Here is a 48844-nt window from a genome sequence, read left to right on the forward strand (position 1 = left end):
TACCCTGAACTACACAGCCAAAGAACTTTCAAAAGTCGAGGTTTTACGCCAGGAACTCATTGCAAACATTTCCCATGATTTACGGACGCCACTAACCCTCATCAGTGGCTACGCCGAGGCCATGCGTGACCTCCCCGATGAAAACAACTCGGAAAATGCTCAGATTATTGTGGATGAAACCCAGAGGCTTACTACGCTTGTCAATGATGTGATGGATATTTCAAAAATTCAATCTGGAACCCATACCATTCATCCAGTGAGTTATAACCTTACCACTAACATTAATGACACCGTTACCCGGATGAACAAACTTATGCATAACGATGGTTATCAAATCGTGTTTGGTTATGATGAGGAAATTACTCTGACTGCCGACGAAACACGGATCTCACAAGCGTTTTACAATTTGTTAATCAATGCCATAAATTACACTGGTCCGGATAAAAAAATCACAGTTTCCCAAAGCATCATCAAAAATTTTGGTGTTCCCCCAAGCTCCTGGGTGAAAATTGAAGTAGCAGATTCTGGTGAAGGCATTACTAAAGAAGAACTCCCCTATATTTGGGAGCGCTACTATAAGGTGGATAGAACTCATAAGCGGGCTGTTACCGGCACAGGCCTGGGTCTTTCCATTGTTAAATCCATTATCGACATGCATGGTGGTACCTATGGTGTTTCCTCGAAAATTAATGAAGGATCGGTTTTCTGGTTTTCATTAAAAATTTAATTAACAACTATTCTCAAGCTTTATCAACAGGAAGTCAAAACCCAATAATATGCAGTTAAAAATCACCATTCCCGTAGATATCCCTTTAATATTATCATTATTTGATTTATAATGATAAAGCAACTTTATGATATTATATTAATTTTACGAAATAGTTTTCAATGGGGAAAGCTAATAACAACGTAACTTTATTATATTATATTGTTCTACAAAATAATTTTCAAAGGAGAAAATTTATGAATTTACAACGACCAAACGGCAATGATGCCACTCAAACTTTTAACCGTTCTAAAAGCATTACACCTTGTTCCGGTATCTGTTCAAGATGCGTCGATGGATGCCGAGGCAATTGCGAGGTATTTAAAGCAACGTTCAGAGGCCGAGAACTTATTTATCCAGGTCCTTTTGGCAATGTAACTGCAGGCGGTGACAAAGATTACCCAATCGATTATTCACACTTAAATATTCAAGGCTATGCGTTGGGTGCAAAAGGATTACCAAACGGGGCAATCGGAAATCCTGATAATACTCGTTTTCCGGATGTTAGCACCGAAACTTCTTATGGCTGGGATTCAAAAGTAAAAATGAATGTCCCAATTTTCACCGGAGCACTTGGTTCCACAGAAATTGCCCGAAAAAACTGGGAACATTTTGCAGTTGGCGCAGCCATTTCAGGCGTCACAATCGTGTGCGGTGAAAATGTTTGCGGCATCGATCCTCGTCTTGTTTTAGACAAAAACAACAAGGTCATTGAAGCACCCGACATGGATCGCAGAATTGAATCCTATCGACGATATCACACTGGCATGGGGGAAATACTCATTCAAATGAACGTTGAAGATACACGTCTTGGGGTTGCAGAATACATCATCAATAAACACCACATTGATACCATTGAACTTAAATGGGGTCAAGGTGCAAAATGTATTGGCGGAGAAATCAAAGTTAATTCAATCGAACGGGCCATGGAACTTCAAAAAAGAGGCTATATCGTAACTCCGGATCCTATGGATCCTGTTATTCAGGCTGCATTTAATGGTGGTGCAATCAAGGAATTCGAACGTCATAGTCGCCTTGGCTTTATCAGCGAAGAAAGCTTCTTGGAAGAGGTCGCTCGTTTAAGAGCTCTGGGATACAAACGTATCACCTTGAAAACCGGCGCTTATGGTCTCAGAGAATTAGCCATGGCTATAAAATGGTGTTCAAAAGCTAAGATTGATCTATTGACCATTGATGGTGCTCCTGGCGGCACTGGTATGAGTCCATGGCGGATGATGGAAGAATGGGGGATGCCTTCCTTATACTTGCATTCTGCAGCCTATGAATTTGCCAAGATTTTATCAGATAATGGCGAACGCGTACCGGATTTAGCATTTGCCGGAGGTTTTAGCAGTGAAGATGGCGTCTTTAAGGCCCTTGCCCTTGGCGGTGGTTTTACAAAAGCCGTTTGCATGGGAAGAGCTTTAATGATTCCTGGTATGGTTGGTAAAAATATTGAACAATGGATTAAAGAAAATAATCTTCCAAAAACCGTCAGTGAATTTGGATCAACGCCAGAAGAAATATTTGTGTGTTATGAAAATGTAAAAGCCATGGTTGGATCCAAGGAAATAAAAAATATTCCACTTGGTGCCATTGGCATTTACAGTTATTCCGATAAAATTCGTGTTGGACTGCAACAACTCATGGCTGGTGCAAGATGCTTTAATACCGAAAGCATTACCCGAAATGAATTAATGTCTTTAACCGAGGAATGTGCGAAAGTGACAAAGATTCCATATCTTATGGATTGTAATCGCGATGAAGCACTCGCCATTTTAAAAGGCTAACAGCTATGTCTGACTGATTTTAAACTAATATTCAAAACTCGGATTTTCATCGATTTTTCTATAAGTTCCGGCGTATATTTTGGGTGAAAAAATAAAATAATGGAGAGTGTGCAGTTTCTTGTACACTCTCCATTATTGGTTTTAGCCACAATAAAATATGAAGCTATTTTCTAAATTTTATGAGCCTTGTCACAAAATTTTTTTAAACTTTTTTTAATTGCTTTTTATAGTGCCTTCTTGTAAAATGAAGGTACAAGTTTTTTCTGATAATTATAAAATAAAGGAGATTAATGCTATGAGTTTTAAAGATTTGATCAAAGATGTTACTGATCTGGCAAAAGATAGTTATGACACAATACAATCCGATATAGCCTTGAAAAGAGAAGAACAGCAACGGTTGCGCGATGAAATGGATAACCGGATCAAAGTCAATACTGAAAATGTTTTGAGTCAGCTTCTGAAAAACATTTCTTCAATGGATGCTCCATTTATTAGCGCAAAGAGTGACACTCTCATTTCATTTACCAAAGATTTTTTCGAAAAAATGCTTCTGCCGGGGAATAGCTCATCCTCAAGCATTGACATGCACCCTTATGAAGAAAAAATCCTGAAAAACGTTCAAAAAACCTTTTCGAATTATATGTTCTCAGAGAACTTTTTATTTCAGTTTAAAGATTCAAAAGGCCAAATTGTTCTCGTGACAACCAGCAACCTTTATTTCAAAATCGTTCTTCCTGACGAACCTTTCTTCTATAGCATTGGTTCTCTTCCGAATGAAAATGTTTTTGATATCAGCATCAGACAAGATGATGTAAAATTTGAAATTAGCGTTAACAATATCCAATTGATTTCTACTTCCTCAACAGATGTACAGAAATCTGATTACATCACTCTTTCTGATTATCTCAGCCGAATCAAAAATAATGACTTTACTATTACTGAAAATCAGATTGATGCTCTTACCCGTTCCAAACTAAACCATAATATTCTAGAAATTATTCGGAAACACATCTTGGATAATGAAAATCTCATTTATTTTGCCTGGGGAGGGAATAACATGACTGCAAAAGATTTCGTTGTTTGTACGAATAAACAACTTCTGATGCTCAGCCGTGACTTAGCTAGGACAATTAAACAGTTCAGTTATGAAGATATAACATCAATTTCAACCCAACAGGATACACTGGAATTTTTGGACTTTTCCCTTACGGTTGGGATGAACCCTAATAAAATAGTCATCGATGTTTCTGGAACTGATGAAAGTATTAATATTTTATATTCCAGAGAAGCCCAACGGGTTATAGAAGTTTATCAGCAATATAAAAAAGGGGTTTATGAAGATGCAAAACAAACCTGTGCTACTCATAAAGCAACTGCTGTTTCTCCGGAAAATCCAATTGAGCTCATTGAAAAATTGGCTATATTAAAAGAAAAAGGAATGATCACTGAAGAAGAATTCAATCAGAAAAAACAAGAACTATTGGGAAAATTATAATTTGTTTGAAACGGAGGAATACGCTATGGAATCTCAGAGCAGCATGCGCGTTAAACTCATCTTTAATCCCAGCTCCGGGGCAAATGTCGAGTCACCGGTAGAGATCGCCGATGTGCTTAAAGAAATGCAGACTTGGAAGTTCCTGCCTGAACTGTATTTGATTGATCCAGACTCTGATTTGCCTGGAGTGGTCGAAGATGCGATTTCACAAGGCATCCAAATGTTTGTAGTTTGCGGTGGTGATGGTACAATATCTGCTGTTACGAAAGCCCTGATGGGTACAAATGCTATCCTCGGCATTATCCCAGCTGGCACTCAAAACAATGTGGCTCTCAGCCTAGGTATTCCTACTGATATTCCTGGTGCAGTTGCTATTCTGGGAAAAGGACAGCCACTAAAAATAGATATTGGATTGGTTACCTGTAACGATATCAGCACTCCTTTTATAGAACTTTGCTCGGTAGGATTGTTCTCTACGCTTTTTCCTTCCGGGGATGACATCCAGCATGGTAATATCGCACGTATCGGTGATTTTTTAGGAATCCTGACCACTTCCCCACCATCTGATATACATCTTTTGCTGGATGATAATAAAGAAATCCATAAGTTCGGTCATGCGGCGTTAATTTCAAATATGCCCTATATCGGTCGCCATTATCAGGTAGGTGCTCCCGATGCATATAATGATGGCTTATTAGATGTGTTGTTTTTTGCCGACCTGTCAAAACTTGATTTAATCGGTTATATTCTTAACGGAGTGGGAACAGATACCCCGGAAGATCCTCGAATTCAACACTATCGGGTCCGGCGAGTAGTCATCGACACTCAGCCCGCAATGCCTGTGATGGCAGATGGAATAACTCTGGGCGAAGGTAAAGTACTAATCGAAGTAACGCGGCATGCTTTAACGGTTATGGTTGGAACGACAGAGTCAGATGAATTGGTTTAATCGGAACATATCCTTGAAAAACAAGGTCATAGACCCGACTGTGGAAATCAGGGTGCCTGATCTTGAAATTCACGGAGTATGGAAAAAGCTTATCAATTGGGCACGTCATATTCGACCTGTTTACTGGTTAATAATCACTGCCATTCTTTTGGTGTTATTTTTAACGCTTTTCCCGGATAATGTACGGATCATACTTTTGTCGCGTTTAAAAGCTCAGGGAGTCTTAGTGAGCCTGGTCCTGATTTTCAGTTTAATAGCCATCTCTCTTGTTTGGTCAGTTGGTCAGCGTATCGATGTTTGGGTATTTATGTTTTTCAATATGCATCGGCGGCGTGAACCCTGGCTTGATTGGCTAATGCTGTGTTTTACTCAAATCGGAAGTGGATTTTTTGCTATGATCGTTGCTATTATCTTATATTTTTTAGATAATCATTTATTATCCTATGAGTTTGCATTGGGGACTTTGACATTATGGTTGGTTGTTGAACTTATAAAAGTTCTCATCCATCGTACGCGGCCTTATTTGAAACTGGAAAATAGTCGGGTTGTCGGATCACGCGCCAGTGGAAGTTCGTTTCCCAGCGGACATACCAGCCAGTCTTTTTTTATGGTGACCGTGCTGTCCCATTATTATCAAGTCGATTTTCTTCTATGGCTTTTGATGTATGCTGCTGCTTTGTTGGTGGGGATCACACGTATCTATGTAGGGGCGCATTACCCGCGGGATGTCCTGGGAGGTGCCATCCTTGGCACTGCCTGGGGGCTTTTAGGCGTGATTGTTAACAATTCTTTTTGAGGTTTATTCCATTCTAAAATGATTTTTTTTGCTTTTTTGAGAACCTTTTATCATGCTTATAGAAGTCATTAGTTCTGTATTCATGGGAAGAATCCAAAATATTTACAGCAGAACTCATGTTTGCTCATTCAGAAATCCGGAAATACGTTTAAAAAATAACATCAATGGGAAGTAACACATTCAATTGCTGTAAAAAAAACCGAAGAACCTTGGTATTTAACCCGGATTTCTTCGGTTTTCTTTGCTTTTACTAGATTAATTTTGTTGTTATACTATTTTAGTCTGTGATGTCTTTTATGGTTGCGATATCTTTTTCAAATACACTCTCCACTAATCTTGAGCGATCATTGGATCTGTTTCACGTTAACTGTTGTATTTCCTAAAAACGTCATCTTGTTGTTATTATCTATGCCATAAACATGAATATGGTATAACCCGCTGTCATAATTATGGTCCTTAATATCCATCGTGACGCTGTAACTCCCATCGCTTTTTTTTGTGGCGCTGTACCATCTGATATCGTCCTGACCGTTGATGGCACTCCAAATAGGAACCAGTATCTGTTTAACACCATTCGGTGCGTTAATCCCTTTAATCGTTGCGGTAATCTTATTACCGGATATGCTTGCTGCCACTGCGCTGGCCGTCATTGGTTTGAGGGTCACTGTTGTATTTCCTAAAAACGTCATCTTGTTGTTATTATCTGTGCCATAAACATGAATATGGTATAACCCACTGTCATAATTATGGTCCTTAATATCTATGGTGATGCTGTAACTCCCATCGCTTTTTTTTGTGGCGCTGCACCATCTGATATCGTCCTGACCGTTGATGTCACTCCAAATAGGAACCAGTATCTGTTTAACACCATTCGGTGCGTTAATCCCTTTAATCGTTGCGGTAATCTTATTACCGGATATGCTTGCTGCCACTGCGCTGGCTGTCATTGGCTTGCTGGTCACTGTCATACTGCAGGTGCTCGTGAGGTTATTTGATGTTTTTGCGGTGATTACCGCTTTCCCGATTTTAATCCCCTTTACATTACCACTTCCATCCACAGTCACAATGCTGGTATCGCTTGAACTCCATATTATGGTTTTATCGGTGACGTTAACGGGAGTCAGTGTCGCAATAATCTTTTCACTTGCACCAACTATCATATTAGCAGTCATTTTATTTAAAGTGATATTTGTTGCATACACCATTTTGTCTATAATTAAATAATCACTAATAGTTTTCATTGCTTTGGTTCCATCAGCATCTTTGACCTCTACATATAAAGTATAAATTCCAGATTGTGTAGGAACAAAAGTCGCTAAATTACTGGTTGAAAAATCATTCAAAATGACAGTAGAACCATTAAATTGATAATAAAATTTATATTCGTAGGGACTCTGTCCGCCACTGACTTCTGCACTTAATTGAATGTTTGTATTAACTTCCTGACCTGAAGCTATATCAGTTGAAAAACCAGAAATCTCCAAAGGCGGCAATACCGCTTGTATAGCTTTATCTAATTGAATCCGTCCTTTTCCATAATAATTATCTTTTCCAGTATCTCCCAAGTCTAAAGCCGTATCCTTTAGAATGTTTTCAACTTCTAAAGCAGCTAAATTTGAATTAGCGGCAATCAACACTGCACATGATCCCGCAACAATTGGAGCTGAAAAAGAAGTACCGCTTACAACGGCATAGGATCCATCAATTGTTGTTGTGCAAATTGTCTTCCCGGGAGCACACAAGTCAACTTGATCATTATATTGTGAAAAAGAAGCTCGACCATCCTCTGAAGTAGTTGCCGCAACAGAGACCACATTCTTATAAGAGGAAGGATAAGAATATTTTCCTGCATAACCAGATAAAGAACCTTCATTTCCAGCTGAGGCAACTAAAACCTTTCCTGCATGAGCAGCATATTCTATCGCCGTTTGAAGTGTAGGATACTCATCATATCCTCCAAAGCTCATGTTAATTACCTTGACGTCGGATCGATCAGAAGCAGCCATAATCGCAGCACAAATATAAGCTAGATCCAGGGACATATCCCCAGAATATTTACCGCCAGTACGATAAGGTGCAATTTTTATATTAGAAGTTCCACAAACACCAGCAATCCCAATCTCATTGTTGGTAACTGCTGCAATACAGCCACTTACCATGGTTCCATGGCCAGATACATCAACAACATCGATTGTTTTGTTTACATAATCATATCCCTCGACGATTTTACCCTGCAAGTCAGGATGGGATTCATTAAGACCACTATCTATAACAGCCACAACAATCGGTTCCGTATTGGCTACCTGATCCCAGGTTTTATCTGCACCAATATTTTTAAATTGCCAGGCATCCCCATTTTGTATATACGGATCATTTGGAAGAGCTGCTACCTGGATGGTGCCATTTCTACCCACTGCCAAAACATCTGGATTAGCTTCCAATTCAGAAATAAGTTGATCCGTAGTTATATCATTTTTAGTTTCTAAAATATCAACACGATCTGATACCTGTTCCCCTGATTTAATATCATTTGAATTGAGAGCAAGACTTTTTAAATTATTTTCGCTGCTACTTGCATAAATGACCACAATCTGCTGGTCAACGTTAAGGTCTTTACTGATCTCTGGAAGTTCTTCCAAACTATTAATGATATTCGAAGAACTTTCTACGGTTTTCTCTGGTTCTATAGTAGCGGTATTTAAAATTTCAGGGCTTAGAGTTCTTTCATTTTCATCTGTCAAATTCGTTGCCATGGTTCCAATTGGCAGAAAAACCAGTATTATTATACACCCTAATATTAGAATGAGACCTCTTATCAATCCTTTTTTCATGCTTCTCCTTTTTTATTGAGCTCAATTATAATGACTCGCCAAACCGTTTAAACAACGCATTTCAAGTCAAATCATCGGGAAATATACCACTGAAAACTTGGTGCGTGGATATATGGAAGACTCTGATCAATTCAACCAAAGTATTGTTGATTAATATCATGCCTATTCCAAACAAGGCTATCGGAATTATGAACAATTCATCAAATAGCTACTGCCTAAATTAATCGTACAATAATTCTGTGCAGAATATCCACTGTTTCATCTAAATTAGTTGAAGCATCCTTTATATGATGATATACCTCTCTCTTTTTTATAGCAATCATGGGATCTTTACTCGCAAATACCGAAATCATTCCGTCTCTGTACATCTTTTCTATTTGTATATGTGTATCTCGCATCTTTGCAACTGCCTGTTCTGATTTATTTGGATATCTTTCTAAATCATTCACAGCTTCTGAAAATATATCCACCCCAGTCTTTAATTGTTCTACCATGCTAATAATAATAGCATTTGGTTTAACATCAAAGGCTTCCATGGAAAGCAGGCTTGATTCAGCATAATTTAAAACCTCATGCATTCCCACAGAAATAGAATAAATATCTCCCCGATCAAAAGGGGTTGTAAAAGCTTGGATCAAATCCTTTTCCAATTTCATTCTAACGTCATTTGCTTCTTTAACATAATGAATTAAAGCTTCACTTTCGGTCACAGATGGGTTTCTTACCCAATTATCAAGTGCCTTTACCCCTAATCCATTGGTATAGGCTTGTTTATATAGCATTTCATAGAATTTATATTTTACGGGAAAAATTCGATCAATTATATTTCTCTTTTTCATAATTTCTAGTTTCCTCCTATGATGAAACATTAAACATGAAAGTAAATATTGAGTATATCACTCCAGACACAATGGCTGATATTGGAATAGTGATACACCAGGCAATGATAATTTCTTTTACGATTCCCCAATGAACCATTCTATATTCATCGGCTGCACCAACCCCCATAATACTTCCTACCACAACATGCGTGGTTGAAACAGGTGCCCCCACAAGGGTAGCTCCAAAAATCGAGGTGAGCGAGGCCAATTGAGAATTAAGACTGTGAAGTGGTTTAATGTCAAATATTCCTCTTCCCAAGGTTTTCATGATGCTCCACCCTCCCAGCATCGTACCCATAAACATCACCAGTCCACCACACACCCGGACCCAAAGTGGTGCTGTTTGTATTGCTGTTCCACTCCATGCCGCCAAAGCCAAAGTGAATATTCCGATGATTTTTTGGGTATCATTTGACCCGTGACTGTAAGAAAGCCCGGCAACCATGAACCATTGACTTCTATTTAGATTTTGATTAATTGAAAATTTTGAATTCCTTAAAAGTAATTTTGCCACTTTCTCAATGACAAATGCAATTGCAAAGCCAATAAAAGGGGACAACAGCAATGCTATCACCACTTTAACGATACCAGTAATTTGGTGATTAGGTCCAATTAATTCATTCCATCCCCATAACACATGCTGATATCCAGAGGAAACGATCACCGCCCCGATGATGCCACCAATTAAAGCATGGGTAGAACTCGATGGCAGGCCTAATTTCCATGTGATTAAATTCCATAAAGTGGCTCCACAGATAGCTGCAAATAAAATAGCTAACAATGACGTGTTTGTTGGTAAGTCAATTAACTCAGAAATAGTATTTGCTACTAAATTTCCTCCGAAAACCGCACCCAGAAGTCCAAAAAACGAAGCAACTGCAACGGCTTGTTTTGGACTTGCCGCTCCGCTATTGATAAAAGTTGCCACCACCGAGCTTGCGTCGTGAAGGCCATTGGTTAATGCAAAAACAAGCCCAACTAAAATGACTAATATTAAAATAATTGTTATACTGATCGGTATCATTTTCCCAACTTCCAAAAATCAAAGGACTTTATTAACACAACTTACTTTTTCTAATACTATACCAATAACGTCCTTTTTTTGCAACAAAAAAACCCTGTTACTTATCGTAACAAGGTTAGAAAAAGCATGAAAAAAACTAAACATTGGTTCCAAGTAAAATTAAGAAGTTGGTTTTTTCATTATTTTAAAATAAAAGCCTGTGACCATTAATGTAACCACGACAAAAATGATCCCAATCGCAATTTTCTGGGAAGGCACTTTTTCTTTTACCGGATACCCATTCTCAACGACTTCTATAGAAGTGGCATGAATATCCATATCCCCGCCATGTTCTACACAGGCTCTGTTGAATACGCCAGTCACTTTTACCTTATCGCCAATATTCAGATAATCCCCAAATACCTTTATCTTGTTGGCATCTTCACGGTTTAACCATATTCCAATGGCATTGGTTCCATCGTTGATGTTGACCCATGCGTTATTGCCTCTTTCTAATGCCTCACTAATGGCTTCGCCTTGAACGACGACTGTTTTGCCATCCATAACCTTGGCAGTCTCAATCAATTGATTGAGACTAATCGTCTCTATTCCAAAAGCAACGCCGGCAAAAAGGAAAAATGCAACAACTGTTAAAATCAATGCTCGAGTTACTTTATCCATAATTTTTTTACTCCTCCAATGATAAAACCAATGAGAGCAAAAACTGAAATGAACTCCAGCCTTCCCAGATACATGGCTATGATATAATAAACTTTTAAGCCTACCGGCATAAATGGCGTTGTAACACCTATGGATAAGCCCACATTACCTGTTACAGATGCCATCTCAAATGCAGCATTTGATAGCGGATACCCGTAATAAGCTCCTAACGCCATTCCAATGGTAAAGGTGACCATATAACAAATAATGATAAGCGCCGATACTTTGACTAAACCATCTGTTAATATCTGTTCTTTAATATGATGGAATCTAAACAGCTTAACATTTCTTTCCGAGGACAGTAATTTTTTAATATCTGCAATAACTCCCTTAAATACAACGGCTACTCTTAGCCCTTTAAAGCCACCTGCTGTTGAACAGGCCGAGCCTCCGATGAGCATTGCCACGACCATGATTAAAATACCGAAGTCTCCCCATTCCTTAGCGAATTGACTTGCATAAACATTGTTAAATCCTGTTGTTGTATGTGCTGACAGTACATTATAAACGACTCTTCTAAACATCGAGACTGCATCTGCATACACTCCTGATTTTGATAATGCGATAACAGCCAATGCCGAGGTAATAAATGTTGTAATAAAGAAACTTTGGGTCTCTATATTTTTTACGATTTCTTTCTTATTTCCAGACCATGCAGCATAATGCAAACCGAAATTCAAGGAACCAAGAATAAAAAATACAATGGTTATGATCTCATAGGAAAAGCTATGATAAAACATCATATTTTGCGTATAGGGGGCAAATCCTCCGGTACTCCAGGCCGATTCAAAAATAAAAAGTCCACTGAAAAATGCGGACAATGGATTGAGTCCTATTAAAATTCCATTGATCCAAAGAGCGATGGTTCCAATTAACAAATAAATCAAACTGATTTTCCAGATGATTCTTGCAGTACCTTTAACATTTGGTACAAGATTTATATCCTTACCCTCGCCAACATAGAATATATAGGCACCACCTGTTTCTTTTAATAAAAAGGTAAGGGCAAGAACGATCATTCCCTGTCCACCAATAAACGTAAGCATATGCCGCCACATATTCAAACCTAAAGAGAGGTGATCCAAATCCTGAGTCAATACTAAGCCCGTTGTTGTAAAACCACTCATTACATCAAAGCAGGCATCTAAGAATGAATAGACATGTCCGCTCAATGCATAGGGAATAGCACATAAAACCATTAATATTACCCAGGAAAGGGATGCCACAACAAAACCATGTTTCCATTGGACAAATGATTTGTTTTCACGGGTTTCCCTGCCAATCAAAATCAGACTTAAACCCAGCGTTGTTGATATGGCCAAAGTGATTAAAAAATCAAAAAATGGATTCCATTCTCTCAAAAGCAACGATGTGGCCAAGGGAATAAGCGTTAAAAAAGCAATCCCCAAAACAACAAAACCCGTATAATAACTAATGATAACGATGCTGTAAAACTTACTTTTAAAAGTATTCATGCTTTCACATCATTAGGGCAAATGTGAGTAAATAAAATGCTGCGATATATACCCCCACTGCCAGCAATTCTGCCAGTAATCCTTTAACTTCATTTTTTTTCATTTGCATTATTTCCCCCTGTTAAGTAAATGCTTTTTCAATATTAATAAAGCAGCATGATTTGTGATTACTAAAACTTTATCATCTTCCAGAATTTGGGTATCCCCTCTTGGGTATATAACTTTTTCATCCCGTAATATTGAAGTAATAACACATTCGTCTGGTAATATCAAGTCCTTGATAAACCTGTTACACCATAGGGTTTCTTTATGAACCAGGATTTCAACTAAAATCATGGATCCACGTTCAAGAGTATGGATGATTTTAAAATTATCTTTGCCGAATTCGTATTCGATCAGATTTGCTATTACCTCAGTACTGCAAACTGTTCTGTCTACTCCCAGAGCATTAAACATCGCTATATTTTTGGGATTGTTTATTCGGGCGATGGTTTTATTAATAGCAAAGCTTATTTTTGATATTTCACAGATGACCAAATTCTCTTCATCGGTTCCAGTCACTGCCGCAATTATTTCTGCTTCCTGAATCCCTGCATCTTTTAAAACATCCAGGTCTGTGCCATCACCGCAAATAATATCAGCGTCAATATCTTCGGCAATCCTCTCGCAAGTCGCCTGATCGCGCTCGATTAATACAACATGATAGCCTCTTTTTTTTAGGGTCTTAATCAGATAATAGCCGACTTTTCCGCCACCAATAATAATTGATTTCATTTTTGCATCTCCTTTGAAAATGAGGCTATTAATTTTTCTCTGCATTTTTTATTAATGGTACAGATGATTTTTGCCCCAAACGGCACCACTGCATCTTTTTTGGGCAACATAAAATTATTCTCAATAATTAAACCTGAAATGATAATGGGATACCTCTCCTCGATCTCCTTAACGGTTGAAATTTTCCCTTTATTCACGGAAAGCTCTATAATTTCATAATCTTTATCTAATGTTGCAATAAGGTCCAGATTCTTTTCAGTGATCTTCCTTTTTAGAATTTCAACGCCCAACTGGGTTGGAGAAATCGTTTCTATGCCAAGCATATCATAAATATATTTCCGACTGGGGTCATTAACTCTTGAAATCATTCTCGGAACATTGTAAATCTTTTTTGCAATAAGTGACACTGTAATGTTAATATTTTCATCGGAAGTTACTGCTAAAACAAAATCAGCTTTGGTAATTCCAGCCTCAAGCAAATGATCGTTATCATACTCAATACCTTTGATTTTCGTTCCATTAAAAGCACTTCCTAAAACATTCAAACGATCATTATAACGGTCAATAATTGAAATATCCAGTCCTGCAATCGATAATTCTTTAGCCAAAGTGCTGCCTAATTTCCCACAGCCAACAATAATTACATGCATAGCGTTCTCCTCTAACATAAAGTTATTCATTAACATCTAAAAACGAAAAACAGTGATTAGAAAACACAAAAATCAATTTATGTTTAACTTTAAGTTCCTGATTGCCAATTTATTTGTATTAAAGCTTCATATTTTCATCTTGCTTCATACCCTATGAAAATTATCATACCTCATATAAAGTTTGTGTTAAGAAGTCATGATGATGTGTAAAGTTATCGTAAATAATATTAACGATTACGAGACCTCAAATAATTCTTTTACTTTTTTTAATTCCTGTGGGATTTTGATACCTTGTGGACAATGCTCTTCACATTTTCCACATTCTATACAATTTGACGCCTTTTGCTTTGGTCCAAACCGTCTGTAGTTATCCGATTTACCAAACATATAATAATCATTGTAGGCGCTAAAATTTCGAGGGATCTGTACCCCTTCAGGGCATGGCATGCAATATCCGCAGGATGTACAATTTACTTTTATCTTTTCCATAAAAATATTTTTAGCTTTCTCAATAACGTCTAATTCTTTTTCAGTGAATGCATTTGCCTCAGTTATACTTGCAATTTTAATGTTTTCTGAAACTTGTTCCATTTCATTCATACCACTTAAAACAACCGATACCTCAGGGTGATTCAATATCCATCCAATGCCCCATTCTGCAGGTGCTTTTTTTATTTCTGCCTGATTGAAAACAGCTTTTACATCATCTGGAACATTTGCAAGTTTACCACCTCTGAGAGGCTCCATAATTGTAATACCCAAACCCTTTTTTGCAGCATATTTTAAGCCTTCTGTTCCCGCCTGAAATTCTTCATCTAAATAATTGTATTGAATCTGGCAAAATGACCAGTCATAATAATCAACTATTTCTTTAAATAAATCAAGTTTATCATGGAAGGAAAATCCTGCATATCTAATTCTTCCGTCTTTTATCGCCTGATCTAAAAATTCAGGAAACCCAGCTTCTTTTAACTGTGGCCAAGTGGTGCTATCAATGCCATGCACTAAATAAAAATCAATGGTATTGGTATCGAGTCGTTGTAATTGGTCATTTAAATAATGATCCATATCTTCTCTTGTTTTAATTAACCAGCTTGGAAGTTTTGTTGCTAACTTGACTTTCTCTCTATAGCCATTTTTTAAAGCTTTTCCTACTAAGGGTTCACTTTTCCCGCCTTTTTTCATATCAATACCATGATATGGATATGCGGTGTCCACATAATTAACCCCATGATCAATGGCATAGCGAATTAAATTAATCGCCTTTTCTTCATCTATATTTGTTGGATCGCCCTCACCCAGAAGAGGTAATCTCATACAGCCAAAGCCAAGGGTAGAAACCATTTCATTTGTCTTTCCAAACTTTCTATACAAAATAATAAACGCCTCCTTTAATAAATAATATTGTTAACATAGTATCAGTGAATCAATAAATTTTTCTTAACTAAAACTTTATTGGTCATTATATCATATTGTATTGTATTGTAAATCCACCGGACTATGCTAAATTATAATGACAGGGTAGCCTTCGAAAGTCCGAACTGTTGACAAATCTCATAAAGCCAGCATATAATTATCAGTGCCGTAAAAGGTAACCTATTTTGTATAGTGAAAGGATTGTTTCCATGTTAAATGAATTTTCCAGATCAGAATTACTCCTGCAAAAAAAAGGCATAGACAAACTCAAAGCATCGACTGTGGCGGTTTTCGGCATCGGCGGCGTCGGTTCATTTGCTGTGGAAGCCTTAGTCCGTACCGGCATTGGGAAGATTGTCATTGTCGATGATGACTGTATCTGTTTAACCAACATCAACCGCCAGCTGATTGCAACCCGAAAAACAATCGGACAAGCTAAAGTGGACATCATGAAAGCGCGGATTCATGAAATCAACCCGAGAGCGGAAGTCATATCCCACCGCAGCTTTTTTAATGCTGACAGCGCTAAAGATTTCGATTTTGAGAGCTATGATTATATCATTGACGCCATCGATATCATCTCTTCAAAGCTCTTATTAATCGAAATTGCAAACGATAAAAACATTCCCATTATCAGCTGTATGGGTGCCGGTAACAAACTTGATCCCACCCGTTTTGAAGTCGCCGATATCTACAAAACTTCCATCTGTCCCCTTGCCAGAGTCATGCGCTCCGAACTCCGAAAAAGAAGAATTCCATCTTTAAAGGTTGTTTATTCCAAAGAAGTCCCTATGACCCCTTTGGATAATGACGAAAACAGCTGTAAAAGCAATTGTATCTGCCCTCCTGACACAGCACGAAAATGCAGCGATCGACGCCAGGTTCCAGGCAGTGTTTCATTTGTTCCATCAGTGGCGGGTCTCATTCTTGCAGGTGAAGTCATAAAAGACATTGCTTTTTTCTAAATGATACTTCATTTGCAAAAGCAGATAAACTAAAAAGGAGACATATCAATCTATGGTATGTCTCCTTTAAACGTTCGGATTAAACCAACACCAAATACTCAAAGGGATTTGGTGTTAATGTCTGATGCATTCAGGAACTGATTCGACCAAAATGCCAACTGGTCCAAATGAAAGCTACCAATCCAAAAATCTTCAATCAGTAAACTCAACGGTTACTTTATTAACATCCCATAAGGACTCTATCTTTTCAATGGCGTCTTCTTTAATAGCATTGGAAAATTGATGGTTTTCCGGTAGATCTATAATGATATGGACATTTCCATCCTTTATTTTTATTTCCTTAACTAAATGAGTGGCCACCATATCCAATCCCTTAATGGGATTCATAACTTTCTTCAGTCTTTTTCGCACGATTTCCTCAGTCGTATTTACTTTTTCAGTGATAAGCCCATGTTTTTCTTCATAATTGAGAATTGCCGACTTGAGAACCTCTACTGCCAAAACTGAGCAGTGAACCTTAATTTTAGGAAGACCGCCTAATGCTTCCGAGGCTTCCTTCCAAGTGATTTTTTTAGCCTCTTCAATGGTTTTGCCCTTGGCAAGTTCTGTAACAATCGAACCCGTTGCAATATTTGAAGCGCATCCATAGGATTCAAATTTTATATCTGTTATTATTTTTGTTTCAGGATCGACTTTAAGATATAAAGAAACCATATCCCCACATGCCGGACTCCCTTCCGTCGCTTTCCCATCCGCATCCTCTATTCTTCCAGTATTTCGCGGATTTTTAAAATGCTCCAAAACAAGATCATTATACGGACTTGCCATTTGATATTCCTCCTATTCTTTACCTAAAGGACTGATTTTTCTTAAATTTTCTACAACATTAGCAAGGGTCTTCACAACAAAGTCCACCTCATCCATTGTATTAAATCTTCCAAACGTAAATCTTATGGACCCATGAGCTCTTTCATGATCCCCGCCGATTGCAGCGATGACATGACTGGCCTCCAGGGATTTGCTAAAACATGCCGAACCGGTACTCACCGCAATGCCGTACATATCCAGATGAAGTGTTATGGATTCTCCTTCAACATAATGAAAAGTGATATTGGCGTTTTGAGGTGTTCTTCTTGTGGGATGCCCGTTTAATATGACATCAGGAATTTTATCAAACACCACTTCTATGATTCTATCCCTCATCTCGATTAGCCGCATATTTTCTTTTTCTGTGACACACTCAACTGCTTTAGCAAAGCCGACGGCTCCGGGAATATTATCCATGCCACCTCTTAAATCAAATTCATGAAAACCGCCGTCCATCATTTTTGCAATCGGAGTTTTTTTTCGTATATACAGCCCTCCGATCCCCTTTGGCCCATGAATTGTGTGAGCCGATACCGTAATCAAATCTATCGGTACTTTACTTACATCCAATGGCTCTTTTGTAAATGTATGGGTTGCATCCGTATGAAAAAGAACACCCTTTTCCCTGCATAAACCACCGATTTTTTCGATATCCTGGATGGTGCCAATTTCCTGATTCCCATGTTGTATGGAAACAAGTATCGTTTCTTTTGTTATAAGATCCCTGAGATGATCGATATTGACAAAGCCATACTCGTCCACATCCAGATAATCCACCTTGAATCCCTGTTTTTCAAGGGTTCTGGCACTGTATAGAACCGGAAAATCCTCAATTTTAGAAACAATGAGATGTTTTCCTTTTTTTTCGCCTAGGGCCTTGGCAACACCTTTAATGGCTAGATTGCTCGATTCAGTGCTGCCCGAAGTGAATATAAACTCATTATTATTTGCGCCAAGAGATTTAGCCATCCTGCCCCGTGCATCTTCCATGGCTTCTCTTGCTTCAATCCCTAAAGAATATCCGAATTCTGAAGTTGCTACTGAATAGCGTTCAAAATAAAAGGGCATCATCGCTTCCAAAACTTTCTCATCAAGTCGAGTTGCTGCAGCATTATCCATATAAAAAACTTTTTCCATGATTTCCCCCTTTAAATAAACAACGTTATGGCGGAACTTCTAGCCTCTTTTATATAGGTTCCAACAGCACCATACTCATCAATATAATCCTCCCTTAAATCAGATCGTTTTAAACCCATAATATCCATGGTCATTTCGCATGCAATAATTTTTCCACCCAGTTCCTTAAAATCTGACATGAGTCTATCCAAAGAAGCTACATTGCTTTTTTTCATACGATTCAACATCATCATTTTTCCTAATCCCAAAAAATTCATTTTAGATAAAGGCCCTTTTTCCAATCCGCCTTTTTTAAGACGCAAAAGCCCCCAAAACGTGAAAAACAGTGATGTATCCATGCCCATGGCCAAAGATCCGTTGGAGACGATCAGTGCACTGTATAGTTTGTCCATATCTCCGCTTTGAACAATGATTGTAGTTTTATCGCTCATAAGATATTCCCCCTTACCTAAGAATCTTTATTTTCCAGATTTTGTCATTTTCCTCTATACTGATAACTTTTAACGACAATGCATCCGCAGCCATCGGTATTTCTTTCTTGGACGCAGGATTGTCTCCAATAATCTCAACAACATCTCCCGGCACTGCTTTTTTGACAGCTTTCCTCATTTCAACCAATGGAACCGGGCAAGTTTCGCCTCTCACATCTACATGAATTTCCGCCATAACGATACCTCCTTATTAAATTATTTTTATGCTAAACAAATGCAATCTCCAAATTCCAGCTAATAATATAATGTTATTGTATTACTTACCCTATTGTTAGGGATTTATTATATAAAATTTCATTTTATTAAAATAAATCAATTTTTTATATAAAAAATGACCGAAATCTCTGAAGATCAGACATCCCAGTCACTGGAAAAACAACAAGTTTTCATAATATGGTAATTAGCATCATTTTTTCAACGATATCCAAACAATGACGCTCATCATACGTATTCTTCTTTGATTTCTGAAGTATACATCTTAAATCCATTTCCGCCTTGGTGCTTAACTTCATACATAGCAAAATCAGCCTTATTAATCAGCATATCCGCATCTATGCCGTGGTCAGGAAATATACTCATTCCAATACTTGATCCAATAAATAATTGGTTCTTTTTATAGGTTAATTCTGCGCGTAATGTTTCTACAACAGCCGCCGCCGTTTTTTCAGCAATGATGGAATTTTTCAAATTTCTTAGTATAACTATGAATTCGTCTCCACCAATGCGACTTATGGTATTCGTTGCGCAAATAATTTTCTTTAATCTCAATGCCACATTCTTAAGTACAATATCGCCTGCTTCGTGACCATAATTATCATTAATACTTTTAAAATGATCCAAATCAATGAAAAGAATTGCAAATTTTTCATTTTCATCATCTAAAAGCACCTCAATATCTTCTAACATTTTTTTTCTGTTTGAAAGTTCTGTAAGTGCATCGTAGTATATAAAATGACGTATCTGATCTTCTGCAAGCAGTCTCTCTTTAATCTCATTTTTAAGCATTCTATTTTTTTCTTCTAATATTAATGTATTCTCCCTCTGTACAATCGCTAATTTTTTTCTTTCAGAAACATCATGAAGTAGAATAAGGATTCCTAATATATCTTTATATTCATCGGAGATAACGGTTGCGGATAATTCACAGACAATGGTTTCTTGATTTTCATTATGCAAATCAACTTCAATATTAGTCATATTTCCTATCTGCATTAGGGTATTGAAATTGAAATTTCGGAAATTTATAATATTATCCAGTGAATGCTGCTTTAAATCCTTGTAGCCAACGCCTGTTAAATTCAGTGAAGCTTCATTACAATTTTTCACAAGGAAATCCTCGCCTAATATGAAGATCGGTTCATTCACAGCATCAAAAATATATTCTGATACCAATTCATAAGAAATTGACATCATTTTATATCTAGTAATAGCGTACCACACGCCACTCATTGCAATAGAGATTGTTATTATCCCGTACGGAAAATTCACAATACCAATTAGCGGAAAAATAAAATTTGATATTACAAATAAACAAAAAGTCATTAAATAGGCAATTAAAATAATTTTGAGCTGTTTTCTAACTCTATTCTTTTGAGAATTTATCGCATGAAAATATGTCATTACAATAACTGCTATACCTGCAACTATAATATATATACTAAAAATAGTACCACTGGTTGTCGTAATATATAAATTATCTACAAAGCCGTAGGCTTCCTTGCTTACTACTTGAGAGGGTTCATATATTAAATTACTTATGAAAAATATGATTGAAACGATATATACTGAAAATCGTATTATTGAGCTGGATTTTTTTTGATTTGTATCTATAAAATAAAGCGCGATGGATATACATACCCCACTAAAAAAACACCAACCTAAGGCAGAAACGATTCTCCAACTATTTGCAATTTCTATATTAGGAGAAATTAACATGAATGCATATCCTATGGCCCAAAGGCTTGTAGAAATAGATAAAATAAGAAACATTACATTGATTTTTGATTGATGATCTCTCTGATAATTATAGATACCCATAAATAAGTAAAAAACAAAACATATACATAATATTGCAAACAAAATCGTTTGAATATTATCTGCTCCCAGCATCACCAATCCCCCCTTTTCATTTTGATCCTAATTCTGACATTAATATTATCGTCATCTGCGATTATAATATTAGATTTAATTCCCACATGATTTTATATTTCTAAGCAATTGTAATTAATCCTTGCCGAATCCTACTGGATCCTTTGAAAAATCTGACTCCTGAAGCAACGTAAAAAAAACCGCACCAGATTAATTCTCTGATACGGTGATCATATTCAACAAAAAGTCAAACAAATCTTATTTTGTGCTTATATTCCCCCGAGTCTTTATCCATCTCCTATAATCTTCTTGCAATCTCTCTTATAAGTTCTTCCGAAGCGGTCCATCCGAGACAGGGATCTGTAATGGATTTCCCATAAATGCTGCCATCAACCGCCTGGCTGCCTTCTTCAATATAACTTTCAATCATCAGACCTTTAACATAATTTCTGAAACCAGAGTCATAGTGGCGATTCCGCACCACTTCATAAGCGATTCTGGGTTGTTCGCCAAAACGCTTGTTTGAATTTGCATGGTTAAGATCGATAATAACCCCCGGATAATCCAAATCACGTTTTTCGTACATTTTAATCAGATGTTTTATGTCCTCATAATGGTAGTTAGGAAAGTTACGGCCATGCTGATCCACTGACCCCCTCATAATAGCATGGGCTAAAGGATTGCCTGGTGTTTGTACTTCCCACCCTCTGTAAATGAATGTATGGCCAACCTGTGCTGCCCGGATAGCATTTAACATCACTGAGATATCACCACCTGTCGGATTTTTCATGCCTGCTGGTATTTCCAAGCCGCTGGTGGTTAATCGATGTTGTTGGTTTTCAACGGATCTTGCGCCAATCGCCACATAACTCAATAAGTCCTCTAAATACGCATAATTATCCGGATAAAGCATTTCATCCGCACATGACAAACCTGTTTCTTCGATGGCTCTAATATGAAGTTGCCTGATGGCTTTAATACCTTCTACCATATTAGCCTTTTTACTCACATCAGGCTGATGTGCCATTCCTTTATAGCCTTCACCTGTGGTTCTTGGTTTGTTGGTATAAATCCGAGGGATCATAATGATCTTGTCTTCAACCTCTTTTTGAATTTTACTTAAACGACTCACATAATCGATAACCGCTGTTTCGTTATCAGCTGAACATGGTCCGATAATCAATATAAATCGATCATCCCTGCCTTCAAAAACGTCTCTGATCATACGGTCGCGTTCCAGCTTTATTTTTTTACCTGCTTCAGACAATGGCATTAGTTTAAATATTTCGCTGGGTGATGGAATCTCTTGAATCAACTTAAAGCTCATATGTAACTCCCTTATATTCTAATTTAAGCCTCTCATACATCCTATTATATATTTATATAAGATTAGCTGTTGTTATCAATTTACAATTATTATGAAGAATCAGCGATTAACTGTTGTCCCTGCTTGCTCCTTTTATTATTTCTCCTTTTTCATCTTCCATCACTCTTTTAAATATTTCTGCAAATCTATGGCATCTTCTATTTCTAAATCTTTCTCACCGGCCATGCCCTCTAGATGATGACGAAATTCATGTTTTAATAACTTTCTAAGTTCCGCCTTATAATTTTCTAATGAGAAATTGCCAAAATTTCGTATCACTGAACCGTAATAAATTGCAATATAATTTCCCAATCGGCTGTCGCTGTGATATTCTCCCAGAATATACAGGTCATTAACTTTGTTTTTAGGATGAAGTTTTACCTCTTCCCTTAAAACGATTCCGCCACTTAATTCCTGATAGAACTCCTGCGGCATTTCTTCGGCTATTTCATCTAACATTGCTTCGGTTTCATCGATTGTGTACACGCTAGCCTCCATTGATTTATCATATTTTCGAATTCACTACTAAAGAAGCAGTAACATGTTTTTCTATACTATTATATTCTAAAAGTCAGCCCTATTCAATTGCATTTCTATTCTTTTTAGAATATGCTTTTTCAGAATTTTATTGTATAATAGAATAGTGTATGAAGATTGTTTTGGCTTGCGTCGAGACATGGTTTACCCCCCTGTATCTTTGACAATGAATACTTTTATTATAGAAGGGAGTTTATGAATGACTATTGCGGCAATCTATGGTTTTATAAGTGGGTCTACACTTTTTATTGGTGCAATCTTAGGCATGTATTTAAAGGTTCCAAAGTACGTCATCGGCGCTATTATGGCTTTTGGCTCAGGGGTAATGATCTCTGCGTTAACCTTTGACCTTATGGAAACCGCTTTTCAGTCCGGAGGTTTCGGCTCTGCTTCAATTGGATTCATTGCCGGCACCATACTATTTGTGGCAGGTGATTATTTAATCGATCATTTCGGAGGGCACTTTCGCAAACGTGGTCACGGTAAGCTCCATGCAAAGAAAAAGGGCACAAAAACAGCTGAAAACTCAGGTTCAGCCATTCTTTTGGGAGCCGTTCTGGATGGTATTCCTGAGTCATTAGCCATTGGCATTGGCTTGGCCGCAGGGAATGGTGTCGGTTTAAGCATGATGGTTGCCGTGTTTATAAGCAACTTTCCCGAAGGCATCTCCGGGGCCCAGGGAATGAAATGTGCTGGAAAATCGAACCTTTACATCATGTCTGTTTGGGGTGTTACCATTGCAACCTCTGTTTGTGCTGCTGCATTGGGTTATGTCTTTTTAGGTAATGCATCCAAGGACACAATCGCCTTTACACTATCATTGGCTGCCGGTGCAATTTTAGCTATGCTAGCAGATACCATGATGCCGGAAGCTTTTGAGGAAGGTGGAAGATTCATTGCCCTGGCAACAGCTTTCGGATTTTTCGTAGCTTTTGTAGTAAGCCACATCGCATGATTATTATGAATTTCAGAATTATTTTCTGTTTCTTATTGCATCAGATAGCTGATGAGCGGAATGGTCAGAATGGATGCTAGCGTGGTGATAAAAACACCTTTGGTAGCAAGGGCGACGTTGTTCCCGTATTTATTGGCAAAGAGCACGGAAGTGGTTGCCACGGGCATGGCAATGATGATAATGACGATTCCCAGTATATAAGGGCTGGTGATAATATTTTTCAGAACCAGCCATGCTGCCAAGGGGAGCAGTATCTGCTTAATGATAACGTAAGGATAAAGCCGAAACTCAGTAAATACACTTTTTATGGGAATACCGGCCAGTGCAATACCAATCACAATCATGGCCAAAGGTGTGGTGGTGTTCCCGACGGTTTTCATGGTATTGTTTAAAATGTCCGGCAGCTTAAAATTGGTGGCAAACAAGGCCACCGCCACTAAAGAAGAGATCATCCCGGGTGACAAAAAGTTTTTCAGGTTCAGGGCCTTTTTTCCTTCCCCTGACATCAGCATGATGCCAAGGGTAAAGTTACTGATGCCAAAGACAAGATTAAAGATAGTGGCGTAAAAAATGGCACCTTCCCCAAAAATCGATGCTATTACAGGAAATCCCATAAAGCCGACATTGGACCAGATGGTCATATAAATATACAGGTTGCGCTCTTCTTTTTTAACAACCAGTATTCTGGCAATAAAATAAGCAATAAAGGGCATGATAACGTAAAAAAGAACAGCGATTATAAACATTAATAAGACATCGTTTTTATTAGTATCACTGGGCATGGCGGCAACGGATGCGATGATCAGACACGGCAGCGTAATATCCAGGATTAAACGAGAGAGCTGAGTGCCAAATTTCTGACTGGCAATTTTTGTTTTGACCGAAATGTAGCCTAAGCCGAGGATCAGAAAAAGCTCCAGCATCTTATTAATAACGACGATGATATCCATGGTGTGTTGCTCCTTTAATAGTACGTGTACGCAATTGCGAAAGTATAGTGAGCTTCACTGTCTGTTTACATCAAACAATTTTTCCACTATACGACGTACAGTTCGTTGAACTGTTCGTCTATACGTTATAAAATTGTTTTCGCGAAGGCAGTCGCCAATCACAAGCGAGCTTGTAGTTGGCGACTGCCCGCGAACCATAAGAAATTCGCAAAGCGATTTCTTATGGTTATGAAAACTGACATCAAAGCGATTTGGAATTCTTTGTTTTTAATTCTTATATTATTTTCTTAATTTAAATGATAGTTTACCAGCGGTATAATGTCAATTTTTAATAGCAGCCTAAATTGAGAGGCTCCAATCTTCGGGTCTTGTAATTTCTTTAAAATTTCCTAAAGAATTATTCCACTCATACCGATAGTATAAATAAGAATACAGAATGATAACATTTTTTAATTCCACCATGCATTTATTTAAGGAAGATAGCAATTATTTAACTATTGATAAATCAGATCGATAAAGGAGATGTTATTAATGATTGAAAATGAATTCATTAAATACAAAGATTATTATCTTATCTCAAAGTTGACCGAAGCTTATGAAATAGCCAGCCTAGCCCATGAAGGTCAGTTTGATAAAGCCGGCCAACCCTATTTACAGCATGCCGAAACTGTCAGCAAAACCGGTGGTGAAATTGTTCATCATTGGCCGAATTCATCTGATGATTTTGCCATTAAAGCTGAGATTGTTGGCTATCTTCACGATGTCCTGGAGGATACAGATCAAACGTCCGAGGATCTTTATCAAAAGTCAGTCCCAGTTGATTGCATCCTTGCTGTTAAAGCACTCACAAAAATTAAGGATGAACAATATGAGACTTATATTGCCAAGGTCAAGCATAATAAGTTGGCTGCGGTTGTTAAAATTGCAGATATGACACATAATAGTAATTTATCCCGGCTAAACAGTGTAACACAAAAAGATCTTTTTCGAAGAGATAAATACCAGAAAGGGATTGCCTACCTTTCTGAATTCACTTGCGAGAAATGCGGAAAAAATTTTTCTTTGTCAAAAATGGGCAAAAAAGCAACCAGAAAAAATGAAATATTTTGTGAAGATTGTCTTAGCGAATATGAAATCAGCACTCCAGAAAAAACCCGATTCTTTGTGACCATTGTCTTATTGAATATGAAATTAGCCATGATGAATATGGGGATTGGCTCAATGATCAATCGTAATAAAGAATATTCCAGTTTTCTGGTTCCAGGACTGTATGGAATTACCTGGACATTTAACTTTGCAAACCCGATTTCATGGTTTTTTGTATTGGGAATTACAGTTTCAATTGTCTTACGTATATTTTTTAAGCGGGTCAAAAAATATACGCGATGCACTATGTAAACAAAAGGGCGAAGAAAAAATTAAAAATTTTTGAAAAGAAGTGATATCGATGAAAAGCTCTGAAAAAATGCACCATATCCAATGCCAGGAATCAGATATTGGAAAATACGTTTTACTGCCTGGAGATCCCGGCAGGGTTTCGGAAATTGCCAAAGGATTGAATAATTCTAGACTCGTTGCTTCAAACCGGGAATATGTTACTTATACAGGTACTCTCGAGGGGGTAAAGGTGAGTGTTACTTCTACTGGTATTGGAGGTCCCTCTGCTGCCATCGCAATGGAAGAACTTGTAAAACTCGGTGCCCATACGTTTATTCGAGTTGGTACTTGTGGCGGAATCGATTCTTCCCTTGAACCCGGATCTCTAATCATTGCTACAGGTGCCATTCGAAAAGAGGGTACAACAACAGAATATATCCCCCTTGAATTTCCGGCAGTGGGAAATTTTGAACTGTTAAACACCCTTAACTCTGCAGCACATAAGCTTAACTACAAATCCTATCTGGGTATCGTAGAATCCAAGGATTCCTATTACGGCCAGCATGAACCAGACCTAATGCCCAACGCAGCCATTCTAAAACAAAAATGGGAAGCGTGGAAAGCCGGAGGTGCTCTGGCATCTGAAATGGAAACCGCAGCGCTATATATTGTTTCTACCATTCGTCGTGTACGATGTGCTTCAATTTTATTGCTTATTCGTAACCGCGAAAAAGAAAACCGCGAAAACACACCCCCTGTTACCTGTGATAACAATACTCACCTATTAGAAACTGCCATTGAAGGAATGCGGGAAATAATTCTCATAGATGAAAAATCTCAGTAAATCAGAATCCCATGACTTCAGTCATGGGATTCTGATTTGTTCAAAGCGTTATTTAGCCAAATTTTTCAATATGAAATTACAACTATCTATTGCATTTCCCAGCCTGAATGTTGAGTTATGTAAATAATTCGCACCATTTGTACTTGCTTTTCTTATTTCAACAGTTCTATTAGTTCTCCACGAACATCAAGTTCTTGAAGCTCCGCTAAGCCTCCGATACACGTATCCCCAATAAAAATAAAAGGAACAGTATAGTGGTTCGTTATTGATTCCAATTGATTTCGTATTTCATTATTATGATAAATATTAACGTCAGTATATTCCAGACCTCTTTCATTTAGAAGTCTTTTTGCACCATTGGAATATGGGCATTGTGGCCATGTATATAATTTAATTTCTTTTTTCATAGGATTTCCTTTCTTGTGCTTATATCCGTTAATATAAACTTTTTTTCCTTTCATTTTAGCCCCATTCAATGCACTTTGCAATAGATATTAGGAGGTTCTTATTAAGATTTTATTTCTCCTTGATCGCATCAACCAGGACCTTAGCCGCCACCATAATTTTCTGGTTTTTTGCTTTTCTAACCTCTTTTTTCGACTCTTTAATCGACATCGATATCTCATCAGCTATATCAGCGTATTGATAGGACTCCACTTTTCCATAATGAATCACTCGCGTATCATAAATGTCTCCTACCAATGAACCAGGCTCATCTTCAGTTTCATAGTTAATGATTCCTCCCAATATTCCTTCACAGTAGAAATCATCAATGATTTCCTCATCCATATTTGTAATAACGATATGTAATTCTTTCATATTATCTCCTTTTTTTTCTTAATCTTCTTCCAACTTTGTATCCGATACTTAATATTATTAAGTAATTACAAGAGTCCTGACCTATTTCACTTTTTACAAAAGAAATAAAATCCTTTGCACTGATTCTACCAAAAGACTGTATGGCTTTTTTCTCTAATAGATATCCACTCTTCTATCCTGGAAGAGTGTCATTTTATTTCTCGTATTTTCTACTTCTGAAAGATCAATATCACTGAGAATCATCGTTTCTTGTGGCAGCTCTCCTGCATCAGCCAGTACCTCTCCCATGGGATCAATGATCATCGAATTTCCGGCATTATATTTACCTGGTACCACTTCTCCACAGCCATTGACGCTAACCATAAACATCTGATTTTCAATGGCTCTTGCCTGGTTCAAAATACGCCAATGGGCAACTCTCTCCAAAGGCCATTCCGCTGGAACGAAAAGTATTTTTGAGCCTGCCAGTGCCTGTTTTCTGCACCATTCCGGGAATCTCACCTCATAGCAAATAATAATACCGCACTCTACTCCATCAAGCTGAAAAGTTATAAGCTTATCACCGGCATTGTATCTCTTTTCTTCTTCTGCAAAACTAAAGAGATGGGTCTTGTCATATTCAGCGATGATGTCACCCGCTCTATTTGCGATATAGCAAGTGTTGAAGTACTCGGTTCCCTTTTTCACAGCCACAGAACCACCCACAATATTGATGTGGAATTCCTTTGCAATCTTGCTGAGAAAGGCCCTGGTTCTTTGTCCTTCCACATCTGCCATATATTCTTCCAATTCGGCTGTGAGAAATCCAACACTCCACATTTCAGGAAGTACTGCTACATCTGCTCCAGCCTCTGCTGCTTTTCTAATCCATGCCTTTGCATTGGCATAATTATGTTCTGCTTGTTTCAGCACTACATTCAGTTGAATCCCACATATTTTCAATACACATCTCCCCTTACCTACCTAGACATTTATCCTTCAAGATAACGTTCAATAATTAAGCTGTTTAATTCCTCTTTCATGATCCAATAATTAAAAAAAAGTCAGAAATTGACAATTTGATAATTTCTTTAAATAATATTAAATCATATCTAAGTACTTTTTATATTAAATTTTCATATTTAACTTATACCCTTATGATGTTTAGTATAGCATTGTCTATTCAATTATTCTATAATTAAGCTGATTTTTGAAAGAAACATCAATGCCCAACAATTCGGTTTATCATTACTTTTTCTTTGTTTTCTTTGAGTAAAGATGGAAAGGTGGCAACGAACATGTTAGAATATTTATGCAGTGTGCTGGATTAAAGGCCAGAACGTATCTTAAAGATGAATAAGGAGGCAGCCTGTGTCAAAACAAAAAGAAGTTAAAACCAATGCAATGCGCATTTTGGATAAATTAAAAATCCAGTACGACCACCAATCATATGAAAGCGATGGATTTATCGATGGTCTGGAGACTGCCGACCAGTTGGATCTGCCCCACGAATTAGTGTACAAGACTTTAGTTGCGGTAGGAAAAAGCGAAGAATATTTTGTATTTGTGATTCCCATTGCTGAAGAGTTGGATATGAAGAAAGCGGCAAGATCTGTTGATGAAAAATCAGTTGCGATGATTCATGTAAAAGACTTAAACCGGATAACAGGATATGTTCGGGGAGGATGTACTTCGATTGGTATGAAAAAACAGTATAAAACAATTATAAGTGACACCGCAAAAATTTTAGATGAAATCTATGTCAGCGGTGGAAGAATCGGCTCACAATTAAAACTTAGCCCGGATGATTTGTGTAAGGCTGTCAATGCTGGGTATTGTGATATCATAATGAATCATTCTTAAAATAATTATTCAAATAAAAGCCTGCCAATATCTGGCAGACTTTTATCTCTTGTTAACTAAATTGAACGGGCAACTTCAAAACCGTCCCAGATTGCAGCTCTGATATTTCTAACTTTCTGACTGTCACCAATGTTATAGATTTGGGCATAGTCATTCTTTAATTTATTATACAAAAAACCAGTTGATTCATAGCCAGCAGCCACAATCACATGATGGGCCTTAATACTTCTTTCCTGCCCCTCTGCAATAATAACCGCCCCTGCCTCTGTGACCTCTTTGAGCCTTGCATTGGTCACTATTTCAACATGATAGAAGGCAAGAAGATCCCGAAGCATCCGCTCATTTGGGGGAGCCAATGGAACGCCGGCTTTGAGAATATCTGAGGCTTCTTCCACGATGGTCATCTTATGGCGATGTTTGGCAAGATGAAGCGCAACCTCACATCCGGCTATGCCACCGCCGATCACCGTGCATCTGGGCCCAACATTGGTTTTGCCTGTCAGCACATCAATGGCATTGGTCACTTTTTCACTCTCCATGCCGGGGAATTCTAATTCAATGGCTTTTGACCCTTCGGCAATATAAATAATATCCGGCTTAATGGCATCAATCATTGCTTTAGTCACTTGAGTACTAAGTTTGACATCAACTTTCAGTTGACCAAGCTGATTTTCATACCATGCGATCAGGGCTCGATCATCTATTTTTAAAATCCGCTCACTGCTATACTTCAGCATACCGCCAAGACGTTCTGTGGCTTCAAATAAGGTAACCCGGTACCCACGCACGGCACTAACTCTGGCGGCCTCCAACCCTGCAGGTCCGCCGCCCACCACAACTATCTTTTTACTCCCTTTTCCAGGTTCGATGCTGACCATCAATTCACGGTTACATTCCGGATTCACCGCACAGGATGCACGGCCTCCGGCAAGTTTTCTTCCAATACAGCCATCATTGCAGCCGAGACATGGCCGGATGTCCTTAATCCGGTCATTCTTCAATTTGTTTGGATAGTCGGGATCTGCCAGCACGGGTCTCCCCAGTCCCACAGCATCAAGTTTACCGCCTGCAAGTGCTTCAGCCGCCATATCGGGATCATCCATTCTACCGGCCACCATCACCGGAACACTCACAACTTTTTTCAGCTCCTTGCTCAGAGGCAGATACATCCCTTTTTCAAAATACGTTGGTGGATATGCCCAGTAATTTGAAACACCGGTGCCTGCATCAACATCAAACCCATCATAGCCGGCGATCTCCAGAATTTCAGCTGCTTCCAGAGCTTCATCGATATCACGGCCCAATTCTTTTAATTCTTCTCCGGGCACAGCGCTTTGCCCCAACGCTTTGATATAACTCTTCATGCTGAAGCGCAGAATAACCGGGAAATCTTTTCCACAGGCTTCTTTTATTGCCTGGAGGATTTCTGTTGCGAATCTGAGTCTTTCTCTTAAATCGCCGCCATATTTATCCGTTCTTTGATTAAACAGCGCCATGGTGAAGCAATCCATCAAATAGCCGGCATGAACTTCAACACCGTCAAAACCAGATGCTTTAACGATTTTAGCAGATTCGGCAAATCCAGCAACAATTTTCTCAACTTCTTCTGTTGTTAATTCCCTGGACGGTTGACCTGGATCCCAGGAATTTGTAATAGCAGAAGACGGAACGACATCTGTTCCTTCAAGACCGGCAGTCAGCTGTACAAAAATTTTACAGCCATATGCATGAATTCTCTCTGTCATTTCTATTCCTGAATTTTTGGATGCTTCCGAATCCGTAGCGGGAGAATTGTTTTCCATCCAGTTGGCACCGGTGATGATTAAACCAATGCCACCTTTAGCCCTGGTAACATAATACTCGATGGCGTCGCTGGTATAAGCACCGTTTTCATTGATTACCACAATCCCCATTGGAGCCATAAAAAACCGATTCTTAATTTCAAGATGCTTAATCTTAAAAGGCTCAAATAAAGCACTGTACCTCTTGTCCATAATTTTCTCCTTCTACTCATCAGGCAGATATTAGGCAACATTCATTTTCCGAATTTCTTCATTTGTTATCCTTTACTCTGAATTATACCAGATAGAGACTCATTTTTGCATATATTCATATTAATTCACAATACATTTTAGGCGCAAAACAATGCCTGGCTGGAATCAATTAACTAATTGGAGGATGCATTTAAAATTTTTATGTATGACCCAAATGGGTCATCTCCGGATAAATTTTTTCTAAAACGCTATTTGGATAGGTTTTATCTAAAAATACTCCGACAGCACCATTTGCCGGGATATTGTTAATCCGTTGCTCCCAGCGATCCACCGCCAACAGTGAAATTGTCAAATTGAAAATCATAAAAACAATGAGGATCCAGGTTATGATAAGCCCCATTTTTTTTGGGGGCTTTGCGATAACCATGGATATCGAGGGATCAATTTTTTTTATCCACAAAAACCCTAACACCCCCCAGTAAAATGAAAATATCAGACTGGTTCTCCCGTATAAATTCAAGGGCAGCTGCTGATATTGCCAGGAAACCGTTCCTGTTGAAAATTGCTGAAGATAGCTGATAAGAAACTCAAATCCCCCGCCAACAACCATACTTAAAATAAAAATAATATACCATTGCTTATTAAAAACAGGGTAAAGCAGCAGAGTCAAAAAAACAACTCCAAAACCATAAACCGGATTAAATGGGCCATAAATAACTCCCTGGGGATTTACAATACGACCCGTGGTTACGAAGGAAAAAAAGACTTCAATTGCAACACCTATAACACAACCAACCATAAAAACCCAAAACAACTTGTAAAAACCAATGGAAGACACAGATGATCTTTCGCACTTTTTTTTCATTGCTGTTCTCATTCCTTTCTGTGGTTATATTTGGAGTTTACTGAATTTCATTTTATAAACATTAGTTATTAAAACTCACTTCATTCCGGAAAGCCAAAGAATAATACGGTTGTTTTAACCAATAACCATAATCGTGTTATTAAGCAAAACCTTTAATTTCTGAGCAGCCTATCTGCATTCGTTTCCAAAGAATCATCAACATAGTGTTCAATTAACTTCATACCCATAATCCTTCCATTCCTAACTCCTCCAAAATATATTTTGGGGTAATATCATATAAAAAGTTGTCAAGAACATACTGTTGTGTTGATTATTTTTGAAGATTGAGGGTATATCATTCGTATACATATGAGCCGAATAAGTCCCGAAAGGCCTTCGCCGGCATTATCTGACTGATTATGTAAATTGGTTAAATCATCGCCGAATTCGTTCATCTGTGGGGTATTCGTCAATATTCTATAAAAAATTCAGGCGGCAAATTTAGAAAGGGGATTAAGTATGAAAAAAAGAAATTGGACAAAAGAGGAAATCGGAGAATACAGAACAATACACGGTGTTTTTTTCTACTTCAATAAAGAAGATGCCAATTTTCTTGTTCCAAAACCATATGGAATCGGCTGGACAGTTAACTGGGCAAACCCAATTACCTGGTTTTGTGTTTCAGTAATTGCTGGCTTTTATCTTATGCGTTTCTTTCTTAAACGAGTCAAATAAATATACAAGATTTAGAACTTAAGTATGATAGAGTTTCTGAGATGGTTGACTATCTTGAAGACAATGAAGCAGTAAAGAGCATCCAAGAGATCAACTGGACAGGTAAACCCCAGGTGGATTATATGGATCATCTCCCGGAAAACAAAGGAGTCAGGGGAAGAGTTTTATATTCTCAGGATTCTGCAGGTAAGCAGGCTTACGGAGGAGAATTAATTCGCCAACTGAAAGCCTGCGCTACCGCACCATAATGCATTTTGTTTGGGATCCACAACGTGCAGAATGGACCAATATGCTGGTATTCATGATTTTTGACAGCAGGACAGCAATGCTTTGGCAGGGATTTCCTCCTTACCCTGTTCCGGGAGTTACATTGCCTCATATTATTTCTGGATATACCTGGTTTATATGGAGCCGGTAACTGTATTGCTTCTCTGGTTGCGAACTCATACTGGGGAGGTAGGCAGCACAATAGGACCTGCGATGACATTTGGTTATATTGCCGGTTTGAATGCAGTTGCAGAACCTGTCAAAGAGGATTAATATGCTTAAGGCGGTTGTGTAGATTTTTCATCTGCACAACCGCCTTATCTTTAATGAATAGCATTTAACGCTATAAACCAAATGATTAGTTCTATCTAATTATTCACCTAAAAAAGTATCATGCCAAACCAGGTAACCACATTATGGCCATTGAAAAATGACATGTTATGCTTTTCACATATGTCTGTCACACTTATTGTATGGCTTTCAATGCAGGGATACATTCTATCTAAATGCCCGCAGGCCTTATCTGGAAATGTGCACTTATCACATAAGTCACAGGATTCTGCTGTGAGAATCAGAATATCTTCATCTCTGCCAAAAACATTTTTCTTTATTTGGTCTACGATCCGAATATGCTCTCTTCTGGTTGAAAGCACTTCATCCATATTGGCAATGTCGTTGACTTCAGATATGGTGCTGAAAATAAAGGCATTATTGTAACTTAAACACCGGGTTTTACATTCTTCCAGTGTTCCGACCCCAGGAGGACAGGACCATGACTTGCCGTATTGCGGGCATTCATTTTTACAGATGGTTCTCACCGCTTCATAAAAGTTAAGTTCAGATGTATCAAAAAATGCATATTCAAATATCGGATATTCCGTAATTTTCTTTTCAATTTCTTCTTTTGTAATCATTTATATGTTAACCTCATTTATAAATTTTTTCTGCAAACAAAAAACTACTGCTTTCGTAACTGGTTCTATTTCAATATCATATTTTATGCATATTTCTATTGGCACTTACGCGCTAAAATCGATTATCCTGATTAATCTCTATTGTACCTTTATTTTCGGTTTAACCTCAAGCTTCAGCACCTTGGCTAAGTATTTTGCAGTACTCGCCTGAAAGGTTAAAGTGATAATGATAGCCATCGAAGTGACTGCTGATATCAGCTCCGCATTTGGAATTTTCATGGTGATAAGCATGCCGGCCAATGCTGCCGGAATAACTCCCGTTTCTCTTGTCCAACACAAATATGCGATCTCTCTGATATTCCACTTTGCTTTTCTGTCAAATGGCACTGTGAGCAGGACTGAAATTGGTCTTGCCAGGAACACAAAGGCCAAAATTACGATCAACGATTCTCCCCAATACTGTGAAATAATCTCCAAATTCATTTGAACGCCCAGCAGCATGAATATCAGCATCCTTACCAGTGATATGGTAACATCCTTGAATTGTTCATGTGCCTCATCACTTCCTTCCATTGCTGATAGTTTGAATATGCTCTTATTTCCACTGACCATACCGACTGTGAACGCTGCCATAAATCCGCTGACTCCAATAAGATCAGATATGACATAGGCACCTAAAACAGCGGCAATCGCCATCTCTGCAGTAAATCCTCTGCATACTCCGAATTTACCTTCACAAACAAGCCTGTTGCCGATATAACCGACAATTGCACCGACTAATATGCCTCCGCCTGCTGTCTTCAGAAGATCCAAAAGGCTTCCTCCGACCGAAAAGCTGCCACCTGCTGCTATTCCAACAATCGCAAATGTAATGATTGCTCCCGCTGCATCATTGAAAGCGGATTCTGCTATGATGGTCTGCTTCAATTTGGGACTTATGTTCATTCTTTTAAACAAAGGTACCAGAACTGAAGGATCTGTTGAAGCAATTACCGCGCCTAACAGCAGTGCATATATAAAATCAATATGAAATATCTGCCAGGCAAAGAAACCCGTAACAACCGTAGAAATGAGTACCCCGACAGTTGCTAACAGCCCGATGGTTACCTTCACTTCATTTAATACATTAATAGCTATTTCTCTTCCGCCGTCAAACAGTATATATGCTGCTCCGAATGCAAGTATCACCTGGTTGATTACACCAAATTCGCTGAAATCGATTATATTTAAAACAGCGGGTCCCACAATTATGCCTGCAGCAATGTACAACACTACATCAGGTATGTTTATTCTTTTACTTATCTTCGTTAAAACAATTCCAAGAAAAATTATGATTGCCAAAATTCTCATCAGATTGTTTGCCTGCTCTACAACATTTACATCCACTGCACATTACCTCTTAATTGTATTTTTTTTGTTGAAATACACCATCTTTGAAGTTATCACTTCCTTGAGTAATCTCACGATTTTATTTTCTTAATAAAAAACCGCATCAGATTATTTCATAAGATACAGTCTATCATTATTTGCTGATACTTCAAACCATTTAGAGCAAATAAAACACAGAATTCATATCATTAAAGGCATGTGGCCAGGCATTCCAAAATAATCTGACGATTGATTCCTTTTAAAACGACATGGTAGTCCCGTTCGACTTTTTTCTTTTGCTTTTCATGGCATTTCTTCAACCCCTGTGTAATCTGCAACAGGTTATAAATTCAAGCACAAAAGAACCGTCCCTTTGTGCTCCACTTTGTGCTCCTTTGTGCTCTTTCCAAAAGCGCGTTTATGAACGGTTGTGCATTTTACATGAAGAAAATTTTGATTTAGTCAATCCTTTATTCAGAATAAATATATTCGACATTATTTACGGAAGCAATCTTTTTGGCAACTTTAATTGCCTCCTCTTCTTTTCCATCCGGAACAGGAATGCGGCATACTTGCAACTGCGGGCCATAACGCTGGAGTATCTCAAAATTAACCGAAATAACAACATCACCGCTTTCGTCATGAAGCAAATTGACGTCAGTTATCCTGGTCATTGGCGCTTTCCATTGTGTGTATTCTCCCATTACCCATGCACTGTATGGACCGACAAAGACTTCGGGCAGCGCCTTTTTCATGCGATTATACATAACTCGAGGAGCTGCAAATGCAACTATATAAAGCAAAACAAGAGTGCCGAAAAAAATCATAAAAAATAATCCTGCTTCTTCCATGTCATCAAATGCAAACAGTAAGAAAAAGCCTCCGATCAGCACAAAGAAAAAAGTCATAACAATAATCATTATCTTATTCCTAGTCTTTCGTTCTTTATATTCTGCTTCGACTTTTTCCAGCTGTTCTGTTGAATCAAAGGTCCAATGTGCCAACAAGTCTGTATTATTAAACATGTCTGCGAGAAGCTTTGCCTGTCTTAAAAACACAAAGAAAAAAACAGTAAATGTTATCCCTAGAAGAAGACCCACCATAATCATCCAGTAAAAATTATAATCTTCCATTACGATTCCAGTAACCACCATGAGAATGCTGATTATAGTGACAACCAAAGAAATAATCGTCCATCTTTTAGCATTATTTTTAGGCATTATCCACACTTCCTTTTATGAATTTTCCTTATTCCGATAGATGTGTTTGTTTCTTCACTTTCGTTTTCTGCTCGCATTTTAGTATTTTATCATATTCGATCCATATGCTGTGTTATTTTGAAATAGAACCTGCTACTTTCATAACAGGTTCTATCTTGACATCATATTTCTCCGATTACTGGTTAAAGACAGCATAAGATCCATCAATATATATCGCATTATCCCCTAATGGATTACAATCAATTGATAAGGTATGACTTCCTGCATATACAGTGCCGATTGTTCCATTATTTCCCGGAACAATACTAAATGTGTAGGCATCGTTGAAATAATCACTCCCGCCGTCGGTAACAACTAATCCCCCCCCGCTGAATTGATAATAAAGAACATATCCACTGGAATCTTTCACCTTCCATGTACCATTGATATTGCTATCAAACTGTGCCCGTTCAGTTGCTTCAGAGGATGCCGGTGGTGTCGTTTGTGGTTGTGTGGTCTGTGGTTGAGTCGCTGCCGGTTGTTGAATAGTAATAGTGTAAGCCCCTGTTTTTATTCCACTTTGATTGCCATTTTTATCAATCGCAATACTTTTTAACGTGGTATTCGTTTTTAAAACAATGGGACTTTCATATTTACTTGATTTGGCTGTTGGATCGGAACCATCAAGGGTAAAATAGACTTGGACGTCTTCTCCAGCCGGTTTATTGATTTCAACTTTTTGCTCAGATGTATAGCTACCTTCATTCAATGAATAGGATGGCAACTCCAGGGTTACTTGATTTTGTTCTGAACCGGATGGCACAGTCTTATTGAATAAAGCATTTCCCTGACTAAACCACCAGAACAAAATACCGCCGATTAAAAAAATTGACCCTAACACCACAGAAACAATAATAATTGCAGTTTGGGATGAGTTCTTTTGTGTTGTATTTTGCAGCGAAATATTTGGCGTAATTTCATCCGTTTGAGGGTTTGTTCGTCCCCCCATTGATTCTGTGTTGTTATCATTTTCTTGAATTGTTTCACCAAAATCCTCCAATGTCTCTGTATCAAAACCACATTCTCCGCAAAACCGTTCCGCATTTTCTATTTTCGCCCCACACTTTGGACAAAACCTCAGTTCATTCATGATTAGCCCTCCTACCTTACCGGTGTCCCACATTGTTTGCAAAATTTCTGATTTGGTTTCAATGGATTTCCACACTTCTTACAATATTTTATTTTTTCTGTCGACTCTATCTGATCAGTAATTTCTGCATAAGCTATTTTTTTTAAATTAACCATCCATTTTTCCAGTAATGTTATTAAATTTTCGGTACTGAATGCCCCATGTTGAAAATACAATCCATCCTTTTCAGTTTCCATGGAAAATAAATGATTGGTAAAAGCTGTCGGTGCTAAATATTTCTGATCCAATACCACTGCTTGCCCATTTATGATTGCCGAAACAGCAAAACCCACTGAACCCATCCAGGTCGATGCAAATTCAGTTCCCAGAACCTTCCCTAATTTTTCAATGGCAATCATATTTTCTTCATTTTCCCTGATAAATCCCAGTTCTTCAATTTTTTTCATGTGATGAGGTTGTAAGGAAATCGCTTTATTTTTCAGGCCGGGCGTCAAATTAAATAAACTGGGGAGCAACCAACGATTATCACCTTTTATAATCGACTCTTTAAGCAGTTTTGCGAATTTTTGCGTTGTGATCTCGGTATTAACTTTCGTTTCATAATTCAGCATACTTTCCAAATATGCCCGTTTGTATATGTCGATACAGTGAATCGCGCAAACCAGGATTTCAATTTCCTGGGACCCCGGAAAGATTTCTTTGTAATTATTATTCCCCTCTGTGGTGTAAAGAGTCATCCACCATCTAAGAAATTCATTCCAATCCGAAAAAACCACAATTTCTAAATTTCCGTCAGAAGCCGTAAACCCGACCAGTATTTCATTTATTCTATGCGATGATAATGCATAGTATATTTCATCCTTGGAAAAGCTTCCTCCTCGATGGAAAATAATTTTCAAATCTGGTTCAAGTAATAATAAAGCGGCTTTATGATAGAGTGGACTATCCATCAGAGTTTGAAGTCTGGCAGAAGGACTACCATCTGGAGTTGAATCAAGCTCTTTTTCATAGGGTGAGAGTTGATTTTTCGTTAGACCCGACTTTTTGAAAAAGCAACTCAGATCTTCTCCCATTAGTTTGAACACCCCAAGGAAGGACGTTTTTTCTTGATTGAAATCCATAGCACTACCCCTCATTTTTTCATTATCTCCACATCATTTAATGAAGTTTTATCCGATAGTCGGATAGCTCCTCACTTCAACTTCTATACAGAAGATCCCGTGTAAGTATCCAACTCAAAGGCTTTGCTGAATAATTCATCCAGTTTTACTTCAAGCTGTTCCCTTGTAAAAGCCTGATGATTAACCCGACCTTTTCCCTGATCCATTATTTCCATTCGAACAAAATGATTTGAAATAGCTGTAGGGGCATTAAAAAGTCTTTCCACCATCTCAAAGTCATCGGATGTCTTTACATTGATTTCAAAGCCTGAGGACATCACCCAGAAACGAAAAAACTCAACTCCCATGCTCTGTCCCCCTTCCCCGAATACGAGCACAAGTTCATCATTTTGAACAAGCTTTGCATTTTCCATAATTCCCTGTTTTATCAGGTATGCGGCATTTTCAGGTGCCATGTCCAAATCGTATGCTTCAAAACCCGGCATTACAGCCATAAATGCCGGCAACAGCCATCTTATATCCCTACTTTTAATGGACTCCGCCATCGTTTTTGCAAAATCGTCGTATTTGATATGAGCTCTTTCTGTGTAGACATGATCAAGCATATTTTGATAGGAAATCATTCTAAACGAATCAATGGCATGAAGTACAAACAAAAACTCTTCCAGACTGATCTTTGGCGGAATATAGTTCGCAATGGTTTCTTCATTATTACCGGCAAAATTCTCTATCCACCATGCAAGGTATGCCCTGTAGTTCTCATATATCTGCATGATACAGGTTCCATCTTCTTCCTGTACAGTAGTGGCCACCACATATTCCCCCTCGCTCTTTTTTCGATGAAGTCGTACCTCATCAAGACCGATTACACCGCCACCGAACCGATTTACCACATATAAATCCGGCTCAGCAACAATACGAAGTGCCAGAATAAATTCCTGGTTCTTTAATTCATCCTGATACACATCTCTTAAATCATTTTTACTCTCGATGCCTGCTTGTGCCGCTCCTAAAAAAGCCGAACCGCTATTTATCCCAATACCCAACACATCCCTCAGGAGTTTTTGTATTTCGTTTCGATTTATTTTGTAGGTTATGACTGTTTTATAATCGGTCATCTATAACTCCCCCTTCTCGATTTCTTCAATCCTCTTCAAAATATAATCTGCATCATATCCCGGATCATTCGAATCCCAAACTTCAACGGTCTGGTCATCCTCCCATACCTTTCCATTCTGTATATACTTTGGCAACCGACTGCCTTGAAGATCTAAATAAGGACACCCTTTAACATAACTGTGGAGGTTGAGTTCTTCATCTTCAGGGGTAATCCACAAGAGCTTCCCCTTTTTTATCCAGAATGCCAGATCAAAATCATATTCGTCCACATCGGTTTCCAGGCTGATATACTGTCCCGGCGTTAAAACTCCAGGAATAAGGCTGCCTGGTTCCCAATAACGGTCCGTTCCCCAATCGTTGATCCGCATTTCTTCGTAAAGCATTGGATCAGCATAATAGAAAATGGGATACGCCGTGTGCGAACCGATTTTGATTGTGGAAATAACTGCCCGAATTTGCGTGTATTCTAAAAGTCTCGGTAACACAAAAGGAACATCCGGTCCTGGGCAACAAAGGAATGGCATATTTTCAGGCTCACCATTCAGTTTCAATGCCCCATCCATGGCAAAATATGTTCCAGGGAAATGATTCTCCGGGCGTTTGGGCGCATTGCAGTTCCACCACAAACCATTGATGTCAATATCATCAATAGCCATAGCAAGAACCTCCCCGGTAAATGGACATCGTGACAATTTACGGTTTGGCAGACCGTCCAGATACTTTGTGATCAGCTCCTGAATTTTTTTTCTCATTCCTTCCAAATTTTCCAGCAGCGCCCTTTCTTCCAAACTCGGCTCTTTATTTTCCTCAACCGATTCCATACCCTCTGCCAATTGATCATATTTTTCAGCCAGTGGCAGCAGTCCTCTGAGAATATTGTCTCTTTCCTGTACACTCATTGTGTGGCTCATGTCTCACCTCCATCTGATTTTTTTTGATAAAACAGTTTTACTTTCTTCTGGATAATTTCTCATTTTCTGCCAGAATTTTCTTGAGTTCTTCATTCGTATGAACTGACCCCGGATCAATTGGTTTTCCTTTTAAATAATTTGAAGTTGGCTTAGCAAGGGGATTAAAGGAGGTTACACCTTCTTTACCCTCTTGCAACTTATTAACCATCTTAACCTTCTTCTTAATGTCAAAGCCAGTTTTTGCATCTTCTGACCATGATATCAGATCTTCATGCATGACATTGGAACCCGTTTTCTTACTCATACTTTGAATAACCTGCTTCTTAACGCTTTCTTTAACAGGTGAACCATCAAAATTTCTGATGTCTGCCAGATCAGCATCGCTGGTAATCGATTTATAAGTCCCGTCTTCCATTCGCTGTGTTACTAATCCTTTTTGTGGCCCATTTTCTACAACGTGATATTTCCCGGATTTCTCGATATTTTTAATCTCCTCTGTAAGCTGATTGAATTCTCTTCTCCTGGTTTTATATAATCCAGCAATTTCTTTCTTGCTTTTATTGGAAAGATTATTCCATACCTCTTTGGGTGGCAATTTAGGATTATAATAACCGACAAGACCTTCTGAGTTTTTTGGCCCCCCCAACAATTCATCAAATAGATCAAGTGTTTTTGCTTTCATATCCGCAGCTTTAGGAACCGCCTCTCCGGATTCCAACAGCTGTTTTGCTTTTCCTGCAGGAGGTCTTATTTTTATCTGAACCCCCCATTCGTCTGCAGTATTTTGTATAATCTTCTGTGATGTCTTTGTTATGCCGGAAATGTTGGGTGGTTTGGGAGCATTGACATAAGCCGCTCCATTGCTCACCGGCATGGTTGTTTTAATCCCGGTTTTTACTATTGCCTTTCCACCAATTTTTTTAGCACCTACTCCCAGTAAATCATCCACTGCACCGGTTATCTTGGCTGCGCCGCTCTCAAGTACCGTCCCCACCTGTCCCACTGTCAGGATGGTTATATATAACTTTCCTGTGCCGATTAATACCTGTCCGATCCGACTGGCAAGGGATCGGTTGGGATCCAGAGAATTCTCAAAATTTTCAATTCCAACTGTGTTTTTGGCAAACTCCCAGGCTTTTTTCGGGTCTGTAATTACAGAAATTACTGCTTTTCCTATTCCTTTTCCAACCGCCTTTCCCTTTTCCCATACCTCTTTAGGATTGTTGTAGATATATTCCGTGGTCTTTTTGACAGCCGCTAACCCATTTTGGATATCCTGGGCCGAACCTGCCACTGTGTTGGTAATGATTGACGGATCGTTCCAGACGTCTTTCCCGGCGTCCACTACTTCGCTGACGATGTTACCTGTACCTTCTGCAATGTCTTTACCCGTTTGTACAATTTCTCCACCTGCATTGGCCATTGTGTGTGCAATAATACTTCCCAGCCCAGTGCCTTTTTCTGCCTGTTGTTGATCCCATATGGCTTGCTGCTGATCCCATTTGAGCTGATCCATCTTTCGTTTGTCAATTTCATTCTGGATGGCATCAAATTCCGCTTTGGCATCCTTTTTAATCTTATCCAGTGCTTGCTGCATAGAAGTTTGTCCGCTTTTTTCAAGCTCATCGTTTCGCTGACTATAGTCCTGATAATCCTTGACCTGCTGGGGGAAATCTTTATTATGCTTGTCAATGTCAAAGATAGCCCCCGTATCCGAATCAATCCACTGGCCGGTTTTAGGGTCTTTAACAATCAGAGTCTGTGCGCCGTGTACCGATGTTGTGACTACCATGGATTCCGGTTCCGGTGGAACTTCGGTTGTTGGTGGAACCGGTGCTGTCTGATTTTCTACACCTAAAGGATGTTGGTTTAAGGTATTCATCGGATCTTCCGGTCCGATAATCCCGGTATCTTTCGGCACTTCAGGTGTTTCAGGTATTTTTGAACCTTCTGGTGTTTCTGGAGTTGTCTGGTTTTCTACTCCCAAAGGATGTTGGTTTAAGGTATTCATCGGATCTTCCGGTCCGATAATTCCGGTATCTTTCGGCACTTCCGGTATTTCAGGTATTTTTGAACCTTCTGGTGTTTCTGGGGTTGTCTGATTTTCTACGCCCAAAGGATGTTGATTTAAGGTATTCGTCGGATCTTCCGGTCCGATAATTCCGGTATCTTTCGGCACTTCCGGTGTATCCGGGGTTGTCGGTGTCGCTGGTGTTTTTGATACTTCCGGTGTCTCTGGGGTTATCGGTGTTTCCGTTGTTTCCGGAGTTGTCCATGATTTTGGTCCATATTTTTCAGCCGTTTTAGGATAAGGCTCATCAAGATGTGGTTTTTGGACGCCACCAAAACCCTCTGTACCATCCGGTTCCGGATGACCAATAATAACCGGTCCCCCGTCAAATGGGTTTCGGTTATTGGGGTCATAACCCAAATCATCCCAGGGCTTGCCATTACGATCCAAGCCTTCTCGGTTATAGCCACTCCAATGATAGCCGTCTTTTCCATACCCTTGTCGATCATAACCCCAGGGGTCGTAACCGTCCCGATTATAGCCTTTGTAGTCGAAGCCTTCCAAATCGTAGCCATCCCGATCATACCCATCCTTATTAAAGCCTTTTTTATCATAACCATATTCGTCATAACCGGACTGATTTTTTCCCTGACGATCATATCCATCCCGATTATAGCCTTCTTTATTGTATCCGTTCTGATCATACCCCTCTCGGTCGAATCCGTCTTTGAAGCCGCTTTTGTTATAGCCTGCTTTGTCAAAACCATTCCTGTCAAAACCTGACTTGTCGTAACCGGCTTTGTTAAAGCCTTTTGCATCAAAGCCGCTTCGATTATAACTCTGGGCATTATAGCCGTTAACATCAAACCCTTCCCGGTCTAATCCCTCAGCGTTAAATCCATTCCGACCGTAGCCTTCCTGATCCAACCCATTTTTATTAAAACCTGCTTTGTCGTAACCCTGGGAATTAAAACCAGTTCGATCATAGCCTTCCTTGTCTAGGCCTTCAAGATTATACCCATCTCGACCATAACCCTCATGATCCATACCACTTATATCATAACCGTCTTTGTCGTATCCTTCAACATTGTAACCATCCCGATTATAGCCGTCTTTGTTATAGCCCGGCCGATCATATCCGTTCTTATCATACCCTTCACGATCAAAACCCTCTGGATTATATCCTTCACGATCAAGTCCTTCTTTATCGTAGCCTTCTGAGTCATATCCGTCACGATTATAGCCTTCTCTGTCAAAACCTTTTTCATTGAAACCGTCTTTGTTATAGCCCGGGCGATCATATCCATTCTTATCATACCCTTCGCGATCATAACCCTCTGGATTATATCCTTCGCGATCGAGACCTTCTTTATCGTAGCCTTCTGAGTCATACCCATCCCGATTATAACCTTCTCTGTCAAAACCTTTTTCATTGAATCCGTCTTTATTATAGCCCGGGCGATCATATCCGTTCTTATCGTATCCTTCACGATCATAACCCTCTGGATTATACCCTTCACGATCGAGCCCTTCTTTATCGTAGCCTTCTGAGTCATATCCGCTTTTATCGTATCCTTCACGATCATAGCCCTCTGGATTATATCCTTCGCGATCGAGCCCTTCTTTATCATAGCCTTCAGCATTGTATCCTGCCCGATCAAAGCCGCCTTCATTGAATCCTTCTTTATCGTAACCTTCACGGTTATAGCCGTCTCTATTATAACTTTCGCGATCAAAACCTTCTGAATCATATCCTTCTTGATTGTAACCGTCAGCATTGTTTTCATCTTCGCCCAATCCGTTAGCATCATATTCCTTTTGTTTCTCGCTCTGTTCAACGAATCCGTCAGCATCATATTCCCTGGCATCTGACAACTCATCCACCGAAGTTTGGGTTTCATCCAATGATGATCCCGGGGTTAATCCATCAATAGCAGAGGTATCAATGATTATATTTTCACTTCCATCCGTCGGAGTTATTTCATCCAATGGCGTAATACCTGTTTTCTGATCTTCCGATATCAAATCGATTTCTTCCAGCCCTGATGTATCAATGATTATTTCACTTCCATCCGAAGGCGGAGCTCCCCCTTCATATGGCACCGCCTTTAAGTTGTTATAATCACTAATTCCTTCAGCCTTTGCTTCTGAAGTGTCCACTCTTAAATTTTTCTCATTCTCTAATGTGTCTTTGCTTATTTTATTTGAACTTGAAGAATCAGATCGCTTAATCTCAACCTCTGAAGATGCAGTTGACGATCCGCCAACTGGGGTAAAGCCGCCTCCTGCCAATCCAACAATTGCTCCTAACGCCGTGGCTAATAAACCGGGAACAACCACACCCACAACGGATTCTGTATTGTTGGCAGGCCCTGGAATATTACCTACCGGTCCGATTGCAACCGGGGCTTCTGAAGCATGGTGGTTTTCCTCTGTGCTCCCATTATCTGAGCTGGTACTATTCCCATTATTCGTTGCATTGTCACCAGACGGTGTTTCATTTCCGCTGATCACGGATTCAAGATCTGGAGCAGCCTTGCTGAGCAATCCATTTTTTTCCATACCATCCAACAATTGTTGTGCATACTGAGTGGCTGCCTGAAAGTCTGCTCCAGCGCTATCGCCAGATTCATAAAGTTCAATAACGATGATGTAATCACTTAGAACAACTGCGAGAATAACCCCATTCGGCATGGTATATTCTCTGACTTCTCCACCACTCATTGGGGTTGTGGTGCTTCCAGTGCTTCCGGAGTAATCAACAAGCCGATTCATAATGGCCTGTTTTTCATTTGCCACGATCGGTCCAACCACAGCCATTGATCCATAACCATTTTTATAATCTCCAGCTCCCGCATGCATTTGCAAATTCAGCCCTGTGACACTTTCTGGTTCAAATACATATTCTACATTTCCAAGATTACCGGCAACCTGGGTAACCACATCCCCCACTGTCCCTGCATAAACGGGAAACACAAAGCAAATTCCCGACAGAAGCGTTATTAAAATTGAGCCCACTGTTTTAATAACAGATTGTATCCACCTTTTATTATTTCGTCTATTTTTATTGTTCAATTAAATGCCCTCCTGTCTCATGGTAAGAATGCTAATAAAAGCATCCAAACTGTTGATAAAAACATAGCCAAAGCAGTTGGAATAATCATATTTTTAAGACCATTCCCTCCTTTTTTTATCACTTCAGTCCCTGCATTCGCAGCTGATGTGGTAATTGCCGCTGAAGCAAAGGGCATAATAACATTCCAGTCCAGCACGAAAAAAACCAGCATTGCCAGCACCGTAAAAGGAATCATAAACGCCATCCCTTTTCCTACGGCTTCCTTGGCAAAAACAGTCCCACTCTTATTTATCAAATTTTTATTAAAGGCTCTCAAAAGAAGAATTAGAAAATTAACAATGAGTAGCCCAACAACCATTGACAATACAATCGATAAAGAGAAATTGAGTAATGTGATCTCTTGTTTTCCCAAAGCACTTAAGATTCCAAATATTAAAAAGCAAAAATAAAATGGCCATATGAAGATCTTTTTTCGACTGTTATCGTTTTCATTAAAAGTTCTTGTTTCCACAATTATTGCCCTCCTGCATATAATATTCCATTGATTTTACTTAAAAGCCAAATCGGCCAAGGAGTCCCCATCCAAAAAGCATGATGGCTCCGCAAATGGTTGTTAAAACAATACTAAAAGCTGTGGCATCCCCGGACATTTGTTTAATGGTGAACATAGTTGGTCGCAAGGACCACAAAACACCAGTGATTCCGAAAGCCACTGCCGTATTCCAATTAAAAACCAACGAAAATAGAAGCCCGCAGATTGAATAAATCAAAGCGACTGTATAACCAAGGGCAAAATTTGAAATTGCCCAATCAATAGAATACTCGCGTTTCCCTGCCTGCGCCAAAACCCAGGACATGATAGCTAACAAAGTAACTCCGGCAGTCCCATAAAAAAGACCAATCATCACAATAAGAATCACCCGCTCAATTCCTATGTTACCGACCCGGTACAGATCTATCCCCGTCTGTAAAAAAAATAATGTAAATGATAATCCGGATATCAATAAAGCATAGGGCCAGGGCACTAGTGTCATCTTTTTTTTAACTGCCTCTCCCGGATTTGAAATCATTTTCAGGATTGTCTTCCATTGAGATTGTTTGCTTCCTTGTTCTGCATCCATGACGCATCTCCTCTCATTTTAATACCAATTATTTTTCATAGCCATGAATTTTGTAAATGCACTCTTATTATTAACATCCATGATTTGTGATACTTTTATATCCTCTTATTACCCATGCTTTCAAATTTCAAACTGAATACATTTTTTTTTACATCACCCACTAAATTAATCTGATTATATAAACAGGAGGAGATTTCATCATATGATTACACGCAACTTTAGGGGTTTCAAAGCAAAGCCAGCACAATATTTGACTATGTGTCCAATTACTGTTTAATGCAATTAAGGGATACATGGCATTATTTTGCCAAGTATCCCTTAATATTCATTCCGCTATATCGGTTTTTAGCGTTTGTACAAAATTCACAACATTTCCTTTGTTTTTTCAACAGGCTATTTATGCAATCATAGAAAAGTTTAGATGCACTGCTTTCAATATTACTATTTACTTAATAATATAATTTGTAATGCTTTTGTTGCATTTTTTGCCGTTAGCATCTTTTATTTGGACATAAATCGAGTAGGTTCCTTTAGTAGTAGGTTTAAATACGGCAGTGTTCGAAGCTGAATAGTCTTGGATTACCACTACAAAAGTATCAATCTTATAATAAAATTTATACTGATATGGTGTTTTGCCGCCAATTGCCGTTGCAGTGAGATTAATATTAGTATTAATTAATTGACCGGATGCTTTATCCGTAGTGAATGTTTTCACACTGGGATAAGCCAATACCTTGTAATTAGCGATGCTTTTAGTCACCGTTTTTCCGGCAGCATCTTTGATCTGAACATAGAGGGTATAGGTTCCGGCAACGGTGGGTTTGAAGGTTGCTGTGTTCGATATTGAAAAATTCTTAAGCAGAACGGTGGTGGTTCCCAGATTGTAATAGAATTTATACTGGTAGGGACTTTTTCCCGCCGTTCCGAAAGCGGTGAGATCAATATTGGTAGTTACATATTGTCCTGATGGTTCATCCGTGGTAAAGCTTTTAACCGCCAGGTTATTCACCACGGCATAATTGGTAATGCTTTTGGTTGCCACTTTTCCTGCCGCATCCTTCACATCCACATACAGGGTATAGGTTCCGACTTGTGTCGGTTTAAAGACTGCGGTTGCCGTTGCTGAAAAATCCCGTATCACCGTTGTGGCAGTTCCCAGCTTGTAATAAAATTTGTACAGATACGGCGTTTTTCCGCCGCTTCCAGCCGCTGTCAGGTTAATACTGGTGT

44 protein-coding genes are annotated in these 48844 nt (G+C 38.7%); 12 read left to right on the forward strand and 32 right to left on the reverse strand.

Annotated elements, in window-relative coordinates; all coding sequences use genetic code 11:
* The 5 genes from VIK44_RS05745 to VIK44_RS05765 form a co-directional block, all read left to right on the forward strand.
* Window positions 1-727, forward strand: a 727-nt coding sequence (locus VIK44_RS05745; protein ID WP_331552890.1) for a HAMP domain-containing sensor histidine kinase, incomplete at its 5' end; no start/stop codon positions are given.
* Window positions 728-963: 236 nt separating this feature from the next.
* Window positions 964-2556, forward strand: coding sequence for an FMN-binding glutamate synthase family protein (locus VIK44_RS05750; protein WP_331552891.1), 1593 nt, complete (start codon window positions 964-966; stop codon window positions 2554-2556).
* A 295-nt stretch (window positions 2557-2851) separates the two neighbouring features.
* Window positions 2852-4051 (forward strand): SHOCT domain-containing protein, encoded by a 1200-nt coding sequence (locus tag VIK44_RS05755; RefSeq protein ID WP_331552892.1) that lies wholly within the window; start codon window positions 2852-2854, stop codon window positions 4049-4051.
* Between the two features lie 25 nt (window positions 4052-4076).
* Complete coding sequence (locus tag VIK44_RS05760; protein WP_331552893.1) at window positions 4077-5000, forward strand: diacylglycerol/lipid kinase family protein; 924 nt, start codon at window positions 4077-4079, stop codon at window positions 4998-5000.
* Entirely contained in the window at window positions 4987-5796 is an 810-nt protein-coding gene (locus tag VIK44_RS05765; protein ID WP_331552894.1) for a phosphatase PAP2 family protein, read from the forward strand. Before VIK44_RS05760 ends, VIK44_RS05765 begins: the two co-directional genes overlap by 14 nt.
* A gap of 344 nt (window positions 5797-6140) precedes the next feature.
* On the opposite strand, the gene VIK44_RS05770 is transcribed toward VIK44_RS05765, so the two are convergent.
* The 8 genes from VIK44_RS05770 to VIK44_RS05805 form a co-directional block, all read right to left on the reverse strand.
* The gene (locus tag VIK44_RS05770; protein ID WP_331552895.1) at window positions 6141-8627 is read right to left on the reverse strand and encodes a GBS Bsp-like repeat-containing protein; all 2487 of its coding nucleotides are present in this window, start codon (window positions 8625-8627) and stop codon (window positions 6141-6143) included.
* A gap of 215 nt (window positions 8628-8842) precedes the next feature.
* On the reverse strand, window positions 8843-9466 hold the full coding sequence (locus tag VIK44_RS05775; protein WP_331552896.1) for a DUF47 domain-containing protein: 624 nt from the start codon (window positions 9464-9466) through the stop codon (window positions 8843-8845).
* A 16-nt stretch (window positions 9467-9482) separates the two neighbouring features.
* Entirely contained in the window at window positions 9483-10532 is a 1050-nt protein-coding gene (locus VIK44_RS05780) for an inorganic phosphate transporter (protein ID WP_331552897.1), read from the reverse strand.
* A 159-nt stretch (window positions 10533-10691) separates the two neighbouring features.
* On the reverse strand, window positions 10692-11192 hold the full coding sequence (locus VIK44_RS05785; RefSeq protein ID WP_331552898.1) for a hypothetical protein: 501 nt from the start codon (window positions 11190-11192) through the stop codon (window positions 10692-10694).
* Window positions 11180-12706, reverse strand: coding sequence for a TrkH family potassium uptake protein (locus tag VIK44_RS05790; RefSeq protein ID WP_331552899.1), 1527 nt, complete (start codon window positions 12704-12706; stop codon window positions 11180-11182). Before VIK44_RS05790 ends, VIK44_RS05785 begins: the two co-directional genes overlap by 13 nt.
* A 108-nt stretch (window positions 12707-12814) precedes the next feature.
* Window positions 12815-13480 carry a TrkA family potassium uptake protein gene (locus tag VIK44_RS05795; protein WP_331552900.1) on the reverse strand — a complete coding sequence of 222 codons (666 nt, stop codon included), beginning with the start codon at window positions 13478-13480 and terminating at the stop codon, window positions 12815-12817.
* The gene (locus VIK44_RS05800; RefSeq protein ID WP_331552901.1) at window positions 13477-14166 is read right to left on the reverse strand and encodes a TrkA family potassium uptake protein; all 690 of its coding nucleotides are present in this window, start codon (window positions 14164-14166) and stop codon (window positions 13477-13479) included. The genes VIK44_RS05795 and VIK44_RS05800 overlap by 4 nt, the downstream gene beginning before the upstream one ends.
* A gap of 198 nt (window positions 14167-14364) precedes the next feature.
* Window positions 14365-15507, reverse strand: coding sequence for an aldo/keto reductase (locus VIK44_RS05805; RefSeq protein ID WP_331552932.1), 1143 nt, complete (start codon window positions 15505-15507; stop codon window positions 14365-14367).
* A 248-nt stretch (window positions 15508-15755) separates the two neighbouring features.
* Here VIK44_RS05805 and VIK44_RS05810 point away from each other — a divergent pair, with 248 nt between their 5' ends.
* Complete coding sequence (locus tag VIK44_RS05810; protein ID WP_331552902.1) at window positions 15756-16511, forward strand: tRNA threonylcarbamoyladenosine dehydratase; 756 nt, start codon at window positions 15756-15758, stop codon at window positions 16509-16511.
* Window positions 16512-16703: 192 nt separating this feature from the next.
* Here the strand turns inward: VIK44_RS05810 and VIK44_RS05815 are convergent, their stop codons facing one another.
* From VIK44_RS05815 to VIK44_RS05845, 7 genes are all read right to left on the reverse strand, one after another.
* On the reverse strand, window positions 16704-17339 hold the full coding sequence (locus VIK44_RS05815; protein ID WP_331552903.1) for an iron-sulfur cluster assembly scaffold protein: 636 nt from the start codon (window positions 17337-17339) through the stop codon (window positions 16704-16706).
* A 12-nt stretch (window positions 17340-17351) separates the two neighbouring features.
* Window positions 17352-18515: a cysteine desulfurase family protein gene (locus VIK44_RS05820; protein WP_331552904.1), complete on the reverse strand. Its 1164-nt coding sequence runs from the start codon at window positions 18513-18515 to the stop codon at window positions 17352-17354.
* A gap of 11 nt (window positions 18516-18526) precedes the next feature.
* Window positions 18527-18946 (reverse strand): DsrE/DsrF/DrsH-like family protein, encoded by a 420-nt coding sequence (locus tag VIK44_RS05825; protein WP_331552905.1) that lies wholly within the window; start codon window positions 18944-18946, stop codon window positions 18527-18529.
* A gap of 13 nt (window positions 18947-18959) precedes the next feature.
* Entirely contained in the window at window positions 18960-19181 is a 222-nt protein-coding gene (locus VIK44_RS05830; protein ID WP_331552906.1) for a sulfurtransferase TusA family protein, read from the reverse strand.
* 266 nt (window positions 19182-19447) lie between these two features.
* The gene (locus tag VIK44_RS05835; protein ID WP_331552933.1) at window positions 19448-21115 is read right to left on the reverse strand and encodes a diguanylate cyclase domain-containing protein; all 1668 of its coding nucleotides are present in this window, start codon (window positions 21113-21115) and stop codon (window positions 19448-19450) included.
* A 277-nt stretch (window positions 21116-21392) separates the two neighbouring features.
* Window positions 21393-22421 (reverse strand): 3-deoxy-7-phosphoheptulonate synthase, encoded by a 1029-nt coding sequence (locus VIK44_RS05840; RefSeq protein ID WP_331552907.1) that lies wholly within the window; start codon window positions 22419-22421, stop codon window positions 21393-21395.
* Between the two features lie 159 nt (window positions 22422-22580).
* On the reverse strand, window positions 22581-22946 hold the full coding sequence (locus VIK44_RS05845; RefSeq protein WP_331552908.1) for a metallopeptidase family protein: 366 nt from the start codon (window positions 22944-22946) through the stop codon (window positions 22581-22583).
* Between the two features lie 250 nt (window positions 22947-23196).
* Here VIK44_RS05845 and VIK44_RS05850 point away from each other — a divergent pair, with 250 nt between their 5' ends.
* On the forward strand, window positions 23197-23952 hold the full coding sequence (locus VIK44_RS05850) for a ZIP family zinc transporter (RefSeq protein WP_331552909.1): 756 nt from the start codon (window positions 23197-23199) through the stop codon (window positions 23950-23952).
* 32 nt (window positions 23953-23984) lie between these two features.
* Here the strand turns inward: VIK44_RS05850 and VIK44_RS05855 are convergent, their stop codons facing one another.
* Window positions 23985-24902: an AEC family transporter gene (locus VIK44_RS05855; protein ID WP_331552910.1), complete on the reverse strand. Its 918-nt coding sequence runs from the start codon at window positions 24900-24902 to the stop codon at window positions 23985-23987.
* Between the two features lie 531 nt (window positions 24903-25433).
* Here VIK44_RS05855 and VIK44_RS05860 point away from each other — a divergent pair.
* Window positions 25434-26300 carry a hypothetical protein gene (locus VIK44_RS05860; RefSeq protein ID WP_331552911.1) on the forward strand — a complete coding sequence of 289 codons (867 nt, stop codon included), beginning with the start codon at window positions 25434-25436 and terminating at the stop codon, window positions 26298-26300.
* A 40-nt stretch (window positions 26301-26340) separates the two neighbouring features.
* Window positions 26341-27123, forward strand: a complete 783-nt coding sequence (locus VIK44_RS05865; protein WP_414637063.1) for a nucleoside phosphorylase — start codon at window positions 26341-26343, stop codon at window positions 27121-27123.
* 152 nt (window positions 27124-27275) lie between these two features.
* Here the strand turns inward: VIK44_RS05865 and VIK44_RS05870 are convergent, their stop codons facing one another.
* The 3 genes from VIK44_RS05870 to VIK44_RS05880 form a co-directional block, all read right to left on the reverse strand.
* Window positions 27276-27584 carry a glutaredoxin family protein gene (locus VIK44_RS05870; RefSeq protein ID WP_331552913.1) on the reverse strand — a complete coding sequence of 103 codons (309 nt, stop codon included), beginning with the start codon at window positions 27582-27584 and terminating at the stop codon, window positions 27276-27278.
* 55 nt (window positions 27585-27639) lie between these two features.
* Window positions 27640-27942, reverse strand: a complete 303-nt coding sequence (locus VIK44_RS05875; protein ID WP_331552914.1) for a hypothetical protein — start codon at window positions 27940-27942, stop codon at window positions 27640-27642.
* A 153-nt stretch (window positions 27943-28095) separates the two neighbouring features.
* Complete coding sequence (locus tag VIK44_RS05880) at window positions 28096-28884, reverse strand: carbon-nitrogen family hydrolase (protein WP_331552915.1); 789 nt, start codon at window positions 28882-28884, stop codon at window positions 28096-28098.
* Window positions 28885-29292: 408 nt separating this feature from the next.
* On the opposite strand from VIK44_RS05880, the gene ybaK reads away from it, so the two are divergent.
* On the forward strand, window positions 29293-29784 hold the full coding sequence (gene ybaK / locus VIK44_RS05885; RefSeq protein WP_331552916.1) for a Cys-tRNA(Pro) deacylase: 492 nt from the start codon (window positions 29293-29295) through the stop codon (window positions 29782-29784).
* A gap of 56 nt (window positions 29785-29840) precedes the next feature.
* On the opposite strand, the gene VIK44_RS05890 is transcribed toward ybaK, so the two are convergent.
* Together VIK44_RS05890 and VIK44_RS05895 are read right to left on the reverse strand one after the other, a co-directional pair.
* Complete coding sequence (locus tag VIK44_RS05890) at window positions 29841-31778, reverse strand: FAD-dependent oxidoreductase (RefSeq protein WP_331552917.1); 1938 nt, start codon at window positions 31776-31778, stop codon at window positions 29841-29843.
* Window positions 31779-31977: 199 nt separating this feature from the next.
* Window positions 31978-32643 (reverse strand): putative ABC transporter permease, encoded by a 666-nt coding sequence (locus VIK44_RS05895; RefSeq protein ID WP_331552918.1) that lies wholly within the window; start codon window positions 32641-32643, stop codon window positions 31978-31980.
* A 498-nt stretch (window positions 32644-33141) separates the two neighbouring features.
* Between VIK44_RS05895 and VIK44_RS05900 the strand changes: the two genes are divergently transcribed.
* Window positions 33142-33357, forward strand: a complete 216-nt coding sequence (locus tag VIK44_RS05900; protein ID WP_331552919.1) for a DUF5808 domain-containing protein — start codon at window positions 33142-33144, stop codon at window positions 33355-33357.
* Window positions 33358-33398: 41 nt separating this feature from the next.
* The gene (locus tag VIK44_RS05905; protein ID WP_331552920.1) at window positions 33399-33605 is read left to right on the forward strand and encodes a hypothetical protein; all 207 of its coding nucleotides are present in this window, start codon (window positions 33399-33401) and stop codon (window positions 33603-33605) included.
* Window positions 33606-34004: 399 nt separating this feature from the next.
* Here VIK44_RS05905 and VIK44_RS05910 read toward each other — a convergent pair whose 3' ends face one another.
* From VIK44_RS05910 to VIK44_RS05960, 11 genes are all read right to left on the reverse strand, one after another.
* A complete protein-coding gene (locus VIK44_RS05910; protein ID WP_331552921.1) occupies window positions 34005-34538 on the reverse strand; it encodes a DUF2284 domain-containing protein in 534 nt (177 codons plus the stop codon).
* 138 nt (window positions 34539-34676) lie between these two features.
* Window positions 34677-35924 carry a sodium:proton antiporter gene (locus tag VIK44_RS05915; protein ID WP_331552922.1) on the reverse strand — a complete coding sequence of 416 codons (1248 nt, stop codon included), beginning with the start codon at window positions 35922-35924 and terminating at the stop codon, window positions 34677-34679.
* Window positions 35925-36376: 452 nt separating this feature from the next.
* A complete protein-coding gene (locus VIK44_RS05920) occupies window positions 36377-37126 on the reverse strand; it encodes a hypothetical protein (protein WP_331552923.1) in 750 nt (249 codons plus the stop codon).
* A gap of 175 nt (window positions 37127-37301) precedes the next feature.
* Window positions 37302-38255 carry a chitobiase/beta-hexosaminidase C-terminal domain-containing protein gene (locus VIK44_RS05925; protein ID WP_331552924.1) on the reverse strand — a complete coding sequence of 318 codons (954 nt, stop codon included), beginning with the start codon at window positions 38253-38255 and terminating at the stop codon, window positions 37302-37304.
* A gap of 11 nt (window positions 38256-38266) precedes the next feature.
* The gene (locus VIK44_RS05930) at window positions 38267-39376 is read right to left on the reverse strand and encodes a zinc ribbon domain-containing protein (protein WP_331552925.1); all 1110 of its coding nucleotides are present in this window, start codon (window positions 39374-39376) and stop codon (window positions 38267-38269) included.
* Between the two features lie 83 nt (window positions 39377-39459).
* Complete coding sequence (locus VIK44_RS05935) at window positions 39460-40494, reverse strand: hypothetical protein (RefSeq protein WP_331552926.1); 1035 nt, start codon at window positions 40492-40494, stop codon at window positions 39460-39462.
* On the reverse strand, window positions 40495-41406 hold the full coding sequence (locus tag VIK44_RS05940; RefSeq protein WP_331552927.1) for a hypothetical protein: 912 nt from the start codon (window positions 41404-41406) through the stop codon (window positions 40495-40497).
* 37 nt (window positions 41407-41443) lie between these two features.
* A complete protein-coding gene (locus VIK44_RS05945) occupies window positions 41444-46492 on the reverse strand; it encodes a hypothetical protein (protein ID WP_331552928.1) in 5049 nt (1682 codons plus the stop codon).
* Window positions 46493-46509: 17 nt separating this feature from the next.
* Window positions 46510-47004, reverse strand: coding sequence for a hypothetical protein (locus tag VIK44_RS05950; RefSeq protein WP_331552929.1), 495 nt, complete (start codon window positions 47002-47004; stop codon window positions 46510-46512).
* A 40-nt stretch (window positions 47005-47044) separates the two neighbouring features.
* Window positions 47045-47614 carry a hypothetical protein gene (locus VIK44_RS05955; protein ID WP_331552930.1) on the reverse strand — a complete coding sequence of 190 codons (570 nt, stop codon included), beginning with the start codon at window positions 47612-47614 and terminating at the stop codon, window positions 47045-47047.
* 445 nt (window positions 47615-48059) lie between these two features.
* Window positions 48060-48844 (reverse strand): Ig-like domain repeat protein (locus tag VIK44_RS05960; RefSeq protein ID WP_331552931.1); only part of this gene is annotated, 785 nt, incomplete at its 5' end.

Origin of the sequence: Acetobacterium sp., assembly GCF_036508315.1 — a bacterium.
Classification (GTDB): Bacteria; Bacillota; Clostridia; order Eubacteriales; family Eubacteriaceae; genus Acetobacterium.

Excerpts from the sequence above, each read along its gene's own strand:
- VIK44_RS05750 (WP_331552891.1), top strand. The coding sequence starts at position 964 with ATGAATTTACAACGACCAAACGGCAATGATGCCACTCAAACTTTTAAC.
- VIK44_RS05755 (WP_331552892.1), top strand. The coding sequence starts at position 2,852 with ATGAGTTTTAAAGATTTGATCAAAGATGTTACTGATCTGGCAAAAGAT.
- VIK44_RS05760 (WP_331552893.1), top strand. The coding sequence starts at position 4,077 with ATGGAATCTCAGAGCAGCATGCGCGTTAAACTCATCTTTAATCCCAGC.
- VIK44_RS05765 (WP_331552894.1), top strand. The coding sequence starts at position 4,987 with ATGAATTGGTTTAATCGGAACATATCCTTGAAAAACAAGGTCATAGAC.
- VIK44_RS05770 (WP_331552895.1), bottom strand. The coding sequence starts at position 8,627 with ATGAAAAAAGGATTGATAAGAGGTCTCATTCTAATATTAGGGTGTATA.
- VIK44_RS05775 (WP_331552896.1), bottom strand. The coding sequence starts at position 9,466 with ATGAAAAAGAGAAATATAATTGATCGAATTTTTCCCGTAAAATATAAA.
- VIK44_RS05780 (WP_331552897.1), bottom strand. The coding sequence starts at position 10,532 with ATGATACCGATCAGTATAACAATTATTTTAATATTAGTCATTTTAGTT.
- VIK44_RS05785 (WP_331552898.1), bottom strand. The coding sequence starts at position 11,192 with ATGGATAAAGTAACTCGAGCATTGATTTTAACAGTTGTTGCATTTTTC.
- VIK44_RS05790 (WP_331552899.1), bottom strand. The coding sequence starts at position 12,706 with ATGAATACTTTTAAAAGTAAGTTTTACAGCATCGTTATCATTAGTTAT.
- VIK44_RS05795 (WP_331552900.1), bottom strand. The coding sequence starts at position 13,480 with ATGAAATCAATTATTATTGGTGGCGGAAAAGTCGGCTATTATCTGATT.
- VIK44_RS05800 (WP_331552901.1), bottom strand. The coding sequence starts at position 14,166 with ATGTTAATGAATAACTTTATGTTAGAGGAGAACGCTATGCATGTAATT.
- VIK44_RS05810 (WP_331552902.1), top strand. The coding sequence starts at position 15,756 with ATGTTAAATGAATTTTCCAGATCAGAATTACTCCTGCAAAAAAAAGGC.
- VIK44_RS05815 (WP_331552903.1), bottom strand. The coding sequence starts at position 17,339 with ATGGCAAGTCCGTATAATGATCTTGTTTTGGAGCATTTTAAAAATCCG.
- VIK44_RS05820 (WP_331552904.1), bottom strand. The coding sequence starts at position 18,515 with ATGGAAAAAGTTTTTTATATGGATAATGCTGCAGCAACTCGACTTGAT.
- VIK44_RS05825 (WP_331552905.1), bottom strand. The coding sequence starts at position 18,946 with ATGAGCGATAAAACTACAATCATTGTTCAAAGCGGAGATATGGACAAA.
- VIK44_RS05830 (WP_331552906.1), bottom strand. The coding sequence starts at position 19,181 with ATGGCGGAAATTCATGTAGATGTGAGAGGCGAAACTTGCCCGGTTCCA.
- VIK44_RS05835 (WP_331552933.1), bottom strand. The coding sequence starts at position 21,115 with ATGCTGGGAGCAGATAATATTCAAACGATTTTGTTTGCAATATTATGT.
- VIK44_RS05840 (WP_331552907.1), bottom strand. The coding sequence starts at position 22,421 with ATGAGCTTTAAGTTGATTCAAGAGATTCCATCACCCAGCGAAATATTT.
- VIK44_RS05850 (WP_331552909.1), top strand. The coding sequence starts at position 23,197 with ATGACTATTGCGGCAATCTATGGTTTTATAAGTGGGTCTACACTTTTT.
- VIK44_RS05855 (WP_331552910.1), bottom strand. The coding sequence starts at position 24,902 with ATGGATATCATCGTCGTTATTAATAAGATGCTGGAGCTTTTTCTGATC.
- VIK44_RS05860 (WP_331552911.1), top strand. The coding sequence starts at position 25,434 with ATGATTGAAAATGAATTCATTAAATACAAAGATTATTATCTTATCTCA.
- VIK44_RS05870 (WP_331552913.1), bottom strand. The coding sequence starts at position 27,584 with ATGAAAGGAAAAAAAGTTTATATTAACGGATATAAGCACAAGAAAGGA.
- VIK44_RS05875 (WP_331552914.1), bottom strand. The coding sequence starts at position 27,942 with ATGAAAGAATTACATATCGTTATTACAAATATGGATGAGGAAATCATT.
- VIK44_RS05890 (WP_331552917.1), bottom strand. The coding sequence starts at position 31,778 with ATGGACAAGAGGTACAGTGCTTTATTTGAGCCTTTTAAGATTAAGCAT.
- VIK44_RS05895 (WP_331552918.1), bottom strand. The coding sequence starts at position 32,643 with ATGAAAAAAAAGTGCGAAAGATCATCTGTGTCTTCCATTGGTTTTTAC.
- VIK44_RS05900 (WP_331552919.1), top strand. The coding sequence starts at position 33,142 with ATGAAAAAAAGAAATTGGACAAAAGAGGAAATCGGAGAATACAGAACA.
- VIK44_RS05905 (WP_331552920.1), top strand. The coding sequence starts at position 33,399 with ATGGTTGACTATCTTGAAGACAATGAAGCAGTAAAGAGCATCCAAGAG.
- VIK44_RS05910 (WP_331552921.1), bottom strand. The coding sequence starts at position 34,538 with ATGATTACAAAAGAAGAAATTGAAAAGAAAATTACGGAATATCCGATA.
- VIK44_RS05920 (WP_331552923.1), bottom strand. The coding sequence starts at position 37,126 with ATGCCTAAAAATAATGCTAAAAGATGGACGATTATTTCTTTGGTTGTC.
- VIK44_RS05925 (WP_331552924.1), bottom strand. The coding sequence starts at position 38,255 with ATGAATGAACTGAGGTTTTGTCCAAAGTGTGGGGCGAAAATAGAAAAT.
- VIK44_RS05930 (WP_331552925.1), bottom strand. The coding sequence starts at position 39,376 with ATGGATTTCAATCAAGAAAAAACGTCCTTCCTTGGGGTGTTCAAACTA.
- VIK44_RS05935 (WP_331552926.1), bottom strand. The coding sequence starts at position 40,494 with ATGACCGATTATAAAACAGTCATAACCTACAAAATAAATCGAAACGAA.
- VIK44_RS05940 (WP_331552927.1), bottom strand. The coding sequence starts at position 41,406 with ATGAGCCACACAATGAGTGTACAGGAAAGAGACAATATTCTCAGAGGA.
- VIK44_RS05955 (WP_331552930.1), bottom strand. The coding sequence starts at position 47,614 with ATGGATGCAGAACAAGGAAGCAAACAATCTCAATGGAAGACAATCCTG.